Raw genomic sequence first — 45,359 nt, 5'->3', positions numbered from 1 at the left:
GGGGGCGGTGGGTCGACCAGGCGCAGGCCGCGCGCCGGCGCCGGGGCCGGGGCCGACGGTGGCGCAGGCGTCGTGGGTGGCGCAAGCGGCGCCGGCGTTTCAGGCAATGGGAGAATCGGCGCGGTCGCCGGCGGCGCTGCCGGGGAAGGCGCCAGGGTGACGTTGATCGGTCCCCCGCCGCCAAAGTCGAGGCCGGGAACACCGAACTGCAGCGACAGCAACAGGCCGTGCAGCACGACCGACATGACAAAGCCCACGCCCAGGCGCCGGTCACTGCGTGCCTGGTCGTATCCGCGCCTGCCAGCGGTCGCTTTGGTCATGTCATCGCTTGAGCAATATTGTCAAGCTGGCATCTTAGCGTTTACTCAGCAGTAACGCGAGACGCGCACGATTCAAATCCGCCCTGTGGCGAAAAAGCTCGTGCTCAGCGCTTCGCCCTGGTGAACGTATACGTTTCGCCGTGTGCCAGGTACACCACTTCCTGTTCGAGTCCCGCGGCCTTCACCTCGCGCGCGAAGTCCTCGAGCGGCGACTTGAAGACGTCATAGTCGTTATAGTGGATCGGGATGGTCTTTTTGGGGCGCACCACCTGCATCATGCGCACGCCGTCCTTGCCGTCCATGGTGACCTTGACGACGCCCAGGATACGCGTGCCGCCCAGGTGCAGCAAGGCCAGGTCGATGCCGGGAAAGCGTTCCGGCACGGTCTTGATGTCGTCGATCACCAGCGTATCGCCACTGATGTACATGCGGTAGTCGGGCGCCGCCGGATCCGCCCCGAAGTCGAGCACCGAACCCATCACCTTGGGCAGCAGCGCGGCCACGCCGGCCGGTCCGTGGCGGCCGGGCGTGGCCGTCACCCGCAGGCGCGCCTCGCCTTTCGAGACGTCCAGCCGGTCCCACGGACTCAGTCCGGTCACGCGGGTGAATCCCAGTTTCTCGAGACTGGCCGCGGCCTGGCGGGTGCTGACGATGGGCACCGCACGATTCAGGCGTTTCTGCACCAGCTGGTCGAAGTGGTCGCCGTGAAAATGCGACAGCACCACCAGGTCAATGGGTGGGAGATCGTCGAAAGCGATCGCCGGATTCGTCTTCCGTTCGGAAGTCAAGCCATAGCCCAGGTGCACGTGGTCGCCCTTGTGCAAAAAATTGGGATCGGTCAGGATGGTGAAGCCCTGGTAGCGGATCAGCACGGTCGCCGTGCCGATGAACTGCACGCTGCCCTGCGCCGCGTCGAGCGCGCCCTCGCCTGCCGGAAGCTGCAGCGTCGACACCTGCCCTTGCTGTCGGGTGTCCGGCGCCTGGGCCTGGGCGCCGGCGGCGAGGCCGCACAGTGCGGTCAGGAAGATGGTGGTGAACAGCAGGCGGGGCAAGCGCATGAAGGATCTCCGGGTGGCTGCGAACCAGCCGGTCCGCCTGCCTTCACGTTAACACGAAGGCCCGGGCGGCGCCGCTCACTTGCTCGATGTGCCCGGCAGCGCGCCGACCAGCGCCCGCAGCCCGGCTTGCGCCTGGGCCCAGGGCGTGCCGGCCAGCTGCTCCATGCAGCTGGGGCAAGCCTGCATCGGATTGCAGTCGTGCGCCAGTTCGATGTAGTGCAGGCCGACCACGGTCTTGCCCTGGTAGCTGTCGACCCGGCCCGGCTTCGCGGACGGGGCGTCCCCGCCGGGCGCGCCGTCGAGCCACTTGGCGAACGGCTCGGTGGCCACGCCGTCCGGCACGTACCAGCGTTTGCGGGTCGGGTTCCAACGGGCGCCGAGCGCCTTGGCGGCGTCCTTCTCGGCATAGGGGACGGTGAGGAAAACCATGAACGAACGTGCTCCGGAATCGATGTCAGTGCGGCCCGCTATTCTACAGCGACCATGCCCGGGCGACGGGTGTCGCGCCGTCACTTTTCCTGGCGCCGCCGGGCCCACGCGGCGTCGCTTTCGCGCTGCTCGCGGCGGTCCTTGCGCCAGGTGTACACCAGGTTGACGAGCGCCCCCAGCAAGCCGGTCAGGATGCCGACCAGGATGCCCAGGTCCGCCAGCGTCAGCGGCGTGGCCTGGGCGGCGCCGAGAAGGCGCAGGTAAGTATCAATGATCATCGTGTCCCCCGTGCTTCGCCCTGAAGCGGCGCATGGGGAACCGTGATGGTCCCTGAGCCACGTCAACGCGGTGAATGAAAGTTTAGGAAAACTATACCACATCAGTAAATAAAAACTATACTCTTGCGTATAGTTTTCCTATACCATGGCGATATGGATCTCCAAACGATGATTGCAGGCTGGGTGAGAGAAGCGCGCACCGCCGCCGGCCTGTCCGGCACGGCGCTCGGCGCGCGGCTGGCGCTCGAACTCGGCACCGAGCGCGGCAACACCAAGGCCAATATCTCGCACTGGGAAAACGAAAAGCACAGCCCGAACCTGAAGCAGCTGCTCGCCATTTCGCGGGTCACCGGCCGCAGCCTGCCGCCGGAAATCCTGGCGCCCATGTCGGGCGCGCCCGCGACCGACGCGCCGCCCCACGGAGGGGTGAGCAATGCCCTGCGGGTCGTGGCGGCCGAAGGCGACGACGACGGCTTCGTACAGATCCCGATGGTCAAGCTGCGGCTGTCGGCCGGCATCACCGGCTACCAGACCGAGCCCGAACGGCGCGACGGCGGCACGCTCGGCATGCGCCGCACCTGGATCGAGCGCAACCAGTACAACCCGTCGCACCTGATCGCCATCTACGTCAAGGGCGAGAGCATGGAGCCCTCGCTGTACGCGGGCGACATCGTGGTCATCAACACGCTCGACACCAAGCTGGTCGACGGCGCCGTGTACGCCTTCAACTACGAGGGCGAAGCCGTGGTCAAGCGCCTGGCGCGCGATGCCGGCCAGTGGTGGCTCACCTCCGACAACGTCGACGGGCGCAAGTACCACCGCAAGCTGTGCCAGGGCGGCGAATGCATCGTCATCGGGCGCGTGGTGCGCAAGGAAAGCGACCGCATTTGAGACTCACAGGCGGCATCGTCACCGTGCGCGGCGTCCGCATCGCGCTCGTCTTCGCCGACCCCGACTGCCTGCGGCCCGGCGTCGGGGACGCGCTGCTGGCGCGGCTCGGGCCCTGGTTCCCGCGCCTGCCGATCATGCTGGCGGCGCCGCGCGCAAGACCGTCGCGGGCGTATGCGGCATTCGATACGCATCAGCTGCTGGCCGAACTCGACCTGGCCGGCATGGTCGAACAAACGATCGACCTTGACCTCGCGCCGCCTGACGACGCCGCGCCGCCGTTCTAGGCGGCTCGGTCGCCAAAGGCGCTCGCGGCCCGCTCCAGTATCCGCCGCAACGCCGGATGGTGCACGCGCCGCTCGACCGTCACCGCATAGATCTGCTCGACGATCGAATCGATCACGCCCACCTGCTCCAGTCCATACTGCGCGCACAGCGCGTCCGCCAGCACGGTCGGCGCCACCATGAAGCCGGCGCCCGCGCCGGCGAAGGAACCGAGCAAGGCGCCGTCGTCGAACTCGCCCACCACGATCGGCCGCAATCCATGCGCCTCGAGCCAGGCCCTGAGCTGGCTGTGCAGGGCCGCATCCTCGCCCGGCATCAGGAACGGCGCATCCTTCAGGCGTTGCGGGAATGGCCCGGCCCAGCGCCGGCAGACCTCGGGATGCGCCACCACCGTCACCGTGCTCGATCCCAGCAGGTGGCTGTGGCCGCGCACCGCGCCGCCAGGCGGCAGGCCCTGGTCCGAGATCAGCAGGTCGAGCCGGTGCGCGCTCAGGTCTTCCATCAGGTCGGCGAAGCGCCCTTCCCTGCACACCAGGTGCATGGCCAGGCCGGCATCGCGCGCCGGCTGCAGCAGGCGAAAGGCCATCGTCTTGGCGATCACGTCGCACAGGCCGACGCGCAGGGTTTCGGTCTCCGTGAACACGCCGCGCCGCACCGCCTGTTCCAATTCGTTGCCGAGGCTGAAGATCTGGTCGGCATAGCGCAGCACCGTCTTGCCGGCCTCGGTCAGCGCCAGCCCACGTCCCTTCTTGCGCAGCAATTCCTCGCCAAGCTGGTCTTCCAGCACCTGCAACTGGGTGCTGATCGCCTGTGGGGACACGTGCAATTGCTCCGCGGCGCGCGCGACGCTGCCCACCGTCGCGACGGCATGAAAATATTGCAGGTGCTTGTAATTGATCATTTAATACCACCAAAAAACGGAATGATTTCGAAAGATTATTCGATTTTACTTTCGTTTTGCAGCGCCGTATATTGATGACTCCCAGTTCTTTTGAAGCGAGGAATACAATGAGAAGTTACCCCACCAACAGCCCGAAAGCCATGTGCCGCCTGCTGGCGCTGGCCATGATCGTCGACGGCCGCATCGCGCCGCAGGAGCTCAAGAGCCTGCACCGCAGCGGCGTGCTCGGGGCGTTGCGGGTGAGCGAAGACACCTTCGACGACACGGCGGGCGAGCTGACCCAGGACCTGCTGGCGACGAGCGCCGACCGCGAGGGCGGCATGGTCGAGATCGAACCCGCGACGATCGACCGCCTGCTCGACGAGGTGCAGGACGAGCTGCTGCGCGCCACGGTCCTGAAAGGCATGCTCGAGATCGTGCGCGCCGACAGCGTGATCGACCACCGCGAGCGCCGGCTGCTGCGCCGCGCGATGCATGCCTGGGCCGAGGCGGGCGTCGAGGCCGCCAGCACGGTGTGACGACAGGGGCGGCGCCTTCGCATGCATACGTTGAAAGACATGCTTGCAATTGAGGCGCCGCCGTTACAAAGCGACACTATTTGCACACATTACCGGAATAGCCCAGCCATACAATGAAGACCTCACATCGCGCGAGGTCCATCATGTCGAACTATTCCCAGGATCACCAGTACACCCTGACGCCGTCCGAGATGGACTGGGCCTGGCGCCTCGAGCTGCGGCCGGTGCACGACCCGCAGCTCGGCCAGCACTATGGGCGCACCGCCCACTTCGGCACCCATGACCCGTATGCCGGCCAGGACGATATCTTCGTCTTCCACGCCACCAGGGGCATGGCTTACACGGTGCAGAGCGGCAGTTACTTCGACCCGGTCGTCATGCGCGTATTCGACGACCTGGGCAAGGAAATCGCCAGCGACGACGGCAGCGGCGCCTACGGCTATGACTACGCCTCGTTCGTCGCCCCCTATACCGGCTGGTACTACATCGACGCCGCCTGGAGCCAGGACTACTACGACACCTACGCCAGCGTGAACGTCTACGAAGACCGGGCGCCGGTCTATCCGATCACCAATACCATCGTCGGCGGCGCCGGCCACGACATGCTGTACGGCACGCGCTCGGACGACATCGTCGACGGCGGCGCCGGCATCGACACCTTCGTGCTGGAAGGCTATCGCGAGGAATACACGGTGAGCGGGAAGGACGGCGCCATCACGGTCACCGACCTGCTGGGCCTCGATGGGATCGACACGCTGCGCAACGTCGAGCGGCTGTCCTTCGAGGGCGGCGATCATATCTCCTACGAGACCACGGGCTTTCCGGCCGAGGCCTATCGCCTGTACCAGGCGGCCTTCGACCGCACGCCGGACAAGGCTGGACTCGGCTACTGGATCGGCCGGATGGGTGACGGCACGAGCCTGCACGCGGTGGCGGACGCTTTCGTCCACTCGGCCGAGTTCGGCAAGCTGGCCGGCGCGGCGGCGACCAATGCCGACATCGTCACCCTGCTCTATGCGAACGTGCTCGACCGTGCGCCCGACGCCGAAGGATTCGCCTACTGGAAGCAGGCGCTGGACAGCAAGACGATCACCGTGGCCGACATGCTGGTGGGCTTCAGCGAAAGCCCGGAAAACCAGGTCAAGGTCATCGGTTCGCTGCAGGCCGGTTACGAATTCATCGTGAGCTGACGGGCTCCGCCAGCCCCGCGCGCAGCGCATGGGCGTCGACGATGGCTTGCGCGCGCAGGATCACGGGCCGGTCGATCATCTTGCCGTCCAGGGCCACCGCGGCGCCGTCGGCGTGCGCCGCCGCCTCCAGCACCCGCCCGGCCCACGCCAGCTCGTGCGCGCCGGGCGTGAAGCAGCGGTTCACGGCGTCGACCTGCTTCGGATGGATGCACAGCTTGGCGCCGAATCCCATCTGGCGCGCATGCCGGGCATCGTCGGCCAGCCGCTCGGCGTCGTCGAGCGCCGTGCTGACGCCATCGACCGGCGCCGCGAGCCCGGCCAGACGCGAAGCCAGCACCAGTTGCGAACGGAAGAACAGCAGCTCTTCGCGTTCGCCCGGGATGCCCAGGTCGAGCTGGAAATCGATCGAGCCGAACATCAGGCGCTGCACGCCGCGCGCCGCGGCGATCGCGCGCAGATGGTCGATCCCGGCCGCGCTTTCGATCAGCGGCAGCACCGCCGTGGCCCCGGCCGCGCGCAGGCGCGCGATGTCGCCGGCCTGCTCGGCCTTCGGCAGCACCACGCCGGCCACGCCGGGCATGCGGCACAGGGCCAGGTCGTCGGCGAACCAGTCGGTGTCGGCGCCGTTGATGCGCACCAGCACCGGCTTCTGCGCCGACAACCAGGCGGCGACGGCCTCGCGCGCGGCCGCCTTGTCGGCGAACGGCACCGCGTCCTCGAGGTCGACGATCACGGCGTCGGCGCCGGCCGCGTACGCCTTGTCGAAGCGCTCCGGGCGGTTGCCGGGCACGAACAGGTAAGACCGGGGCAATGGGGCTGGCGGGTTCATCGCGTCTCTCCGGGCGCGAGGAAGTGGCCGACGACCGGCGTGCGGCCGATGTGCCAGATGCGCTCGAACACGGCGCGCATCTCGTCGTCAGTCGCGGCGGCGCTGAAACGCGCCAGCCGCAGTGCCTTGTCTTCCAGCTCGCGCCGGCTCAGGGTATTGCCCGGGTCGCCCTTCGGTTCGTCGACCCGCGCCCTCAGCACCCGAGCGTCGGTGGTCGTCACCGTCACCTTGCCGATCCAGCGCGCCGGGTAGGCGCCGTCCACCTCGTCGTCCAGCGCCATCGTCACCTTGTCGCGCAAGGCCACGATGCGCGGGTCGGCGTAGGCCTCGTCGAATTCGTTCAGGCCGGCGCTGCGGAACTGCGCGATCAGGCCCAGCACCGTCCCCATCGAGAATTTCGCCTGGTGGACCGTGCGCGGATCGACCACCGGGCCGAGCACGTCGAGCGCGCCCTGGTGCACGTGGGCCGTCACGGCGGCGATCTGCTCGGGGCGCAGGTCTTCGGCGACGATCACCTGCAGCAGCGCGTCGGCCGCCGGGTGCGTGTGGCGGCACGAGGCGTGGAACTTGAACGAAGTTTCGGCCGTCGCCCAGCGCGTGCCCAGGCCATTGGTGAGCCGCGCCGGATCGGCGTCATGCGACATGCCGGCCGCCATGCCCTGCTTGCCCTCCAGGATCCGGCGCGCGCCGGTGAAGCCCTCGGCCGCCAGATACGCGGCCATCAGGCCGTCGCTCGCGGCCTTGGCGGTGTGCAGCTGCTTCGAATCGGCGGCGTCGCGCAGGAATTCCCACAGTCCGGCCGCTTGCGTGCCGGCCGAACCGAAGGCATCCAGCATGCGCTCGGGCGTCAGGCCCAGCAGGCGGCCGACGGCGGCCGCCGCGGCGACGGTGCCGGCGGTGCCGGTGGTATGGAAGGTCCGGTAGTGCGAGCGGCCGAGGAACTCGCCGACGCGGATGCCGACTTCGTAGCCGGCCACCGCCGCCGTCATTAGCTCGCGTCCGCTGGCGCCGTTCGCCTGGGCCACGGCCAGCACGGCCGGGAACACCACGGTGGCCGGGTGGAACACCGAACCGTTGTGCACGTCGTCCTGCTCGGCGTAGTGCGAGGACGCGGCATTGACCATTGCGGCGAACAGCGGCGTCGTGGTGCGGCGCGAGATCAGCACTTCGGCGCCGCCGCCGGGGCCGGCCCCCATCGTGCGCGCGAACGATTCGATGCACTGGACCGGCCGGCCGTTCCTGCCAGCCAGCGCCGATCCGAACCAGTCGAGCATCAGGTCTTCGGCGCGCGCCATGACGGCCGGCGGGATGTCTTCGTAGCGCAGCTGGGCGGCAAAGGCGGCAAGCGCCTGGCTTGGGTGGTCGCTCATGTTCTTCCTTTTTATTGCTGTATTCAGATGGCGCGCTCGGCGCGCAGGGCGGCGATGTCGGCGCTGGCGTAGCCGAGCCCGGACAGGATCGCCTCGGTATGTTCGCCCAGCGCCGGCACCGGGTCCATGCGCGCCTGCCAGGTGTTCGGGACCGCCGGCGGCAGCAGCGCCGGGATCGCGCCGTCCGGGATGCCGACGTCGACCCAGCGTCCGCGCGCCGCCAGTTGCGGGTGCCGCCAGAGGTCGTGCATATCGTTCATGTGGGCGTTCGCGATCTGCGCCTCGTCGAGGCGCGCGACCACCTGCTCGGCGGTCAGCTGCGCGAACACGTCGACGATGATGGCGCGCAGTTCCTGGCGCGCCCCGTTGCGCGCCGCGTTCGAGGCGAAGCGCGCATCCGCGGCCAGTTCGGGCTGGCGCAACACTTTGGCGCAGAACTGTTCCCACTCGCGTTCGTTCTGCAGCCCCAGCATGACGGTCTTGCCGTCGCCGACCGGGAACGGCCCATACGGATAGATGGTGGCGTGAGCCGCGCCGGCGCGCGGCGGCGGCGCGGCGCCGTCGATCGCGTAATACAGCGGGTAATTCATCCACTCGGCCATGCTCTCGAGCATGGAGACATCGATGTGGGCGCCCTCGCCCGTGCGCCCGCGCTGGATCAGGGCGGCCAGGATGTTCGTGTAGGCGTACATGCCGGCCGCGATGTCGGCGATCGAGCAGCCGGCCTTGGCCGGCTCGTCGGGCGAACCGGTGATCGACAGGAAGCCCGATTCGCTCTGGATCAGCAGGTCGTAGGCCTTCTTGTCGCGGTAGGGGCCGTCGGCGCCATAGCCCGAGATGTCGCACACGATCAGGCGCGGAAAGCGCTCCTTCAAGGCTTCCCACGACAGGCCCAGGCGCGCCGCCGCGCCCGGCGCCAGGTTCTGCACCAGGACGTCGGCCCCGGCCAGCAGCCCCTCGAGGATCGGCGCGGCCTGGCGGTGCTTGACGTCCAGCGTCAGGCTCTCCTTGGAGCGGTTGGTCCAGACGAAATGCGAGGCCATGCCGCGCGCGCGCGTGTCGTAGGCGCGCGCGAAGTCGCCCACGCCGGGCCGCTCGACCTTGATCACGCGGGCGCCCAGGTCGGCCAGCTGGCGGGTGCAGAACGGCGCGGCGATCGCGTGTTCCAGGGTGACGACGGTGATGCCATCCAGAGGTCGCATGATCAGTCTCCTAGTACGAACGCGGCAGGCCGAGCACGTGTTCGGCCACGTACGACAGGATCATGTTGGTCGAGATCGGCGCGACCTGGTACAAGCGCGTCTCGCGGAACTTGCGCTCGACGTCGTATTCGGCGGCGAAGCCGAAGCCGCCGTGGAACTGCAGGCAGGCGTTGGCCGCTTCCCACGAGGCGTCGGCGGCCAGCATCTTGGCCATGTTCGCCTGGGCGCCGCAGGGCTGATTGGCGTCGAACAGCGCGCAGGCCTGGTAGCGCATCAGGTTGGCCGCCTCGATGTTGACGAAGGCCTTGGCGATCGGGAACTGCACGCCCTGGTTCTGGCCGATCGGGCGTCCGAACACGACGCGCTCGTTCACATAGTTGGTGACCTTGTCGATGAACCAGTAGCCGTCGCCGATGCATTCGGCGGCGATCAGGGTGCGCTCCGCGTTCAGGCCGTCGAGGATGTACTTGAACCCCTTGCCCTCTTCGCCGATCAGGTTCTCGACCGGGATCTCGAGGTTCTCGAAGAACAGCTCGTTGGTCTCGTGGTTGACCATATTGAGGATCGGCTGCACCGCCAGGCCCTTGCCGATCGCCTCGCGCAGGTCGACGATGAAGATCGACATGCCCTCGGATTTTTTGGTCACCTCGGCCAGCGGCGTGGTGCGCGCCAGCAGGATCATCAGGTCGGAGTGCTGCACCCGCGAGATCCACACCTTCTGGCCGTTGACGACATAGCGGTCGCCCTTGCGCACGGCCGTGGTCTTGATCTTGGTGGTGTCGGTGCCGGTGGTCGGCTCGGTGACCGCCATCGACTGCAGGCGCAGCGCGCCGCTGGCGATCTGCGGCAGGTAGCGTTCCTTCTGGGCCGCCGAACCGTGGCGCAGCAAGGTGCCCATATTGTACATCTGGCCATGGCAGGCGCCGGAGTTGCCGCCGGCGCGGTTGATCTCTTCCATGATGACGGAGGCTTCGGTCAGGCCGAGGCCGGAACCGCCGTATTCCTGCGGGATCAGGGCGGCCATCCAGCCGGCCTGCGTCAGCGCGTCGACGAACTGCGCGGGATAGCCGCGCTCTTCGTCGATCTTGCGAAAGTACTCCGGCGGAAATTCTTCGCACAGCGAGCGGACCGCATCGCGGATATCCTGGTGCGGCAGTTCCAAGTGGATCATGTGGGTCTCCTGGATAGTGTAGGGATGATGCGCTCAGCGCAGGGTCGCCTCGGCCTGCATGGCGAGTTCGCCCCGGTCGTTCTGCGCCCATAGGGAAATGGTCTTGCCGTCCGGTCCCGGCTTGCCGCAGACCGCGAACGGCGCGGTATCGAACAGCGGACTGACGGCGCGGAAGCTGAAGCGCGCGATGTCCGCGCCCGGCAGCTCGCGCCGCACCAGGTCGACCAGCAGCGTGGCGATGAGCGGGCCGTGCACGATCAGGCCGGGATAGCCTTCCACCCCGGTGACGTAGCTGCGGTCGTAGTGGATGCGATGGCCGTTGAAGGTCAGGGCCGAATAGCGAAACAGCAGCACCGGATCGGGGTGGATGGTGCGCGACCAGCGCGCGTCGGCCGGGGCCGGCCGGGGCGCCGGCGCTGCCGCGCCGGGCGCGGGCAGGTCGCGGTAGACGATGTCGTGTTCCTCGGTGATGACCGGCGCCCCGCCCTGGCGGATGTCATGCCGCACGGTGACGAACACCAGGCTGCCGCTGGCGCCTTCCTTGGCCTGCACGCTGCGGATGGTCGAGGTGCGCGTCACGAGCTCGCCGATCCGCGCCGGCGCATGGAACTCGAAACGGCCGCCCGCCCACATGCGCCGCGGCAGCGGCACCGGCGGCAGGAAGCCGCCCCGTTTCGGGTGACCGTCGTCGCCCAGCTGCGACTGCTGGGCGATCGCGTGGAAGTAAATCCAGTGCCACAGGGGCGGCAGCGCCTCGCCCTGGGCGGGCGCGTCCGGATAGTCCAGCGTGGCGGCCAGGGCCGCCACCGCGTCGGGCCGCAGCACATCGTGCAGCACTTCGGTCTTGCCTGTCCACTGCTGGAGCAGGCTTGCATCGAATTCGTTGGTAGTCATCGTTCGCCGTGAAAGGAATCGGATGACTCATCATAGATTTGAATGGATTGCCCGTAGAAATAGAAAAACGTGATTCCTCCATCACGCGCCGCGATAGCTGTGGCCATCATGAATCGCGATTGCCAAGCCGCGTGAAAGAGCATATGTTGATGGCTCATCCATTACCGGAACGTTCATGGACATCAAGCAGATCCGCACCCTGATCGCGATCGCCGAGACCGGCAGCGCCACCCGCGCAGGCGAACTGCTCCACCTGGTCCAGCCGGCCGTCTCGCGCCACATCCGGCTGCTGGAAGAAGAATGCGGCGTGCCGCTGTTCGAGCGCGAGCGCCACGGCATGGTGCTGACCGACGCCGGCCGCACCCTGGTCGAGTATGGGCGCCGCGCGCTGCGCGAGCTGGACAAGGCGCGCGCCGAGATCGGGCCGGCGACCACGAGCGTCTCCGGACGCTTGACGATCGGCCTGCTGGCCAGCACCAGCCGGCTGCTGGCGGGCGAGCTGGTGGCGCGGGTGCGCGCCCGCTACCCGGCGGTGACGGTCAGCATCACCGTCGGCTATGCCGGCAATGTGCTCCAGTGGCTGGAAGCAGGCGACATCGAACTGGCCCTGCTGTACGACACGCGCTCGTCCACCGGCCTGCAGGCCGAGGCGCTGGTCGACGAGCGCCTGTACGTGCTCGGCCCGCCGGGTGAATTCACGGGAAACGAACCGTTTCCCTTGAAAGGGCTCAAGGACCGGCCGATGGTGATGCCGAACGCGTCGCACGGGCTGCGCAGCATCATCGAGCACGCGCTGGCGGTGGCCGGCATCAGCGTCGACGTCGTCGCCGAGACCAATGCGCTGGACCTGCAGAAGTCGCTCGTGGCCAAGGGCTTCGGCTACACGATCCTGCCCACCTCGGCCGTGCTGGAAGAACTGCAGGCAGGAACGCTCTCCGGCGCCCCGGTCGGCACGCCGGACCTGTCGCGCCGCATCGTGCTGGCGCGCGCCGCCGCGCGCCGGCCCTCCCCGGCCAGCGCCGCCGCGGCCCCCATCCTGACCGCGCTGATGAAGGAGATGGTGGACCAGCAGGCCTGGCCGGGCGCGGCCTGGATCGGACGCTGAAACGAGCTATGCCGTTCCCTGATGCTGGCATCACAAAAAGGTATTTCGTGCGCCCTCCCATAAGCTCTTAGGATGGTTCAAAACAACGGGACCACCCGACACAACGAGCACAGGAGACGACGATGCTGAAAAAACTGATGTTTGCCGGCCTGGCGCTGGCCGCCGCTGGCGCCCACGCGGCCGATTACCCGGCCCGGGCAATCACGATGATCATTCCCTTCTCGGCCGGCGGGCCGACCGACGTCATCGGCCGCATCCTCGGCCAGACCATGGCGAAGTCGCTCGGCCAGTCGGTCGTGGTCGAGAATGCCACCGGCGCCGGCGGCACGATCGCCGCGGGCAAGGTGGCGCGGGCCGCGCCCGATGGCTATACCATCTTGCTGCACCACAATGGCATGAGCACCAGTCCGGCGCTGTACCGCAAGCTGGCCTTCAATCCGATGACGGATTTCGAATACGTGGGGCAGGTGGCCGACGTCCCGATGGTGCTGCTGGCGCGCAAGAACCTGGCGCCGAACACCCTGCCCGAACTGCTCACCTATATCAAGGCCAACAAGGACAAGCTGACCATGGGCAATGCCGGGCTCGGCGCCGTCTCGCACCAGTGCGGCATGCTGTTCCTGAGCGCCATCGGCACGCAGCTCACCACGGTGCCCTATAAGGGCACGGCCCCGGCGATGAACGACCTGCTGGGCGGCCAGATCGACCTGCTGTGCGACCAGACCACCTCGACCACGTCCTACATCAAGACCGGCAAGGTCAAGGTGTTTGGCGCGACCACCAAGGCGCGCATCGCCTCGCTGCCCCAGGTGCCGACCCTGGCCGAGCAAGGCATCGCCGGCTTCGAGATGTATGTGTGGCACGGCATGTATGCGCCCAAGGGAACACCGAAGGCCGTGGTCGACCGGCTCGGGACGGCCCTGCGCGAAGCGCTGAAGGATCCCAACGTGAAGGCCCGGTTCGCCGAGCTCGGAACGGAACCGGTCCCGGCCGAGAAGGCCACGCCGGAAGGCTTGCGCACGCATCTGAAAGCGGAGATCGACAAGTGGGGGCCGATCTACAAGAAGGCGGGGGCCTACGCCGATTGACGGCGTTCGTATGCGCGATGTGATTGGCCCGCCCTGAGGGAATCGAACCCCCGACCCACGGCTTAGAAGGCCGTTGCTCTATCCAACTGAGCTAAGGGCGGATCTTGGAAGAGCGCTACTATAAACCGCAAGCATCCTGCTTGCAATAAGGCCAGGCTCGTTGCCGTAGCAAACCATAGCAGCGCTAAAAACAAAACAGGCCGTCCTAGGACAGCCTGTCTTGATGAATCTTTTGGTCGGAGTACAAGGATTCGAACCTTGGACCCCCTGGTCCCAAACCAGGTGCGCTACCGGGCTGCGCTACACTCCGCCGTGAGAAACATTATACGCGATGACGGTGCCGAGCGCCAGTCCGGCCTGCATCTTGCCGGACTGGCACTTCGATCAGGCCGCCAGCTTGTCCGCGATGCGGCGCGCCATGCTTTCGGCCACGGCCGCCTCTTTCGCTTCCACCATCACGCGGATCAGCGGTTCGGTGCCGGACGCCCGGATCAGCACGCGGCCGTTGTCGCCCAGTTCGCGCTCGACCGCCTCCTTCTCGGCCACCAGGGCCTGGTCGCTGGTCCAGTCGAAGCCCGGCGTGACCTTCTTGTTGATCAGCGTTTGCGGGAACAGTTGCAGCTCGCTGCAGCATTCCGCCAGCGATTTATTGCCGCGCACCAGGGCCGACAGCACTTGTAGCGCCGACACGATGCCGTCGCCGGTGCTGTGCTTGTCAAGCGCCAGCAGGTGGCCCGAGCCTTCGCCGCCGAACAGCCAGCCGCGCTCTTTCATGACCTCGAGCACGTAGCGGTCGCCGACCTTGGCGCGCGCGAAGCCGATGCCCATCTGCTTGAAGGCGACTTCGAGCGCCATATTCGTCATCAGGGTGCCGACCGCGCCCGCCACCGGACCGGTGCTCATGCGGTCGCGCACCATCACGTACAGCAGCTCGTCGCCGTTGTAGACGCGTCCATTGGCGTCGACCATGATCAGGCGGTCGGCGTCGCCGTCCAGCGCGATGCCGAGGTCGGCCTTGTTGGCCACCACGGCTTCGGACAGCGCCTTCGGCGCGGTGGCGCCGAAGCCGGCATTGATATTGAAGCCGTCCGGCTGGGCGCCGATCGAGATGACTTCGGCGCCGAGTTCGTGGAACACGTGCGGCGCGATGTTGTAGGCGGCGCCGTGGGCGCTGTCGACCACGATCTTCAGGCCGCGCAGGTCGAGTTCGTTCGGGAAGGTGCTCTTGCAGAATTCGATGTAGCGGCCCTGGGCGTCGCGCAGGCGGGTCGCGCGGCCGAGCTTGTCGGAAGCGACGCAGCCCATCGGCTGGTCGATCGCTTCTTCGATCTCGAGCTCGACGGCGTCCGGCAGCTTGGTGCCGTGTTCCGAGAAGAACTTGATGCCGTTGTCCTGGAAGGGATTGTGCGAGGCCGAGATCACGACGCCGGCCTGCAGGCGCAGCGCGCGGGTCAGGTAGGCGATGGCCGGGGTCGGCATCGGGCCGGCCAGCATCGAATCGACGCCGGCGGCGGACAGGCCGGCTTCCAGCGCCGCTTCGAGCATATAGCCCGAGATGCGGGTGTCCTTGCCGATCAGGACGACCGGACGGCCGCTGCTCGACTTGCGGCCCTTGGCCAGGACGGTGCCGGCGGCGTAGCCGAGACGCATCACGAATTCAGGAGTAATTGGCGCCACGCCCACCGTGCCGCGCACGCCATCGGTGCCGAAATATTTCCGTGCCATCTAGTTCTCTTTTCTCTTATAAAAACGTTTTTACAGGACCGAGGGTGGATGCATCGCCGCATGCCACACCTTCAGGGCATCGACAGTCTCTGCCACATCATGCACACGCACGATTCTAGCGCCATGCGCTACCGCAGCCAATGCCGCGCCGATGCTGCCGGCCACCCGCTGCTCGACCGGACGCCCGGTGACGGCGCCGATCATGGATTTGCGCGACATGCCGGCCAGCACCGGCAAGCCGAGCTCGTCGCGCATGCGCTGCAATCCGTGCAGCAAGGCATAGTTGTGTTCGACCGTCTTGCCGAAGCCGAAACCGGGGTCGACGCAGATGCGCTCGCGCTCGATGCCGGCCGCGCTCAATGCGTCGACGCGCTCGCGCAGAAAAGCGATCACCTCCCCCACCACGTCGTCGTACTGCGGCGCCTGCTGCATGGTTTCTGGCGTGGCCTGCATGTGCATGATGCACAGGCCGCAATCGCTGTCCTGCACCGCCTCGATGGCGCCCGGCGCACGGAACGCGTTGATGTCGTTGATCATGTCGGCGCCGGCGATCAGCGCCTCGCGCATGACGTCGGGCTTGCAGGTGTCGACCGACAGCGCGACGTCGAGCGTGCGCAGCGCGTACAGGGTCGGCATCACGCGCCGCAGTTCTTCGTCGAGCGGTACGCTGGGCGAGCCGGGGCGGGTCGATTCGCCGCCGATGTCGATCATCGCGGCGCCGTCCCGGATCATGGTCTCGGCATGGGTCAGCGCGAATTCGAGGCCCTGGTAGCGGCCGCCGTCGGAAAAGGAATCGGGGGTAATGTTCAGGATGCCCATCACCACTGGATAGGCAGATTCAGCCCCCTCCAGCGCGAAGCTGAAGTGGCCACATTGCAGTTTCTTGGTCATGAAAGCACATCGGGGTCAGGTCTGACAATCAGACACGGCCTCGACAATAAATGTATTTAAAGGTTGAGCTCGTGTCCGAATGTCAGACCTGACCCCAGCTTTTTGCAAAACAAAAAAGGCACCCTGACGGGTGCCTTTGATGGGAGAGACAGCGTCAGGCCGGTGCGGTGGCATTCGGCGCCACACCGCCCGAGCCGCTGTCGCCCGGCGGCGTGCGCTTGGTCAGCACGGTCTTCGGCTGGCGCGGCTCGCGGCCGGCCATGATGTCGTTGATCTGCTCGGAATCGATGGTTTCCCAGTCGAGCAGCGCCTTGGTCATCATCTCGACCTTTTCGCGGTTCTCTTCCAGCAGACGGCGCGCCAGCGCGTACTGCGTGTCGAGGATGGCGCGGATCTCGGCGTCGACCTTTTGCTGCGTTGCTTCCGAAATGGTCTTGGTGGCGCCGCCGAAGAAGCCGTCGTTCTCGCTGTCTTCGTAGACCATCACGCCCATGCTGTCGGACATGCCGAAGCGGGTCACCATCGAGCGTGCCAGCTTGGTCGCGCGGGCGAAGTCGTTCGAGGCGCCGGTCGACATTTGGCCGACAAAGATCTCTTCAGCAATACGGCCGCCGAACAGGATCGAGATTTCCTCGAGCATCTTGTCCTTGTAACCGGACAGGCTGTCGTGTTCCGGCAGCTGCCAGGTCAGGCCCAGCGCATAGCCGCGCGGCATGATCGTGACCTTGTGCACCGGATCGGCCTTCGGCAGCAGCTTGGCGACCACCGCGTGGCCCGACTCGTGGTAAGCCGTGTTGCGGCGCTCTTCTTCGCGCATGACCATCGACTTGCGCTCCGGACCCATATAGATCTTGTCCTTGGCGTCTTCGAAGTCGATCATCTCGACCAGGCGCTTGCTGCGGCGTGCGGCGAACAGCGCGGCTTCGTTGACCAGGTTGGCCAGGTCGGCGCCCGAGAAGCCCGGGGTGCCGCGCGCCAGGATGTCGGCCTTGACGTCGGTGCCGATCGGCACTTTACGCATGTGCACGTTGAGGATTTGTTCGCGGCCGCGGATGTCCGGCAGGCCCACCATCACCTGGCGGTCGAAACGGCCCGGACGCAGCAGCGCCTTATCGAGCACGTCGGCGCGGTTGGTGGCGGCGATCACGATCACGCCCGACTGGGCTTCGAAGCCGTCCATCTCGACCAGCAGCTGGTTCAGCGTCTGTTCGCGCTCGTCGTTGCCGCCGCCCATGCCGGCGCCACGGTGACGACCGACCGCGTCGATCTCGTCGATGAAGATGATGCAAGGCGAATGCTTCTTGGCGTTCTCGAACATGTCGCGAACACGCGACGCACCGACGCCGACGAACATCTCGACGAAGTCGGAACCCGAGATCGAGAAGAACGGCACCTTGGCTTCGCCGGCGATGGCGCGCGCCAGCAGGGTTTTACCGGTACCCGGAGGACCGACCATCAGCACGCCGCGAGGAATGCGGCCGCCCAGTTTCTGGAACTTGGTCGGATCCTTGAGGAAGTCGACGATTTCCGAGACTTCTTCTTTCGCTTCGTCGCAACCGGCGACGTCGGCGAAAGTGACGGTGTTATTGGTTTCATCGAGCATGCGCGCCTTCGATTTACCGAAGGAGAAAGCGCCGCCCTTGCCGCCGCCCTGCATCTGGCGCATGAAGAACACCCATACGCCGATCAGGAGCAGCATCGGGAACCACGAAATGAATACCTGCTGCAGGAACGATGGTTCCTCGGGCGGCTTCACGTCGAAGCGCACGCCGTTTTCGCGCAGGTCGCCGATCAGGCCGCGGTCCAGGATGGTCGCGGTCGCGCGCACCTTGGAATCGTCGCTGCGCGTGGCGGTGATATTCGAGCCTTCGATCGTCACATCCTTGATGCGACGTTGTTTGATCTCATCGAGCAGCTCGGAATAAGCGATGGTCTTGCTGCCGCCGGCGACGCTATGGGTGTCGAACTGCTTGAACAGCATGAACAACAGCAGCGCGACGACCACCCAGATGGCGGATTTGGAAAACATATTATTCACGAGCACTCCTCCGATGCAATTGCATCTCTACCGATTTCAGTATTCCGATTTTACTCGCAATAAGCCGACACCGCCACGCGGCGCCGGCAATAGTGCCGAAATACTATCTTTTTACATCCCGCCAGCACATTGCATACAAATCTCGGCGCCGGGCCGGAGGGATCACGCGGCTGATGTATGGGCACGCGTGGAGATTTCAAGGGGAAATTCTACCCTCTAATCAATGGATCACTGCCCTCAGGCCGCCGGGTTCTTGAGGCCACGGCCGAGCAGGAAGATCTCGGACGATTTATCACGGCTGGCCTTCGGCTTGATCTGTTTCACGGTCTTGAACTCAGTCCGGAATTTCTCCAGGATTTGTGTAAAACCCATGTCTTTAAAACATTTAACAACCAGCCCGCCGCCCGGCTTCAAATGCAGCTGCGAAAATTCGATCGCGAGGTCGATCAAATGTTCCATGCGCGCCGCATCGGCGTGGCTAATACCCGACAAATTGGGCGCCATATCGGATAGCACAAGGTCGGCCTTGCGGCCGGACAGGACTTCATCGAGCTGCGTCAGCACTTCTTCCTCACGGAAGTCGCCTTGAATATATTGCACGTCCGCGATCGGCTCCATCGGCAGGATGTCGAGGCCGATGATGGTGCCATTGATGCCGCCGCCGTCGGCGCCGGCCAGCTTGCGCCGCGTGTACTGCGCCCAGCTGCCCGGAGTGCAACCGAGGTCGACGACCACCTGGCCCGGCTTGATCAGCTTTTCCTGCTCGTCGATTTCCTTGAGCTTGTAGGCGGCGCGGGCGCGGAAGCCTTCTTTCTGGGCCAGTTTGACGTACGGGTCGTTAATATGGTCGTGCAACCAGTTTTTGTTTAATTTGTTCTTGGCCATTCGCGTAGAATACTGCTTTTATAGGTACATCAAAAAAGAATTGTTATGATCAAACTTACACCGGCCGAGCGCAGCGCCCTGCGCGCAGAAGCACACGGGCTCAATCCAGTCGTCATGATCGGCGAAGCCGGCCTTACCGAATCCGTCGTCAAGGAAATCTCGGCCAGCCTCGATGCACACGGCCTGATCAAGGTGCGCGTGTTCGGCGACGACCGCGAAGCGCGCGTCGCCATGTACGAGCAGATCTGCGCCGACCTCGACGCGGCGCCGGTCCAGCACATCGGCAAGCTGCTCGTCCTCTACCGCTCCAAGAAAGAGGCGGTCAAGGAACGCAGCGGCAAATCGGGCCCGGGCATGCGCGAAGTCACCATCGTCAAGGCCAGCGCCAGCGGCACCAAGAAGCCGAGCGTCACCAAGGTCATGCTGAAGGGGAACGAACGCGTCACCGCCGGCGGCAACATCAAGCGCGCCAAGCCGCGCCAGACCAGTTCCAAGAAAAATTCGCTGAACAAGTGAACAAAAAAACCGGGGCAACCCGGTTTTTTTACGTCCGTGGGTGGCGCTACCGTCCACCCCACGATGTTTCAACGCAGCCGAACGATCAGCCACGCTCCCAGCAAGCTCTGGACGATGTGGAACAGCTGCGACACCCCATGCATCACCGCGAACTGGGTCCAGTACGGCGACGCCCGCACCCCACCCGGCCCGGCCAGCTCGCGCAGGTTCGCCATGGCCGGCTGCAGGCCGACGAAGATCACCAGCGCACACGCCAGCATCGCCAGCACCAGCAGGTTGAGAAAACGCCGGCGCGGCGGCGCCAGATCAAGCGACAGCCGCAGCAAGACCAGCAGCACGACCGCGCAGACGATCGACAGCCAGGCCTGGCGCGTGAGCAGCAGCGCGACCAGGTCGCCGGCCTGGCCGCTGTCCAGGACGGCGAACGCCGCCGGCGCCGCCACATAGCCGAGCGCCCACAGCGTGCCGGCCCACAGCGCGGCCACCAGCAGGCGCGCCGCCGGCAAGCGCCCTGCCTTCATGCCGCTGGCCGCCCCTTCCATCAGACGTAGCGGACTTCGAGGATTTCGTATTCGCGCGGGCCCGACGGGGCCTGCACTTCGACCACGTCTTCGGCAAACTTGCCGATCAGCGCGCGCGCGATCGGCGAGGTCACCGAGACCTTGTTCAGCTTCAGGTCGGCTTCGTCGATGCCGACGATCTGGTAGGTGACCTTCTGGCCCGATTCCAGGTCTTCGAGGTCGACGGTGGCGCCGAACACCACGCGCCCGTCGGCGTCGAGCGTCGATGGATCGATGATCTGGGCGGTCGAGAGCTTGCCCTCCAGCTCGGCGATGCGGCCTTCGACGAAGGCCTGGCGCTCCTTGGCGGCGTCGTACTCGGCGTTTTCGGACAGGTCGCCATGCGAACGCGCCTCGGCGATCGCGTCGATCACGATGCGGCGCTCCTTGGTCTTGAGCTGATGCAGCTCTTCTTTCAGGAGTTCTGCGCCGAATTTGGTCAGTGGTGTGTTCATGGTTCTCTGCTGTTTGTGTTGTACGGGACACCCGTAGCGTCTCAAAGCGAAAACCACAGAGGCACGCGGCGCCAAGGCCGCGCGAGCTCTGTGGTTCACTTGTGTACTAAGCTGTCCTACGGGTACTGCGTGTGCTTAGTGTAAGGTTTTATGCAGGCCTTGTAAATCGTACACGCGCAGTTCGTCGATGTGGGGCATGCCCTCGATCGCCGCTTCGGCGCCGGCGATCGTGGTGTAGGTCACCACGTGCGCCGCCAGTGCCGAGGTACGGATCGTGCGCGAGTCGGTGATCGCGCTGCGCTTTTCCTCGACCGTGTTCACGACCATGACGATCTCGTGGTTCTTGATCATGTCGACCACGTGCGGACGGCCTTCCAGCACCTTGTTCACCGAACGCACCGGGATGCCGGCCGCCGAGATCACGGCGGCGGTGCCCTTGGTCGCCACCAGGTCGAAGCCCAGCTTGACCAGCTCGCGCGCCACGCCGACCGCGCGCGGCTTGTCCGACGACTTCACCGACAGGAACACGGTGCCCGATTTCGGCAGCTTGATGCCGGCCGCGAGCTGCGATTTCACGAAGGCTTCGCCGAAGGTGGTGCCAACGCCCATCACTTCGCCGGTCGATTTCATCTCTGGTCCGAGGATGGTGTCGACGCCCGGGAACTTCACGAACGGGAACACGACTTCCTTGACGCTGTAGAACGGCGGCACGACCTCTTGGGTGATGCCCTGCTGCTCGAGGGTCTGGCCGACCATGCAGCGCGCCGCGATCTTGGCCAGCTGCAGGCCGGTCGCCTTCGAGACGAACGGCACGGTACGCGAAGCGCGCGGGTTCACTTCCAGCACATAGACGGTGTCGACGGTCTGACCGTCCTGCTCCGACTGCTGGATCGCGAACTGCACGTTCATCAGGCCGACCACGTTCAGGGCCTTGGCCATCAGCGAGGTCTGGCGCTTGAGTTCATCGATGGTCGCTTGCGACAGCGAGTACGGCGGCAGCGAGCAGGCCGAGTCGCCCGAGTGCACGCCGGCCTGTTCGATGTGTTCCATCACGCCGCCGATGAAGGTGGCTTCGCCGTCCGAGATGCAGTCGACGTCGACTTCGATCGCGTCGTTCAGGAAGCGGTCGAGCAGCACCGGCGAATCGTGCGAGACCTTGACCGCTTCGCGCATATAGCGCTCCAGGTCGCGCTGCTCGTGCACGATCTCCATCGCGCGGCCGCCCAGCACGTACGATGGACGCACGACCAGCGGGTAGCCGATCTCTTCGGCCAGCGCCAGGGCGTCGGCTTCGGTGCGCGCGGTGCGGTTCGGCGGCTGGCGCAGGTCCAGCTTTTGCAGCAGTTGCTGGAAACGCTCGCGGTCTTCGGCGGCGTCGATCATGTCCGGCGAGGTGCCGATGATCGGCACGCCATTGGCTTCCAGGTCCAGCGCCAGCTTCAGCGGGGTCTGGCCGCCGTACTGGACGATCACGCCGACCGGCTTTTCCAGTTCGACGATCTCGAGCACGTCTTCCAGCGTCAGCGATTCGAAGTACAGGCGGTCCGAGGTATCGTAGTCGGTCGACACGGTCTCGGGATTGCAGTTGACCATGATGGTCTCGTAGCCGTCTTCGCGCATGGCGAGGGCCGCGTGCACGCAGCAGTAGTCGAACTCGATGCCCTGGCCGATGCGGTTCGGGCCACCGCCCAGCACCATGATCTTCTTCTTGTCGGTCGGGTTCGATTCGCACTCTTCGTCGTACGTCGAGTACATATAGGCGGTGTTGGTCGCGAACTCGGCGGCGCAGGTGTCGACGCGCTTGTACACCGGACGGATGTTCAGCTCATGGCGGCGGGCGCGTACGGCGCTCGGCTCGACCTTCAGCAGGAAGGCCATGCGGCGGTCCGAGAAGCCCTTCTGCTTCAGTTTGTACAGGACGTTCTTGTCGAGCGATTCCAGGGTCTGGGTCTCGAGCCACAGCTCGATGTCCACGATCTCCTTGATCTGCACCAGGAACCACGGATCGATCTTGGTGAGATTGTGCACTTCTTCCAGGGTGAAGCCCTGGGCGAAGGCGTCGCCCACGTACCAGATGCGCTCCGGACCCGGCTCGCCCAGCTCTTCCTCGATCTTTTCGCGGTCGCGGGTCTTTTCGTTCAGGCCGTCGACGCCGACTTCCAGGCCGCGCAGGGCTTTCTGGAACGATTCCTGGAAGGTGCGGCCCATCGCCATGACTTCGCCGACCGATTTCATCTGGGTGGTCAGGTGCTTGTCGGCGGTCGGGAATTTCTCGAACGTGAAGCGCGGGATCTTGGTGACGACGTAGTCGATCGACGGCTCGAAACTGGCCGGGGTCGCGCCGCCGGTGATCTCGTTGCGCAGTTCATCGAGCGTGAAGCCGACCGCGAGCTTCGCGGCCACCTTGGCGATCGGGAAGCCGGTGGCTTTCGAAGCCAGCGCCGACGAACGCGACACGCGCGGGTTCATCTCGATGACGATCATGCGGCCGTCTTTCGGGTTGATCGAGAACTGCACGTTCGACCCGCCGGTGTCGACGCCGATCTCGCGCAGCACGTCGATCGACGCGTTGCGCATGATCTGGTATTCCTTGTCGGTCAGGGTCTGCGCCGGCGCCACGGTGATCGAGTCGCCGGTGTGCACGCCCATCGGATCCAGGTTCTCGATCGAGCAGATGATGATGCAGTTGTCGTTCTTGTCGCGAACAACTTCCATCTCGTACTCTTTCCAGCCCAGCAGCGACTCTTCGATCAGCAGCTCGTTGGTCGGCGAGGCCTCGAGGCCGCGCTTGCAGATCTGTTCGAATTCTTCTTCGTTGTAGGCGATGCCGCCGCCGCTGCCGCCCATGGTGAACGACGGACGGATGATGGTCGGGAAGCCCAGCTCGCGCTGCACGCTCCACGCTTCTTCCATCGAGTGGGCCACGCCCGAACGCGCCGAGCCCAGGCCGATCTTGGTCATCGCGTCCTTGAACTTCGAACGGTCTTCGGCCTTGTCGATGGCTTCCGGGGTCGCGCCGATCAGCTCGACCTTGTATTTGTCGAGCACGCCGTGGCGGTGCAGGTCGAGCGCGCAGTTCAGCGCGGTCTGGCCGCCCATGGTCGGCAGGATCGCGTCAGGACGCTCTTTCTCGATGATGCGCTCGACGACCTTCCAGGTGATCGGCTCGATATAGGTCACGTCCGCCGTTTCCGGGTCGGTCATGATGGTCGCCGGGTTCGAGTTGACCAGGATGACCTTGTAGCCTTCTTCGCGCAAGGCCTTGCAGGCCTGGGCGCCGGAGTAGTCGAATTCGACTGCCTGGCCGATGACGATCGGGCCGGCGCCGATGATCAGGATGCTTTTGATATCACTACGTTTTGGCATATTATTTTTTCTCCGCTGCTTGCATCAGGCCGATGAAGCGGTCAAACAGGTAGGCGACGTCGGTCGGGCCGGGCGAGGCTTCCGGGTGGCCCTGGAAGCAGAAGGCCGGCTTGTCCGTGCGGGCGAAGCCCTGCAGCGAGCCGTCGAACAGCGAGACGTGGGTCACGCGGCAGTTATCCGGCAAGGTTTCCGGGTCGACCGCGAAGCCATGGTTCTGCGAGGTGATCAAGACCTTCTTGCTGTCCAGGTCCTGCACCGGGTGGTTGGCGCCATGGTGGCCGAACTTCATCTTCATGGTCTTGGCGCCGGACGCCAGCGCCATGATCTGGTGGCCGAGGCAGATACCGAAGGTCGGGATGCCCTTCTCGATCAGCTCGCGCGATGCGTTGATCGCGTAGTCGCACGGTTCCGGGTCGCCCGGGCCGTTGGCCAGGAAGATGCCGTCCGGATTCAGGGCGAGGGCGTCGGCGGCGGTCGATTGCGCCGGCAGCACGGTGACCTTGCAGCCGCGTTCGGCCAGCATGCGCAGGATGTTGCGCTTGACGCCGTAGTCGAAGGCGACCACGTGGTATTGCGGATCGGTTTGCTTGCCGAAGCCTTCACCCAGCTTCCATTCGGTCTCGGTGAACTCGTAGGGTTCGGTCACGGAAACCACCTTGGCCAGGTCCATGCCGGCCAGGCCCGGGAACGAGCGCGCCAGTTCCAGCGCCTGGGCTGGCGACGGCTCGACGCCTTGCGCGGCGGTCAGGATCGCGCCGGCCTGGGCGCCTTTTTCGCGCAGGATGCGGGTGAGCTTGCGGGTATCGATGCCGGCGATGGCAACCACGTTCTCTTGCTTGAGGTAGTCGCCCAGCGACTGGGTCGAACGGAAGTTCGAGGCCAGCAGCGGCAGGTCGCGGATGATCAGGCCGGCGGCGTGCACCTTGCCCGCTTCGACGTCGGCGCTGTTCACGCCGTAGTTGCCGATGTGCGGATAGGTCAGGGTGACGATCTGGCGCGAATAGCTCGGGTCGGTCAGGATTTCCTGGTAGCCGGTGATCGCGGTGTTGAACACCACTTCGCCGGTCGTATGACCGACGGCACCAATGGAATATCCTTTGAAGATGGTCCCGTCAGCAAGTGCCAGGATGGCTGGAACGGAGGGGCCAGAAAAAAATGGCGGCAAGGGCAACTCCCGAAAAAGTTGCCGTAGCTTCGCCACGTCAGACCGACATCCAACTGTCCTGGGCGCGGTGAGGCCGCCCGGTGTTGGAGGTCATGTTGAATGAGGGATGGTGGGTATGCGCTACGGCTAAGTTTGAATTAGATAAACTTCCGAATTATAGCGCGAACTCTGATGTTCGGCAATGCGGCGCTGCCACATAACTGCCACCAAATTATCGGAAGATGACACGTAGCGCCATCTTCCCTGCCCTGCTGAAACTTATGTTGCGGGTCCAATATCGCGCCCGCAACTCGGGCTTAAGTAGCCATCAGGCGGCGTTCAGCGCAGCAATACCGGCCCGGGCGATCTGCACGTCCTGCTCCGACTTGACGCCCGAGACGCCAACCGCGCCGATCACATGGCCGTCGACGATCACCGGCACGCCGCCTTCGAGCATGCCTTCCAGCTTCGGCGCGCTCAGGAAGGACACGCGGCCGTTGTTGACCACGTCTTCATAGATCTTCGACTCACGCCGGCCGAGGGCGGCGGTATTGGCCTTGGCCGGGGCGATATACGAGGACACGGGCGGCGCGCCGTCCAGGCGCTGCTGCCACAGCAGGTGGCCGCCGTCGTCGACGATCGCGATCGACACGGCCCAGCCGTTTTGCACGGCTTCGGCTTCGGCGGCGGCGCCGATCTTCTTCACGTCGGCCAGGGTCAGGTAGGGTTTGGTGTTCATGGTTTTCCTTGTGGTGCAGGGTGCGGTACTTGTTGTTTAAGCTTCAGCTTGGCCTTGATCTGCGGCATGACCGCGGCGGCGGCCTGCTCGCCGGCCAGGATGGCCAGGTTGCGTCCGCCGAAATCGCTCGATCCCATATTGCCGAGCGCCGGCGTGATCACGATGTCGGCGTCCTTCAATTCGAAATGGTTCAGGCGCTGGCCCATGATGCTGAAGGTCTGCATCAGGACGTCGAGCGAGCTGGCCGTGGCCGCGCCTTCGGTCGCGCTCGAAATATTGACGGCGATAATGAAATCGGCGCCCATCTCACGCACGAAGCGCACCGGCACCGGCGCCACCAGGCCGCCGTCGACGTATTCCTTGTTGCCGATCTTCACCGGCTGGAACACGCTCGGCACGGCGGACGACGCGCGCACCGCCATGCCGGTATTGCCGCGGTTGAACAGGATCGGCTGGCCGGTTTTCAAATCCGTGGCGACGGCGCCGAAGCGCAATTTCAGCTTTTCCATCGGCACATTGCCGATCGCCTTGTTCACATAATTCTGCAGCGCCTCGCCCTTGAGCAGGCCGCTGGATTTACTCAGCCACGGCATTGCCCAGTCCGAGATGGTCGCCTCGTCCATCGTCAGCGCCGTCTTTTGCAGGGCGAAGCCGTTCAGGCCCGATGCATACAGCGAGCCGACCACCGAACCGGCGCTGGTGCCGACCACGATCTCCGGATAGATGCCCTGGGCCTCGAGGGCCTTGATCACGCCGATATGGGCGAAGCCGCGCGCGGCGCCGCCGCCGAGGGCCAGGCCGATGCGGATTTTCTTGGGCGGAAGCGGCGCCGCCTGGGGCGCGACCGCGGGCGTGGCGACGGGAGCCGGGGTCGGGGTGCTGCCGCAGGCCGCCAGCAGCAGCGCGGCGCAGGCCACGAGGGAAGAACGACGAGAAACCATGGAATGTGGGAGAAAGAACGAGGCGACGATTGTACCTCGGCTCGTTCTCCCAGCACAGCCAACCCACCCGGCGCGGGCTGGGCGACGCGTCTTACAGACTGCCGCGCAGGCTCACCGACACATTGCGTGGATCGCCGTAGTACCAGGCCAGCCCGGTCGGACCGAATTTCTTGTAGTAGACCTTGTCGAACAAATTGTTCACGTTGGCCTGCACCGACAGCGTATCGGTGAAGCGCCAGGCCACCATCGCATTGGCAATGGCGTAGCCGCCCTGGGTCGCGGTCAGGCCGCTGCCGCGCACATACGAGTCGCTCTGCATGTTCACGCCGCCGCCGACGGTCCAGCCCGGGCCGGAGCGGTTCGGGCTGTAGCTGGTGAACAGGCGCAACTGGTGTTTCGGATCGATGCTGCGCAGCGGTTGGCCCGTATTGGCGGCGGTATCGCGCAGGTATTTGGTGCGGGTGTTGGTATAACCCGCCATCACCTGCCAGCCAGGCAAGAGCTCGCCCGACACTTCGGCCTCCAGGCCTTCGCTGCGTTGCTTGCCGCCGGCGATGCGGCAATAGCCAGTGGTGAAATACGGCAGGCAAGGATCGATCGACGAGGTGTCTTCGATCGCGCGGCCGACGTTCTCGATCTGGAACAGGCCCAGCGAGGCGTTCAGGCGGCCACCGAAGAACGCGCCTTTCAGGCCGACCTCGATGTCTTCGCCGGTGATCGGCTCGAGCAGGTTGCCGTCGGCGCCGCGCACGTTCTGCGGCGTGAAGATCTCGGTATAGCTGGTGTAGGCGCTGATCTCGTTCGACAGGTCATAGACCAGGCCGACATACGGCGTGGCTTCGCGCGTCACCTTGTAGCCGCTGCCGTTGGCGCGGTTCTCGGTTTCCCACCAGCTCAGGCGCGCGCCCAGCGAAAGGGTCAGCGGGTCGGCCAGCGAGATACGCGCGGTGGCGAAGGCGCCGTTATTGGTCGTCACCGTCGGCGGATTGCCGCCGGCCGGCATCGTCGTCACCTCGCGCTCCGGATAGCTCGAGTACGGATCGAAGGTACGAATGTCGACCGTCTGCTTGAACAGGCTGCCCACGCCATAGGTCGCGATCGTCCGGTCGTACACGCGCTCGGCGCCCAGCACCAGCGCATGCTTGCGGCCGAACAGCGCGAACGGGCCGTCGGCGACGATGCTCAGCGCCTGCTGGCGGCTGTCGTCGCCGGTGTACTGCGACGTCGTGATGTCCATCAAATACGGATTGGTGGTGCTGGTGCGCGCGATGTACGACTGCTTGAAGCCGTTGGGCTTGATGCGCAGCGCCAGATAGCCGGCATTCGCACGCACGCTCCAGCCATTGTCGAAGCGGTGCTCGATGCCGACCTGGGCCTGATCGTTGTAGCGGTTCCAGCGGCTCCAGCCGGCGCTCAGGAAGGTGTCGTCCGGCATGTTCAACGACGATCCGTCGAAGTTGCCCGGGATACCGCCCCAGGCGCCGGTGGCGTCGAGGTCGGTGTGCTGCAACCAGGCGGTGACCGTGGTGCGCGGCGTCAGGTCGGCCTGGACCACGCCATACAGCACTTCGCGGTCTTCTTCGCGCGCTTTCTGGAAGAAGTCCTTCTTGTCCTTGACCGCCACCACCCGGCCGCGCACCGAGCCGCTGTCGTTGAGCGGGGTCGACACGTCCACCTCGACACGGCGGCGATCCCACGAGCCGACCGTCAGTCCGGCCGCGGCCTGGAACCCGGACGTCGGCAGCTTGCGCACCATATTGACGGTGGCCGACGGGTTGCCCGAACCCCGCAGCATGCCCGACGCGCCGCGCAGCAGTTCGACCCGGTCCAGGATGGCCGTGTCGGGCTGGATGAAGGCCGAGCCGGACTGCTTGTAGCTCAGGCCATCGATCTGCATCGCATCGATGCCGAAGCCGCGCGAGTTGTAGCCGAGGCGCTCGCTGTCGGTGTAGTCGACCGTGATGCCCGCGGTATTGGTCAGCACCTCGGTCAGGTCGAGCAGATTGCGCTCTTCCATCAGCTGGCGGGTGATGACGGTGACCGGCTGCGGCGTGTCGCGGATGTCCTGCTCGCCCTTGAACAGGGTCGAGGAACGGGTGGTGAAGGACTTGCTCTTCTCGGTGGTGGCGTCGTGCTTGCCGGTGACGTTGACGGTGGGGATGGCGTCCGCCGCGATCTCGTCCGGCGCCTCCAGGGCCGCCGCCAGCGCGGCCAGCGGTGACAGCAGGGCTGCGGTTGCGCACAGTGCAGTGGCCTGGCGCACCAGGCGGGCGACGGGCGTTGGATGGGATACAACGGATGGCACTGGGCGCAACATGATCACTCCTTGAAAGTGTTTTGATAATGAGAATGATTCGCATTATAATTCGTGTTCAAGAATTGACGCAATGCACATATTCGACGGCTCTACCAAAAGAGGCATGCTTTATTCGGAGAGTGCACGGCGCAATCGAATTAAATAAACCTATAAAGAGAATGACGACCATGAAGAAACTGCTGCTCTCCTCGCTCCTCGCCCTCGCCGCCATCGCACCTGGCGCCCAGGCGCACCACGTCTGGCTGGAGCAGGACGGCCAGACGGTAAAGCTGCAGTTCGGCGAGTTCGGCCTGAACCAGCGCGAGACCACGCCCGGCCTGCTCGATAAATTCGTCGCGCCGCGCGCGACGCTGCTCAAGGCTTCCGGCGAGACCGGGCTCAGGCTCGAGAAGACCGCCAGGGGCTACGTGGTCGGAGGCGCCACGCTGGCGGCGGGAGACGCCATCGTGGCGGAGGACAATGCCTATCCGGGCTGGGAAACGACCACCGACAGCAAGACCAGCCAGCACATCTGGATCCCGGCCGCGCGCCTGGCGACCAGCTTCGCCGCGCAGCAGCCGAAGCTGGCGCTGGACATCGTCCCGACCGGCACGCCCGGCGAATTCAGGGTGTTCTACCAGGGCCAGCCGCTGCCGAAGGCGAAGGTGGCGATCACCGTGCCCAGCGGCTGGTCGAAGGAAGCGCTGGCCGACGCCAACGGCGCGGTGAAGTTCGCGCTGCCGTGGAAAGGCATGTATGTGCTGGAGACGGCCCATACCGACAAGAGTGGCGGTGAGCGCGCCGGCGTGCAGTACGCCAGCGCCAGCCATACCTCGTCGCTGACCGTCATGCAGCCGCAAGGCATCGCGCCCCTGCCCGCGGGCCCTGCGCTGGCGCCGGGCGCGGAACACTGATCGCCATCCATTCGCATAGAAAGGCCCGAGCCTCATGACTACCCTCACCTGGCGCTACCGCGGCGGCGTGGCCGCGCGCGCGGTCGCGGCGATCGCCGGCGGCTATGTGCTGACCGCGATCGCCAGCGCCCTGATCGCCATCGCGCTGCCGCTGCCGCGCGCCGACGCCGTCACCCTCGCCACCCTGCTCTCCTTCGTGGTCTATACCTGCGTGATCCTGTGGGTGTTCGCCACCGGCAGCGCGCTGCGCGCCTGGGTCGGGGTGGTCGCGACCAGCAGCGTATTGGGCGCTGTGTTGTGGATTGCCGGGAGGGCGTCATGAAAGAAGGCTTGCGCCAATCGATGGCCTGGGTGCACACCTGGTCGGGCCTGTTGGTGTGCTGGCTGCTGCTGCTGGTGTTCATGGGCGGCACCGCGGCCTATTACAAGCACGAGATCACGTTCTGGATGAAGCCCGAGCTGCACAAGGCGGCCGATGCGCCCTCGCGGGTGACGCCGGCCGAATCGGCCACGCTCGCGGTGCGCGAGCTGCAGCAGCGCGCGCCGAAGGCGAATGCCTGGTTCCTCGACCTGCCGCACGAGCGCAATCCGCTGATCTATGCCAGCTGGACCAACCCGCCCAAAAAAGGCATGACGCGCGAGGAGCGGCGCGCGGCGTTCCGCACCCAGAACTTCACGCTCGATCCGATGACCGGCGAGAACACCGCGGCGCCGCGCGACACCCGCGGCGGCGAGTTCCTGTACCGCCTGCACTTCGACCTGTACTACATGTCCGCCATCTGGGGCCGCTGGATCGTCGGCGTCGCCGCCATGTTCATGCTGGTGGCGATCGTCAGCGGCGTGATCACCCATAAACGCATCTTCAAGGACTTCTTCACCTTCCGTCCCAAGAAAGGCCAGCGCTCGTGGCTGGACGCGCACAACGCCACCGCGGTGCTGGCGCTGCCGTTCCACCTGATGATCACGTACACCGGCCTGGTCACGCTGATGTTCATGTACATGCCCTCGCCCACCAAGGCGCTGTACGGCGCCGAGCAGAGCGCCATGTTCGCGGACGTGTTCCCGAACGCCGAACGGGTGAAGCCGGCGAAGGAGTTCGCGCCGCTGGCCGACATCGCGCCGATGCTGCTGCAGGCCGAGCGCGCCTGGGGCCAGGCGCCGACGCGGATCGTGGTGAGCAATCCGAACGACGCCAACGCCCGGGTCGCGCTGCATCGCCCTTCGGGCCAGCAGTTGTCGAACATCGAACCGACCATGACCTTCGACGGCGTGAGCGGCGCGCTGCTGACCGAGACCGCGCCGATGAGCACCACGCTGGACACGCGCGCCGCGATCTATGGCCTGCACGTGGCCCACTTCGCCGACCCGCTGCTGCGCGCGCTGTTCTTCGTGTGCGGGCTGGCCGGCACCGCGATGGTCGCCACCGGCGCCTTGCTGTGGGGCGTGAAGGAGCGCCAGAAGTACGCCAAGGTGCTGGCCAAGGGCGGCCGGGTCGGCTTCGGGGTGCGCCTGGTCGACGCCCTGAACATCGGCGCCATCGCCGGCCTGCCGATCGCCTTCGCCGTCTACTTCTGGGCCAACCGCCTGCTGCCGGTCGAGATCGCGCAGCGCACGAACCTCGAGGCCAACTGCTTCTTCATCGCCTGGGGCCTGGCCGCGCTGCTGGCGCAGATCCGTCCGACGCGCGCCATGTGGCGCTTCCAGCTGACGCTGGGCGCCGTGCTGCTGGCCGGGATCCCGGTGCTGAATGCGCTCACGACCGATACCCACCTGGGGGTGACCCTGTTCGGCGGTCCGGCCCTGCGCGCGGTGGCCGGGTTCGACATCGTGGTGCTGCTGCTTGGCCTGCTGCTCGGCTGGGCCGCCTGGTGGCTGGGCCGCAAGACGAAGAAGCAGGCTGCTGCCCGGCAGCCGGCCAACCCGGCGCAACCGACGCCACTGGAGATCGCATGAACGCATTGATCCTGAGCGGCGCCGCCCTCGCCTTCAGCGGCTTCGCCGCGACCAGCATCACGATGGACCGCCACTACGCCGACATCCACGGCCGCGGCAAGGAAGCCTCTCGCGCCACCCGCCTGCGCCTGCGCACCCTGGGCTGGATCGGCCTGCTGCTGTCGTTCATGGCCTGCATCGGCGCCAGCGGCTGGCACATCGGCCCGGTGCTGTGGTGCGGCATCCTGTCGCTCGCCGCCTGGACCGTCACCCTGCTCCTGCAATACCACCCGCGCCGGGTAATGCAGGGCGCCTGGATCGGCATTCCCGCCGCCCTGCTGGCCGCCGCACTCCTCCTGCGCAATTAGGGTCAGGCGGGCAGCGAGGTGTTGGGGAGCGAGGCGGAGAAAGTGCTGCCCTTGCCCGGTTGCGAGGTGATCGTCAGCTTGCCGCCATGGCGCAGCAGGACGTGCTTGACGATCGCCAGACCGAGGCCAGTGCCCTGCGTCTCGCGCGAACGGCTCTTGTCGACGCGGTAGAAACGCTCGGTCAGGCGCGGGATGTGTTCGGGGTCGATGCCGATGCCGCAGTCGGTTACCGCAAACGATAAAGCGTCGGCGCCGCGGGTCCAGGCCAGGCGGATCGTGCCGCCGTTTGGCGAGTAGCGCACCGCGTTCGAGGCCAGGTTGGCGAAGGCGCTGCGCAGTTCTTCCATGCTGCCCATCACGTCCGGGCCGTCGACCGACACCTCGATCTGGTGCCGACCGCCCGACAGCGCGCGCGCCTCCAGGGCGATCGAGTCGATCATCGTGCGCACGTCCACCCGCTCGCGCTTCATCGGATACTCGTCCGATTCCAGCCGCGACAAGGTCAGCATGTCCTGGATCAGGCGCTGCATGCGGTGCGCCTGCTCCGTCATCAGGTTCAGGTGCGCCATCCGCGTGGCGACGTCGATGCCCGGATCGGACAGCGCGATCTCGAGGAAGCCCACGATCACCGTCAGCGGCGTGCGCAGCTCGTGCGAGGCGTTGGCGATGAAGTCGCGCCGCATCGCCTCGATGCGCTCGGTGTCGGTGGCGTCGTGCGTCACCAGGATCTGGCGCCGGTTCTCGAACGGGATGATGCGGCATTCCAGCTTGCGGCCACGGAACGACAGCGTCAGCGGCTGCTCATAGCGGCCCAGCACGATATAGTCGATGAAGTCCGGATGGCGCACCAGGTTGGTCACGCGCAGCCCCTTGTCGCGCTCCATCGTCAGGCCCAGGTGCTTCTCGACCGCCGGGTTGCACCACTCCAGGAACAGCACGTCGTCCATGATGGCCACGCCTTCCGGCAGCAGGTGCATCGCCTGGCGAAAGCGCGCCAGCCACTCGGTCAGTTCGGCCTGATGGCGCTCGTCGTCGCGCCGCAGGCGATACAGGCGGGCGAAGGCATCGGTCCAGGCGCCCCAGCCATCCGGCAGGCGCGTGCTGTGCGGCTCGTCGAGCCACTCGCCCAGCTTGTACAGGTAAGACAGTTGCGTGAACACGGCGACCGCCATGCCGGCCAGCGCCAGCGACAGCCCGGCTATGGGGCCGAACCACCACCACACCAGGCCGGCCACGGCGAACAACAGGCCCGTGCGCAGCAGCGCCGGCACCCAGAACAGCAGCTTGGGATTCATCGCGTCCTTCGACACCGCGTTATTTCTCGGACAGCATGTAGCCGACGCTGCGCACGGTGCGGATCAAGCCATCGGCGCTTTTCAATGCCTTCCTCAGGCGCAGCACGTGCACGTCGACCGTGCGCTCCTCGATCACCGCGTGGTCGCCCCACACCTTGTCGAGCAGCTGGGCGCGCGAAAACACCCGCTCCCGATGCGCCATCAGGTACTTCAGGAGCTTGTACTCCGCGTTGCCGATGTCGATCTGCTGGCCCTCGACCGTCACCGTGCAGCTGTTCGGATCGAGCGTCACCGCGCCGGCGCGCAGCGGCGCCTCGGCCAGGTGCGGGCTTTTGCGGCGCAGCAGCGCGCGCGAGCGCGCCAGCAGTTCGCGCGGCGAGAACGGCTTGGTGATGTAGTCGTCGGCGCCGTTGTTCAGGCCCGCCAGCTTGTCCTCTTCCATGCTTTTTGCCGTCAGCATGATCACCGGCAGGTCCTGGAAGTCGCGGTCGGCGCGCAGGCGCGAGAGCAAACGCAGGCCGCTCTGGTCGGGCAGCATCCAGTCCAGCAGCAGCAGGTCGGGCTTGCCCCGGCTGATGCTTTCCCAGGCGCCGGCGGTGGTGTCGGCGGTGCGAATGTCCCACCCTGCCTCGCGCAGCGAATAGGTCACCAGTTCGACGATCGCCGGCTCGTCTTCGACCACCAGGACGGAGGTATTGTCCGCCATGCTCAGGCCGCCGACTGGTCGTCGAGGATCACCTTGCTGTGGCGGATGTCGCGGCCTTCGACCACGTAGATCACGTATTCCGCGATGTTCTTGGCGTGGTCGCCGATGCGCTCGATCGCCTTCGCCACCCACAGCGTATCCAGCGCCGACGAGATCGTGCGCGGGTCTTCCATCATGTAGGTGACCATGGTACGCAGGATGGTGCGGAACTCGTGGTCGACCACCTCGTCGCCGGCGATGATCTGCAAGGCCTGCTTGCCGTCCAGGCGCGCGAACGCGTCCAGCGAATCGTGCAGCAGCTCCGAGGTCGCCTTGGCGATGGTGCGGATCATGTCGTAGTGGGCGAAGCCGGCCGTGCCGCGCTCGTGCAGGCTCTTGGCGGTGCGCGCGATCTTGGTCGCCTCGTCGCCGATGCGCTCCAGGTCGGTGATGACCTTGATGGTGGCCATCACGGTGCGCAGGTCGTTGGCGGTCGGCTGGCGCTTGACGATCAGGTGGCTGCAGGCGTCGTCGAGCGAGACTTCGAGCTGGTTGACGGCCTGGTCTTCGGCCATCACGCGCTCGGCGCGCGGGATGTCGCCGATGCGGAAGCACTCGAGCGCGTCCTCGAACTGGGTTTCCACCATGCCGCCCATCAGCAAGACCTGGGAACGGATGCCCTCGAGTTCCTGGTCGTACTGCTTGGATGAATGCTCGCCTGTCATAACTTCTCCGTCAAATATTCTTGTGAAGCCGGCCCTGGCCGGCAAAATGAACAACCGGGTAGGATCAGCCGAAGCGGCCGGTAATATAGTCTTGCGTTTCCTTGCGCGCCGGATTCATGAAGATCTGGTCGGTCTCGCCGAATTCGACCAGCTCGCCAAGATACATATAGGCAGTGTAATCCGAGCAACGCGCGGCTTGTTGCATATTATGGGTCACGATGGTGATCGTGTAATCCTGCTTCAGCTCGCTGATCAGTTCCTCGATCTTGGCGGTCGAGATCGGGTCCAGCGCCGAGGTCGGTTCGTCGAGCAGCAGCACGTCCGGCTTGACCGCCACGCCGCGCGCGATGCACAGGCGCTGCTGCTGGCCGCCCGACAGCGACAGTCCGCTCTTGTTCAATTTGTCCTTGGCTTCTTCCCACAGCGCCGCCTTTTTCAGCGCCCACTCCACGCGCTCGTCCATCTCGCCCTTCGACAGGTTTTCGTACAGGCGCACGCCGAAGGCGATGTTGTCGTAGATCGACATCGGGAACGGCGTCGGCTTCTGGAACACCATGCCGACCTTGGCGCGCAGCATGTTGACGTCGACACCTGGCTCCAGGATATTGCGGCCGCGGTACATGATCGAGCCCTCGGCGCGCTGGCCGGGGTACAGGTCGTACATGCGGTTCAGGGTGCGCAGCAGGGTCGACTTGCCGCAGCCCGACGGGCCGATGAAGGCCGTCACCTGCTTGGCGTGGATGTCGAGCGAGACATCCTTGAGGCTCTGCGTCTTACCGTAAAAAAAGTTCAGGCCTTCGATTTCGATCGTCTTGGCTTTTGCAGCGGCCGGGGTCGGAGTCGTATTGAGCATGGCTTGGTTCATCACTTTGTCTTTTATCAGGTCGATTAACGCGGAGTTTTTTGGCTGAACAGGGTCCGCGACAGGATGTTCAGCAACAGCACGGTAGCAGTCACCAGCAGTGCGCCGGCCCAGGCCAGCGAGCGCCAGTCGTCATACGGGCTCATGGCATAGGTGTAGATCACGACCGGCAGGTTGGCCAGCGGCGCGTTCATGTCGGCGCTGAAGAACTGGTTGTTCAGGGCGGTGAACAGCAGCGGCGCGGTTTCGCCGGTGACGCGGGCAATCGCCAGCAGCACGCCGGTCACGACGCCGGCCTTCACGGCGCGCAGGCGCACCGTGATCGCCACCTTCCAGTGCGGCGCGCCGAGGGCGTAGGCGGCTTCCAGCAGGCTGGCCGGCACCAGGCGCAGCATATTGTCGGTGGTGCGCACGACCACCGGAATCGCGATCAGCGACAGCGCGATCGAGCCGGCATAGCCCGAGAAGTGCTGCACATTGGCGACGTACAGGGCGTAGACGAACAGGCCGATCACGATCGACGGGGCCGACAGCATGATGTCGGTCACGAAGCGGGTGATCTGCGCGAACTTGTTGTTCTCGCCGTACTCTGCCAGGTAGATACCGGCCAGGATGCCGATCGGGGTGCTCACCAGGGCCGACAGGCCGACCATCATCACGCTGCCGACGATGGCGTTGCGCAAGCCGCCGCCGGGGGTGCCCGGGGCCGGGGTATCGGCCGTGAACAGGGTGGCGCTCAGGCCGCCGAAGCCGTTGTACAGCAGGGTGAACAGGATCCAGGCCAGGAAGGCCAGGCCGATGCCCATGGCGCACACCGACAGCGTGATGCCGATGCGGTGCGCCAGCAGGCGCTTGCGGTAGACGGGGTTCTTGATCGCGGTATTCATATTATTTGGTGCCTTCGCTACGGGACATACCGAGCAACATCAGTTTTGCCGCCGACAGCACGACGAAGGTGATGCCGAACAGGATCAGGGCCAGGGCGAACAGCGACGACGAGTGCAGCGCCGTGGCCGCTTCGGCGAATTCATTCGCCAGGGTCGACGAAATCGAGTTACCGGGCGAGAACAGCGATGCCGACAGCGAGTGCGCATTGCCGATCACGAAGGTGACGGCCATCGTCTCGCCCAGCGCGCGGCCCAGGCCCAGCATCACGCCGCCCACCACGCCGGTGCGGGTGTAAGGCAGCACCACCTTGCGCACCACTTCCCACTTGGTGCAGCCCAGGCCGTATGCCGATTCCTTCAGCACGGTCGGCACGATCTCGAACACGTCGCGCATCACCGAGGCGATGAACGGGATGATCATGATTGCCAGGATCAGGCCGGCGGTCATGATGCCGATGCCCATCGTCGGGCCCTGGAAGATCACGCCGATCACCGGCAGCTGGCCGATGGTTTCCTTGAGGGCGGGCTGGACGTACTCGGCGAACAGCGGCGCGAACACGAACAGGCCCCACATGCCGTAGATGATCGACGGCACGCCGGCCAGCAGTTCGACCGCCGTGCCCAGCGGGCGGCGCAGCCAGGCCGGGCAGATCTCGGTCAGGAACAGGGCGATGCCGAAGCTGATCGGGAATGCCACCGCCAGCGCGATGATCGAGGTGGCCAGCGTGCCCCAGATCGCGATCATGGCGCCGTACTGGTCGTTGACCGGATCCCACTCCACCCGGGTGATGAAGCCGAGGCCGAATTCCTTGAAGGCCGGCGCCGCGCCGATGGCCAGCGAGATGATGATGCCGATCAGTACCGCCAGTACCGAAGCGGCGAACAGCCAGGTGATCTTGTGGAAGAAGAAGTCCTGCATGCGCTGGTTGCGCATGGTGCTGCGCAGCGCAGCATGCTGGAGGGCGTCGGCTTCGGCCGCTGCTTTCTCGGGCAGCTCGTTCATGGTCGCGGATGGGTGGGCGCTCATATCGTCGTTAATAGCTTTTTTGTCAATATTGCTGGCAAACGGAAGGGCTGGAACGCGCCAGCCCACCTTGTTTCAAGCAATGCGGATTACCAGAGCGCCTTGCCGGTGGTGTCCTTCAGGTTGGCGCGCCAGGCGTCCTGCACCAGCTTGGTGACTTCGGCCGGCATCGGCACGTAGTCCAGTTCGGCGGCCGACGGGGCGCCGTTCTTGTAGGCCCAGTCGAAGAACTTCAACACTTGCTGGCCCTTGGCGGCCGGCTGGTTCTTGTGCACCAGGATGTACGAGGCGCCAGTGACCGGCCAGGCGCCCTTGCCGGCCTGGTTGGTCAGGATCACCGCGAAGCCCGGGGTGCCTTTCCAGTTGGCGCCGGCGGCGGCGGCCTTGAAGGCGTCGTCCGACGGTTGCAGCCAGGCGCCGTCCGCGCCCTGCAGCTGGGTGTGCGCCATCTTGTTCTTCTTGGCGTAGGCCCACTCGACGTAGCCGATGCCGCCCTTGATGCGCTGCACGTTGGCGGCCACGCCCTCGTTGCCCTTGCCGCCCACACCAACCGCCCACTTGACGGTGGTGCCGGCGCCGATGGTCGATTTCCAGGCCGGGCTGACCTTGCTCAGGTAGTCGGTCCACAGGAACGAGGTGCCCGAGCTGTCGGCGCGGCGCACCACGGTGATGTCGTTGGCGGGCAGCTTGACGCCCGGGTTCAGCGCGGCGATCTGCGGCGCGTTCCACTTGGTGATCTTGCCCATGTAGATGTCGGCGATGACGGCGCCGCTCAGCTTCAGCTGGCCCGGGGCGATGCCGTCCAGGTTCACGATCGGCACCACGCCGCCCATCACGGCCGGGAACTGGAACAGGCCCGCGGCGTTCAGCTCGTTCGCCGCCAGCGGCATGTCGGATGCGCCGAAGTCGACGGTCTTGGCCTTGATCTGCTTGATGCCGGCGCCCGAACCAACCGACTGGTAGTTCAGACCGACGCCGGAAGCCGCCTTGTACAGCTCGGCCCACTTGGCATAGATCGGGTATGGGAAGGTCGCGCCGGCGCCGGTGATGTTGGCGTTCTGGGCGCTGGCGGAGAATGCCGTTGCGGCCAGGGCGATCGAGACGAAGAAGTGCTTCATGCGCATATCGGATCCTTTGGAAGTGACACCACGGGACGATCCCGCTGACGATGCTGCGCAGTCTAACGGGCGAATATGACAGGTTCATGACATATTTGGCGAATGTGACATGAACATGACACGCGCGCAAGGATGTCATCCCTGGGCACAGCGCGGCGCGCGGATGGACATCGGCGTCAGCCGAATAATGTCATGTTCCGCACCATGGAGCTTGTAAATACACCATTGCCTGCTATCCTGAAAGGGTAGTCATGACATGGAGGGGATGCCGAGAGGCGTTTGGTTTTAATGTTAGATCTGATGGTGATGGGGATTCTGAGCGGATTGGCCGCCCTCGTGGCGTTCGAGATCTACCAGGAGATCCGCGGCAGTTCCAGCGATTTGCACGACCGCTATCACGAATAGCGAATGGCCCGCTCAGTGGGCCAATACAGCAGGCGGCGAGACCGATGGCGCTCGCCGCTTGTCGTATACCAGGCGCTGTCATCGGCCTGGCGCTGCCGCCACCGTTACCGCATGAAACGCGCCAGCGCCGTCACCGCGGCCAGGTCGGGCTGCAGGAACTGGAAACCGACCTTGAACTCGCCGCTGCTGAAGATGCAGTACGACACCTTGGCCCGGGTATTGATGGTGACGAAGCTGCCCTCGACCAACAGGTCGAAGGCCAACTGGCCGGCCTGCCCGACCGCCAGCGGATCGCCGACACTGATGCTCACGCCGCTGGCGCCGACGTCGGTGGTCTTGCCGCCGATCGGCGGCTGGCCGTCCATGGCGAGCATGGCCTTGGTGCGGTACACCTTGCGTGGAGATTTCCTTTGGTCTTGATACACGTGTTTACCCGAATACAGTGAACAAGACACAATTATAGAATCTTCCAGGAAATCCGACAGCCAACGGCCCAGCCCGCCAGGATCTGACCGTCAGTCGATCTCGCGCAACTTGCTGAACGCCTCCTCGATGCGCTCGACGGCGATGATGTTCATGCCCTCGATCTTGGCCTTCGGCGCATTCGCTTTCGGGATCAGCGCCAGCGAGAAGCCCAGCTTGGCCGCTTCGCGCAAGCGCTCCTGGCCGCGCGGCGCCGGCCGGATCTCGCCGGCCAGGCCGACCTCGCCGAACACCACCAGCCCGCGCGGCAGCGGCTTGTTGCGCATCGACGAGTTGATCGCCAGCAGCACGGCCAGGTCGGCCGCCGGTTCGGTGATCTTGACGCCGCCGACCGCATTGATGAACACGTCCTGGTCGAAGGCCGCGATGCCGGCGTGGCGGTGCAGGACCGCCAGCAGCATCGCCAGGCGGTTCTGTTCCAGGCCGACCGACAGGCGGCGCGCGTTGGGCAGGTGGCTGGTGTCGACCAGCGCTTGAATTTCGACTAACAGCGGTCTTGTTCCCTCCTGCGTCACCATCACGCAGGAGCCCGGCACCTGGCTGTCGTGCTGCGACAGGAACAGCGCGGAAGGATTCGAGACGCCCTTCAGGCCCTTCTCGGTCATCGCGAACACGCCCAGCTCGTTCACCGCGCCGAAGCGGTTCTTGATCGCCCGCACCAGGCGGTAGCTCGATTGGGTGTCGCCTTCGAAGTACAGCACGGTGTCGACGATGTGTTCCAGCACGCGCGGGCCGGCCAGCGCGCCTTCCTTGGTGACGTGGCCGACCAGGATCATGGTCACGCCGGTCTGCTTGGCCACCCGCGTGAGCTGGGCCGCGCATTCGCGCACCTGGGCCACCGAGCCGGGGGCCGAGGTGAGCGCATCCGAATACATGGTCTGGATCGAGTCGATCACCACCACGTCGGGCTTGAGGTCGGCGATGGTGCCGAGGATTTTCTCGAGCTGGATCTCGGCCTGCAACTTGAGTTCCTTGGCGTCCACCGCCAGGCGGCGCGCGCGCAGCGCGATCTGGGCGCCGGATTCCTCGCCGCTGACGTAGAGCGTGCTGCGGACCAGCGACAGGCTCGACAGCGCCTGCAACAGCAGGGTCGACTTGCCGATGCCGGGATCGCCGCCGATCAGGACCACGCCGCCGGCCACCAGGCCGCCGCCCAGCACGCGGTCGAATTCCTCGATGCCGGTGCCGAAGCGCGGCACGTCGATCGCCTCGATGTCGGCCAGCGACAGCACCGGCGCGGTCTGCGCCAGGCTGCGGTGCGGGGTCTGCGACATGCGGTTGACGCCGGGCGTGTCGACGACCGTCTCGACCATCGTGTTCCAGGCCTTGCAGTCGGCGCACTGGCCGGTCCAGCGGCTGGCGATCGCGCCGCACTCGCTGCAGGTGTAATTGGTTTTTGCTTTTGCCATCGTATGGATATGGGGTTGGTCGGGCCGCTGTTCAACCGTCGGTGCCGAGACGGCCTTCGGTCACGCGCACGCGCGGCGCCAGCGCGCACATCAGCTCGTAGCCGATGGTGCCGGCGGCCTGGGCCACGTCGTCGATCGGCAACCCGTCGCCCCACAGGGTGACCTTGCTGCCGATGCGGGCGTTGGGGACAGGTGTGAGATCGACGGTCATCATGTCCATCGAGACCCGGCCGACCAGGGTCGTGCGCACGCCGTCGACGATCACCGGCGTGCCGTGCGGCGCGCTGCGCGGATAGCCGTCGGCATAGCCGCAGGCCACCACGCCGATCGTCATCGGCCCATCGGCCTCGAAGCGGCTGCCGTAGCCGACCGTGTCGCCCGGCCCGATGTGCTGGATGCCGATCACTTCCGAGCGCAGGGTCATGGTGGGACGCAGGCCGAAATCCTGGGCGCTGCGGCCGCCCGGCGTGCCGCCGTACAGCATGATGCCGGGCCGGACCCAGTCGTTCGACAACTGGTCGGCCAGTTCGGCCTGGTGCAGCACGCCGCCCGAGTTCGACAGGCTGCGCTCGCCGGCCAGGTCGGCGGCGCCCAGCTGGAAGCGCCGCACCTGCTCGGCGATCGTCAGGCGCGGATGTTCGAGTTCATCGGCATTGGCGAAATGGGTCATGTGGGTGATCGAGCGCACGTCGCGGATCGCGCGCAGGCGCTGCCAGGCGGCGGCGTACTCGGCGGGCGGAAAGCCCAGGCGGTTCATCCCGGTGTTCATCTTGAGGTAGACGTCGATCGGGCGGTACAGCTGGGTGTACTCCAGCAGCTTGACCTGCTCGATGCTGTGCACGGCAGTGGCGATATTGTGCTCGGCCAGCATGGGCACGTCGGCCGCTTCGAAGAATCCCTCTAATAAAAGAATCGGCTTGATCCAGCCGAGTTCGCGCAGGCGGATCGCGCTTTCCAGCTCGACCAGCGCCAGGCCGTCGGCGGTGGCGAAGCCGCGCAGCGCGCGTTCCAGGCCGTGGCCGTAGGCATCGGCCTTGACGACGGCCCAGATCTTCGCCAGCGGCGCGCAGCTGCGCGCCCGGGCCAGATTGTGTTGCATGGAATCGAGGTGGATGGTGGCGAAGAGCGGACGCGGCATGGCAATCTTTTAAGAAAAACGGAGGGAATCCGGTATAAAACGTCAAGTGCCTATTTTACCGGAGCGGGCCGCGCGCCGCCGCCGTGGCCGCGTTTCCGGTTTCGCCGGTCTATGCATTCATGGTATAAAGCAACCCGGACCAGATTTGTGAATTCTCGAATGAACCGTGGTTTCTATACCATCATGGCGGCGCAGTTCTTCTCGTCGCTGGCGGATAACGCGCTCCTGTTTGTCGCGATCAGCCTGCTCGTCGCAATGGACGCCCCGGCATCGCTGACTCCGTTGCTGAAGCTGTCATTCGTGCTGTTCTACGTCCTGCTCGCCGCTTTCGTGGGCGCCTTCGCCGATTCGCTGCCCAAGGGGCGCGTGATGTTCATCGCGAACATCATCAAGGTCATCGGCTGCGCCCTGATGTTCTTCACCGTCCATCCCCTGCTCGCCTATGCCGTGGTCGGCTTCGGCGCGGCCGTGTATTCGCCCGCCAAGTACGGCATCCTGACCGAACTGCTGCCGCCCGAAAAACTCGTGCCCGCCAATGGCTGGATCGAGGGACTGACGGTGATGTCGATCATCCTCGGCACCGTCCTCGGCGGCACGCTGGTGAGCGAGCGCGGCACGGCCTTCCTGCTATCGTTCGACGCCTTCGCCGGCCTGGGCATCACGAGCGGCGCCGAAGCCGCGATGGCGGTGGTGGTCGGCATCTATATCCTGGCCGCCCTGTTCAACCTGCGCATCCCGGACACCGGCGCCCGCTACGAGCACCAGGAACGCAATCCGGCCAAGCTGATCGCCGATTTCGCCAACTGCTCGGCCACCTTGTGGCGCGACAAGCTGGGCCAGATTTCGCTGGCGGTGACGACCTTGTTCTGGGGCGCCGGCGCGACCCTGCAATTCATCGTGCTGAAATGGGCCGAGCGCTCGCTCGGCATGCCACTGGACAAGGCGACGAACCTGATCGGCGTGGTCGCGATCGGCGTGGCGCTGGGCGCGGCGATGGCGGCGCGCATGATCCCGCTGCGCAAGTCGCTGACCGTGATCCCGATGGGCATCATCATGGGCCTGGTCGTGACCAGCATGGTGTTCGTGACCTCGGTGACGGTGGCCTATCCGCTGCTGGCCCTGATCGGCTTCCTGTCGGGCTTCTTCGTGGTGCCGATGAACGCGCTGCTGCAGCACCGCGGCCACGTCCTGATGAGCGCGGGCCACTCGATCGCGGTGCAGAACTTCAACGAAAACCTGTCGATCCTGGTGATGCTGGCCGCCTACGCGATCATGATCACGCTGAACCTGGACCTGAACATCATCATCGTCATCTTCGGCCTGTCGGTCGCCGGCATCATGCTCCTGATCCAGCGCCGCCATACCCTCAACCAGCGCGAACACGATTCGCTCGGACTGATCGGCGAAGGCAAGCACTGACCTCCGGCTCAAATCAGGGAAATCAGGGTCAGTGTCGAATTGTTTGACAACGTTTCGCGCCAGCTATTGCTCGGCGCGCGAACAAGGCGGCTGATTACCATACGCACTTGCTCGGGCAGCGCACTCTGTCCCGGATTGCTCGCTGGCGTGGGGAATTGCTCAATAAATCGACTCTGACCCTAATTATTTTGCAACGAAATTTGGGGCAGACAGGCAGTTCCTCTTCAGCGCATTCCTCTGCTGTTCGGCAGTCTCCGCATTCGTTGCCATACCTCCACTTAAACAGATCCAACTGGCAAAAAAAGAATCAGGGTCAGAGTTGATTTATTGGGCAATTCCTCAAAGTTGCCAAACAATTCGACTCCGACCCTCATTGTTTACTGTCGAGTTTGACACCTGAAAAGGCGCGACTCGGGGGCGAATTACTGGGGATTCTGGAAAGTTGTCAAACAATTCGACACTGACCCTCATGGAGAGGGGTGGAGCGGTTTCGCCAGGCGCGCTTGGGCGGCGCGGGTGCGCCAGTCGTTGGGGACGATGAAGCCGCGTTCGGCTTCTTCGATGAGATCGCCCTGGCGGCGCACGATCGCTACCAGTACCGGCGTGCTGGATGTGTCGAAGGCTTGCGCCAGCGTGGCGCCGAGTTGGGGGCGGGTCAGGAGCCGGTCGGACGACTGCGCAGGTGCTTGCGCCAGATATGGCGCCAGCCATTCCAGCTTGGGCAGGATCAGGAACTCCTCGCCGGGGATGGCGTCCAGTTCGTCGAGGGCGCACCAGAAGCCGCGGCAGTGGCCGGCCGTGATGCCCTGCATTGCCGGCCAGCTGCCGGACGGGTAGAACAGCCAGCCCTTGATCAGGGCTTGCGCCTGGGTCACGGGAAGCGGCAGCAGCGCCTGCGCCGCCGGGTGATCGCCCAGTGCGAGCTGGCGCTCGAATACCTTGCGCATCTTGAGGCCCAGGCTGTCGGCCAGGTTGGGGCCCACGAGGGCGTCGAATTCATTAGAAGCGCCGCCATCGAGCAGGTAGAACTTGGTGGCGAACTCGATATGCGTCAGCGCATCCGGCCCGCGCTCGAGCAGGAAGTCGAACTCGCCCACCGTGTCGTTGCGGGCGGCGCGCACCTGCAGGCCGTGGCGCACCAGGCGGCCCTGCTCGGCGAAATAGAAGGCCATCAGCTTTTCGGCGTACAGCCCGAGGCGGGTGTAGGTCTTGTCGCCCAGCGCCGCCGCCAGCCTGGACGGGTCCTGGTCGAGTTGCGCCAGCCAGTCGGCCACGCCGGGGGTGACCGGGCCGAGCGCAGCGATGCGCCCCGCCCACGCCGGGGCATCGACGTCCAGCAGGTCGGGAGAATCGAGCAGCCAGGCCAGCGCGCGCACCGGGGCCCGCCGCAGGTGGCCCCAGCGGCGGTGGAAGGTCGCCTGGTAGGTGCTAGTCGCGTGGTCCAAGGGAGCGTGCCCGGCACAGGTCGGCCCAGGCCAGCGCCTTGTTTTCGCCGCGCAGCAGCAGTTCGCCCGGATGCAGGGTCGCCACCAGCGGTGCCTCGCCCAGGCGATGGACCTCGCCACGGGCGCCGGCCAGCGGCTCCTGCAGCGCGCGGCCCAGCAGGCCGTTGG

At 65.5% G+C, this 45,359-nt stretch carries 45 protein-coding genes and 2 tRNA genes (1 of these 47 only partly in view); 12 read left to right on the top strand and 35 right to left on the bottom strand.

Annotation, left to right across the window (positions count from 1 at the left end; all coding sequences use genetic code 11):
• The 4 genes from HMPREF9710_RS28295 to HMPREF9710_RS21195 form a co-directional block, all read right to left on the bottom strand.
• A partial coding sequence (locus HMPREF9710_RS28295) for a hypothetical protein (protein ID WP_005669799.1) occupies positions 1-320 on the bottom strand: 320 nt, incomplete at its 3' end.
• A 104-nt stretch (positions 321-424) separates the two neighbouring features.
• Positions 425-1,378, bottom strand: a complete 954-nt coding sequence (locus HMPREF9710_RS21205) for an MBL fold metallo-hydrolase (protein ID WP_005669797.1) — start codon at positions 1,376-1,378, stop codon at positions 425-427.
• A gap of 75 nt (positions 1,379-1,453) precedes the next feature.
• On the bottom strand, positions 1,454-1,807 hold the full coding sequence (locus HMPREF9710_RS21200; protein ID WP_005669795.1) for a DUF5710 domain-containing protein: 354 nt from the start codon (positions 1,805-1,807) through the stop codon (positions 1,454-1,456).
• Positions 1,808-1,887: 80 nt separating this feature from the next.
• The gene (locus HMPREF9710_RS21195; protein WP_005669793.1) at positions 1,888-2,085 is read right to left on the bottom strand and encodes a phage holin family protein; all 198 of its coding nucleotides are present in this window, start codon (positions 2,083-2,085) and stop codon (positions 1,888-1,890) included.
• 183 nt (positions 2,086-2,268) lie between these two features.
• Here HMPREF9710_RS21195 and HMPREF9710_RS26705 point away from each other — a divergent pair, with 183 nt between their 5' ends.
• Together HMPREF9710_RS26705 and HMPREF9710_RS21185 are read left to right on the top strand one after the other, a co-directional pair.
• Entirely contained in the window at positions 2,269-2,976 is a 708-nt protein-coding gene (locus tag HMPREF9710_RS26705) for a S24 family peptidase (protein WP_229409903.1), read from the top strand.
• Positions 2,973-3,260, top strand: a complete 288-nt coding sequence (locus HMPREF9710_RS21185; protein WP_005669789.1) for a hypothetical protein — start codon at positions 2,973-2,975, stop codon at positions 3,258-3,260. Before HMPREF9710_RS26705 ends, HMPREF9710_RS21185 begins: the two co-directional genes overlap by 4 nt.
• Here the strand turns inward: HMPREF9710_RS21185 and HMPREF9710_RS21180 are convergent.
• Entirely contained in the window at positions 3,257-4,159 is a 903-nt protein-coding gene (locus tag HMPREF9710_RS21180; protein WP_005669787.1) for a LysR family transcriptional regulator, read from the bottom strand. The two genes, HMPREF9710_RS21185 and HMPREF9710_RS21180, sit on opposite strands and share 4 nt — an antisense overlap.
• 107 nt (positions 4,160-4,266) lie before the next feature.
• Here HMPREF9710_RS21180 and HMPREF9710_RS21175 point away from each other — a divergent pair, with 107 nt between their 5' ends.
• Together HMPREF9710_RS21175 and HMPREF9710_RS26700 are read left to right on the top strand one after the other, a co-directional pair.
• Positions 4,267-4,677 (top strand): tellurite resistance TerB family protein, encoded by a 411-nt coding sequence (locus HMPREF9710_RS21175; protein WP_005669785.1) that lies wholly within the window; start codon positions 4,267-4,269, stop codon positions 4,675-4,677.
• 143 nt (positions 4,678-4,820) lie between these two features.
• Positions 4,821-5,867, top strand: coding sequence for a DUF4214 domain-containing protein (locus tag HMPREF9710_RS26700; RefSeq protein ID WP_005669783.1), 1,047 nt, complete (start codon positions 4,821-4,823; stop codon positions 5,865-5,867).
• Here HMPREF9710_RS26700 and HMPREF9710_RS21165 read toward each other — a convergent pair.
• From HMPREF9710_RS21165 to HMPREF9710_RS21145, 5 genes are read right to left on the bottom strand one after another with little or no spacing between them, the layout of a single operon-like run.
• Positions 5,854-6,696, bottom strand: a complete 843-nt coding sequence (locus HMPREF9710_RS21165) for an HpcH/HpaI aldolase/citrate lyase family protein (RefSeq protein WP_005669781.1) — start codon at positions 6,694-6,696, stop codon at positions 5,854-5,856. The genes HMPREF9710_RS26700 and HMPREF9710_RS21165 overlap by 14 nt on opposite strands.
• Complete coding sequence (locus tag HMPREF9710_RS21160) at positions 6,693-8,066, bottom strand: MmgE/PrpD family protein (RefSeq protein WP_005669779.1); 1,374 nt, start codon at positions 8,064-8,066, stop codon at positions 6,693-6,695. The genes HMPREF9710_RS21165 and HMPREF9710_RS21160 overlap by 4 nt, the downstream gene beginning before the upstream one ends.
• A gap of 23 nt (positions 8,067-8,089) precedes the next feature.
• Positions 8,090-9,268 carry a CaiB/BaiF CoA transferase family protein gene (locus HMPREF9710_RS21155; protein WP_005669777.1) on the bottom strand — a complete coding sequence of 393 codons (1,179 nt, stop codon included), beginning with the start codon at positions 9,266-9,268 and terminating at the stop codon, positions 8,090-8,092.
• A 10-nt stretch (positions 9,269-9,278) separates the two neighbouring features.
• Positions 9,279-10,439 carry an acyl-CoA dehydrogenase family protein gene (locus HMPREF9710_RS21150; protein ID WP_005669775.1) on the bottom strand — a complete coding sequence of 387 codons (1,161 nt, stop codon included), beginning with the start codon at positions 10,437-10,439 and terminating at the stop codon, positions 9,279-9,281.
• A gap of 33 nt (positions 10,440-10,472) precedes the next feature.
• The gene (locus tag HMPREF9710_RS21145) at positions 10,473-11,333 is read right to left on the bottom strand and encodes an HTD2 family dehydratase (protein WP_005669773.1); all 861 of its coding nucleotides are present in this window, start codon (positions 11,331-11,333) and stop codon (positions 10,473-10,475) included.
• Between the two features lie 175 nt (positions 11,334-11,508).
• On the opposite strand from HMPREF9710_RS21145, the gene HMPREF9710_RS21140 reads away from it, so the two are divergent.
• Together HMPREF9710_RS21140 and HMPREF9710_RS21135 are read left to right on the top strand one after the other, a co-directional pair.
• Positions 11,509-12,438, top strand: coding sequence for a LysR family transcriptional regulator (locus HMPREF9710_RS21140; RefSeq protein WP_005669772.1), 930 nt, complete (start codon positions 11,509-11,511; stop codon positions 12,436-12,438).
• A 122-nt stretch (positions 12,439-12,560) separates the two neighbouring features.
• Complete coding sequence (locus HMPREF9710_RS21135; RefSeq protein ID WP_005669770.1) at positions 12,561-13,526, top strand: tripartite tricarboxylate transporter substrate binding protein BugD; 966 nt, start codon at positions 12,561-12,563, stop codon at positions 13,524-13,526.
• A 24-nt stretch (positions 13,527-13,550) separates the two neighbouring features.
• On the opposite strand, the gene HMPREF9710_RS21130 is transcribed toward HMPREF9710_RS21135, so the two are convergent.
• The 6 genes from HMPREF9710_RS21130 to HMPREF9710_RS21105 form a co-directional block, all read right to left on the bottom strand.
• Positions 13,551-13,627, bottom strand: a tRNA-Arg gene (locus HMPREF9710_RS21130).
• Positions 13,628-13,759: 132 nt separating this feature from the next.
• Positions 13,760-13,836 (bottom strand) — tRNA-Pro (locus tag HMPREF9710_RS21125).
• A gap of 74 nt (positions 13,837-13,910) precedes the next feature.
• Complete coding sequence (gene glmM, locus HMPREF9710_RS21120) at positions 13,911-15,251, bottom strand: phosphoglucosamine mutase (protein WP_005669768.1); 1,341 nt, start codon at positions 15,249-15,251, stop codon at positions 13,911-13,913.
• 30 nt (positions 15,252-15,281) lie between these two features.
• The gene (folP, locus tag HMPREF9710_RS21115) at positions 15,282-16,142 is read right to left on the bottom strand and encodes a dihydropteroate synthase (protein ID WP_005669766.1); all 861 of its coding nucleotides are present in this window, start codon (positions 16,140-16,142) and stop codon (positions 15,282-15,284) included.
• 154 nt (positions 16,143-16,296) lie between these two features.
• The gene (gene ftsH, locus HMPREF9710_RS21110) at positions 16,297-18,180 is read right to left on the bottom strand and encodes an ATP-dependent zinc metalloprotease FtsH (RefSeq protein ID WP_005669764.1); all 1,884 of its coding nucleotides are present in this window, start codon (positions 18,178-18,180) and stop codon (positions 16,297-16,299) included.
• Between the two features lie 237 nt (positions 18,181-18,417).
• Positions 18,418-19,065 carry an RlmE family RNA methyltransferase gene (locus HMPREF9710_RS21105; protein ID WP_005669762.1) on the bottom strand — a complete coding sequence of 216 codons (648 nt, stop codon included), beginning with the start codon at positions 19,063-19,065 and terminating at the stop codon, positions 18,418-18,420.
• Positions 19,066-19,110: 45 nt separating this feature from the next.
• On the opposite strand from HMPREF9710_RS21105, the gene yhbY reads away from it, so the two are divergent.
• Positions 19,111-19,581 carry a ribosome assembly RNA-binding protein YhbY gene (gene yhbY, locus HMPREF9710_RS21100; protein ID WP_005669760.1) on the top strand — a complete coding sequence of 157 codons (471 nt, stop codon included), beginning with the start codon at positions 19,111-19,113 and terminating at the stop codon, positions 19,579-19,581.
• A gap of 68 nt (positions 19,582-19,649) precedes the next feature.
• Here the strand turns inward: yhbY and HMPREF9710_RS21095 are convergent, their stop codons facing one another.
• From HMPREF9710_RS21095 to HMPREF9710_RS21065, 7 genes are all read right to left on the bottom strand, one after another.
• Complete coding sequence (locus HMPREF9710_RS21095; RefSeq protein WP_040777837.1) at positions 19,650-20,102, bottom strand: DUF4149 domain-containing protein; 453 nt, start codon at positions 20,100-20,102, stop codon at positions 19,650-19,652.
• Between the two features lie 20 nt (positions 20,103-20,122).
• Positions 20,123-20,596: a transcription elongation factor GreA gene (greA, locus tag HMPREF9710_RS21090; protein WP_005669756.1), complete on the bottom strand. Its 474-nt coding sequence runs from the start codon at positions 20,594-20,596 to the stop codon at positions 20,123-20,125.
• A 135-nt stretch (positions 20,597-20,731) separates the two neighbouring features.
• Positions 20,732-23,962: a carbamoyl-phosphate synthase large subunit gene (gene carB, locus HMPREF9710_RS21085; RefSeq protein ID WP_005669753.1), complete on the bottom strand. Its 3,231-nt coding sequence runs from the start codon at positions 23,960-23,962 to the stop codon at positions 20,732-20,734.
• A 1-nt stretch (position 23,963) separates the two neighbouring features.
• On the bottom strand, positions 23,964-25,127 hold the full coding sequence (gene carA, locus HMPREF9710_RS21080; RefSeq protein ID WP_005669751.1) for a glutamine-hydrolyzing carbamoyl-phosphate synthase small subunit: 1,164 nt from the start codon (positions 25,125-25,127) through the stop codon (positions 23,964-23,966).
• Between the two features lie 307 nt (positions 25,128-25,434).
• Entirely contained in the window at positions 25,435-25,845 is a 411-nt protein-coding gene (locus HMPREF9710_RS21075; RefSeq protein WP_005669749.1) for a GlcG/HbpS family heme-binding protein, read from the bottom strand.
• Positions 25,842-26,786: a patatin-like phospholipase family protein gene (locus HMPREF9710_RS21070; protein ID WP_005669746.1), complete on the bottom strand. Its 945-nt coding sequence runs from the start codon at positions 26,784-26,786 to the stop codon at positions 25,842-25,844. The genes HMPREF9710_RS21075 and HMPREF9710_RS21070 overlap by 4 nt, the downstream gene beginning before the upstream one ends.
• A 91-nt stretch (positions 26,787-26,877) precedes the next feature.
• On the bottom strand, positions 26,878-29,103 hold the full coding sequence (locus HMPREF9710_RS21065; protein WP_005669744.1) for a TonB-dependent siderophore receptor: 2,226 nt from the start codon (positions 29,101-29,103) through the stop codon (positions 26,878-26,880).
• 167 nt (positions 29,104-29,270) lie between these two features.
• On the opposite strand from HMPREF9710_RS21065, the gene HMPREF9710_RS21060 reads away from it, so the two are divergent.
• From HMPREF9710_RS21060 to HMPREF9710_RS21045, 4 genes are read left to right on the top strand one after another with little or no spacing between them, the layout of a single operon-like run.
• Positions 29,271-29,996 (top strand): DUF4198 domain-containing protein, encoded by a 726-nt coding sequence (locus HMPREF9710_RS21060; protein ID WP_005669742.1) that lies wholly within the window; start codon positions 29,271-29,273, stop codon positions 29,994-29,996.
• Positions 29,997-30,030: 34 nt separating this feature from the next.
• The gene (locus tag HMPREF9710_RS21055; RefSeq protein WP_005669741.1) at positions 30,031-30,318 is read left to right on the top strand and encodes a hypothetical protein; all 288 of its coding nucleotides are present in this window, start codon (positions 30,031-30,033) and stop codon (positions 30,316-30,318) included.
• On the top strand, positions 30,315-31,949 hold the full coding sequence (locus tag HMPREF9710_RS21050; protein WP_005669739.1) for a PepSY-associated TM helix domain-containing protein: 1,635 nt from the start codon (positions 30,315-30,317) through the stop codon (positions 31,947-31,949). Before HMPREF9710_RS21055 ends, HMPREF9710_RS21050 begins: the two co-directional genes overlap by 4 nt.
• The gene (locus HMPREF9710_RS21045) at positions 31,946-32,296 is read left to right on the top strand and encodes a DUF3325 domain-containing protein (RefSeq protein WP_005669737.1); all 351 of its coding nucleotides are present in this window, start codon (positions 31,946-31,948) and stop codon (positions 32,294-32,296) included. The genes HMPREF9710_RS21050 and HMPREF9710_RS21045 overlap by 4 nt, the downstream gene beginning before the upstream one ends.
• Before the next feature lie 2 nt (positions 32,297-32,298).
• Here HMPREF9710_RS21045 and phoR read toward each other — a convergent pair whose 3' ends face one another.
• The 10 genes from phoR to alr form a co-directional block, all read right to left on the bottom strand.
• Positions 32,299-33,591, bottom strand: a complete 1,293-nt coding sequence (gene phoR / locus HMPREF9710_RS21040; protein WP_005669735.1) for a phosphate regulon sensor histidine kinase PhoR — start codon at positions 33,589-33,591, stop codon at positions 32,299-32,301.
• 19 nt (positions 33,592-33,610) lie between these two features.
• Positions 33,611-34,297, bottom strand: coding sequence for a response regulator (locus tag HMPREF9710_RS21035; protein WP_005669733.1), 687 nt, complete (start codon positions 34,295-34,297; stop codon positions 33,611-33,613).
• Between the two features lie 2 nt (positions 34,298-34,299).
• The gene (gene phoU / locus HMPREF9710_RS21030) at positions 34,300-35,001 is read right to left on the bottom strand and encodes a phosphate signaling complex protein PhoU (RefSeq protein ID WP_005669730.1); all 702 of its coding nucleotides are present in this window, start codon (positions 34,999-35,001) and stop codon (positions 34,300-34,302) included.
• A 64-nt stretch (positions 35,002-35,065) separates the two neighbouring features.
• Positions 35,066-35,854: a phosphate ABC transporter ATP-binding protein PstB gene (gene pstB, locus HMPREF9710_RS21025; RefSeq protein ID WP_174348361.1), complete on the bottom strand. Its 789-nt coding sequence runs from the start codon at positions 35,852-35,854 to the stop codon at positions 35,066-35,068.
• Between the two features lie 35 nt (positions 35,855-35,889).
• Complete coding sequence (gene pstA, locus HMPREF9710_RS21020; RefSeq protein WP_005669726.1) at positions 35,890-36,750, bottom strand: phosphate ABC transporter permease PstA; 861 nt, start codon at positions 36,748-36,750, stop codon at positions 35,890-35,892.
• Between the two features lies 1 nt (position 36,751).
• The gene (gene pstC, locus HMPREF9710_RS21015; protein ID WP_040777679.1) at positions 36,752-37,753 is read right to left on the bottom strand and encodes a phosphate ABC transporter permease subunit PstC; all 1,002 of its coding nucleotides are present in this window, start codon (positions 37,751-37,753) and stop codon (positions 36,752-36,754) included.
• A gap of 110 nt (positions 37,754-37,863) precedes the next feature.
• Entirely contained in the window at positions 37,864-38,898 is a 1,035-nt protein-coding gene (gene pstS / locus HMPREF9710_RS21010) for a phosphate ABC transporter substrate-binding protein PstS (RefSeq protein ID WP_005669722.1), read from the bottom strand.
• A gap of 503 nt (positions 38,899-39,401) precedes the next feature.
• A complete protein-coding gene (locus HMPREF9710_RS21005) occupies positions 39,402-39,722 on the bottom strand; it encodes a PilZ domain-containing protein (RefSeq protein WP_005669719.1) in 321 nt (106 codons plus the stop codon).
• Positions 39,723-39,812: 90 nt separating this feature from the next.
• Positions 39,813-41,189, bottom strand: a complete 1,377-nt coding sequence (gene radA, locus HMPREF9710_RS21000) for a DNA repair protein RadA (RefSeq protein ID WP_005669717.1) — start codon at positions 41,187-41,189, stop codon at positions 39,813-39,815.
• A gap of 31 nt (positions 41,190-41,220) precedes the next feature.
• Positions 41,221-42,327 carry an alanine racemase gene (alr, locus tag HMPREF9710_RS20995; RefSeq protein WP_005669714.1) on the bottom strand — a complete coding sequence of 369 codons (1,107 nt, stop codon included), beginning with the start codon at positions 42,325-42,327 and terminating at the stop codon, positions 41,221-41,223.
• Between the two features lie 159 nt (positions 42,328-42,486).
• On the opposite strand from alr, the gene lplT reads away from it, so the two are divergent.
• The gene (gene lplT, locus HMPREF9710_RS20990; RefSeq protein ID WP_005669712.1) at positions 42,487-43,746 is read left to right on the top strand and encodes a lysophospholipid transporter LplT; all 1,260 of its coding nucleotides are present in this window, start codon (positions 42,487-42,489) and stop codon (positions 43,744-43,746) included.
• Positions 43,747-44,213: 467 nt separating this feature from the next.
• On the opposite strand, the gene HMPREF9710_RS20985 is transcribed toward lplT, so the two are convergent.
• Positions 44,214-45,191, bottom strand: a complete 978-nt coding sequence (locus HMPREF9710_RS20985; protein WP_005669710.1) for a DUF1853 family protein — start codon at positions 45,189-45,191, stop codon at positions 44,214-44,216.
• Positions 45,175-45,359 carry the end of a uracil-DNA glycosylase gene (locus HMPREF9710_RS20980; protein WP_005669708.1) on the bottom strand. 709 nt of this gene lie beyond the right edge of the window, so the window shows 185 of its 894 coding nt (coding positions 710-894); its start codon lies beyond the right edge, outside the window; the stop codon is at positions 45,175-45,177. The genes HMPREF9710_RS20985 and HMPREF9710_RS20980 overlap by 17 nt, the downstream gene beginning before the upstream one ends.

The sequence above is a fragment of the Massilia timonae CCUG 45783 genome (genome assembly GCF_000315425.1).
In the GTDB taxonomy this organism is placed as follows: Bacteria; Pseudomonadota; Gammaproteobacteria; order Burkholderiales; family Burkholderiaceae_D; genus Telluria; species Telluria timonae.
Note: the sequence above shows the minus strand (reverse complement) of the source record. Positions and strands in the feature narration are given on the sequence as shown.

Excerpts from the sequence above, each read along its gene's own strand:
- HMPREF9710_RS21165 (WP_005669781.1), bottom strand. The coding sequence starts at position 6,696 with ATGAACCCGCCAGCCCCATTGCCCCGGTCTTACCTGTTCGTGCCCGGC.
- HMPREF9710_RS21035 (WP_005669733.1), bottom strand. The coding sequence starts at position 34,297 with ATGGCGGACAATACCTCCGTCCTGGTGGTCGAAGACGAGCCGGCGATC.
- HMPREF9710_RS21155 (WP_005669777.1), bottom strand. The coding sequence starts at position 9,268 with ATGCGACCTCTGGATGGCATCACCGTCGTCACCCTGGAACACGCGATC.
- HMPREF9710_RS26700 (WP_005669783.1), top strand. The coding sequence starts at position 4,821 with ATGTCGAACTATTCCCAGGATCACCAGTACACCCTGACGCCGTCCGAG.
- yhbY (WP_005669760.1), top strand. The coding sequence starts at position 19,111 with ATGATCAAACTTACACCGGCCGAGCGCAGCGCCCTGCGCGCAGAAGCA.
- HMPREF9710_RS21075 (WP_005669749.1), bottom strand. The coding sequence starts at position 25,845 with ATGAACACCAAACCCTACCTGACCCTGGCCGACGTGAAGAAGATCGGC.
- pstA (WP_005669726.1), bottom strand. The coding sequence starts at position 36,750 with ATGAATACCGCGATCAAGAACCCCGTCTACCGCAAGCGCCTGCTGGCG.
- HMPREF9710_RS21160 (WP_005669779.1), bottom strand. The coding sequence starts at position 8,066 with ATGAGCGACCACCCAAGCCAGGCGCTTGCCGCCTTTGCCGCCCAGCTG.
- HMPREF9710_RS21065 (WP_005669744.1), bottom strand. The coding sequence starts at position 29,103 with ATGTTGCGCCCAGTGCCATCCGTTGTATCCCATCCAACGCCCGTCGCC.
- HMPREF9710_RS21135 (WP_005669770.1), top strand. The coding sequence starts at position 12,561 with ATGCTGAAAAAACTGATGTTTGCCGGCCTGGCGCTGGCCGCCGCTGGC.
- greA (WP_005669756.1), bottom strand. The coding sequence starts at position 20,596 with ATGAACACACCACTGACCAAATTCGGCGCAGAACTCCTGAAAGAAGAG.
- HMPREF9710_RS21145 (WP_005669773.1), bottom strand. The coding sequence starts at position 11,333 with ATGACTACCAACGAATTCGATGCAAGCCTGCTCCAGCAGTGGACAGGC.
- pstC (WP_040777679.1), bottom strand. The coding sequence starts at position 37,753 with ATGAACGAGCTGCCCGAGAAAGCAGCGGCCGAAGCCGACGCCCTCCAG.
- carB (WP_005669753.1), bottom strand. The coding sequence starts at position 23,962 with ATGCCAAAACGTAGTGATATCAAAAGCATCCTGATCATCGGCGCCGGC.
- HMPREF9710_RS21195 (WP_005669793.1), bottom strand. The coding sequence starts at position 2,085 with ATGATCATTGATACTTACCTGCGCCTTCTCGGCGCCGCCCAGGCCACG.
- radA (WP_005669717.1), bottom strand. The coding sequence starts at position 41,189 with ATGGCAAAAGCAAAAACCAATTACACCTGCAGCGAGTGCGGCGCGATC.
- HMPREF9710_RS21045 (WP_005669737.1), top strand. The coding sequence starts at position 31,946 with ATGAACGCATTGATCCTGAGCGGCGCCGCCCTCGCCTTCAGCGGCTTC.
- lplT (WP_005669712.1), top strand. The coding sequence starts at position 42,487 with ATGAACCGTGGTTTCTATACCATCATGGCGGCGCAGTTCTTCTCGTCG.
- phoR (WP_005669735.1), bottom strand. The coding sequence starts at position 33,591 with ATGAATCCCAAGCTGCTGTTCTGGGTGCCGGCGCTGCTGCGCACGGGC.
- pstB (WP_174348361.1), bottom strand. The coding sequence starts at position 35,854 with ATGCTCAATACGACTCCGACCCCGGCCGCTGCAAAAGCCAAGACGATC.
- alr (WP_005669714.1), bottom strand. The coding sequence starts at position 42,327 with ATGCCGCGTCCGCTCTTCGCCACCATCCACCTCGATTCCATGCAACAC.
- HMPREF9710_RS21055 (WP_005669741.1), top strand. The coding sequence starts at position 30,031 with ATGACTACCCTCACCTGGCGCTACCGCGGCGGCGTGGCCGCGCGCGCG.
- HMPREF9710_RS21175 (WP_005669785.1), top strand. The coding sequence starts at position 4,267 with ATGAGAAGTTACCCCACCAACAGCCCGAAAGCCATGTGCCGCCTGCTG.
- phoU (WP_005669730.1), bottom strand. The coding sequence starts at position 35,001 with ATGACAGGCGAGCATTCATCCAAGCAGTACGACCAGGAACTCGAGGGC.
- HMPREF9710_RS21060 (WP_005669742.1), top strand. The coding sequence starts at position 29,271 with ATGAAGAAACTGCTGCTCTCCTCGCTCCTCGCCCTCGCCGCCATCGCA.
- HMPREF9710_RS21050 (WP_005669739.1), top strand. The coding sequence starts at position 30,315 with ATGAAAGAAGGCTTGCGCCAATCGATGGCCTGGGTGCACACCTGGTCG.
- folP (WP_005669766.1), bottom strand. The coding sequence starts at position 16,142 with ATGACCAAGAAACTGCAATGTGGCCACTTCAGCTTCGCGCTGGAGGGG.
- HMPREF9710_RS21200 (WP_005669795.1), bottom strand. The coding sequence starts at position 1,807 with ATGGTTTTCCTCACCGTCCCCTATGCCGAGAAGGACGCCGCCAAGGCG.
- HMPREF9710_RS21095 (WP_040777837.1), bottom strand. The coding sequence starts at position 20,102 with ATGAAGGCAGGGCGCTTGCCGGCGGCGCGCCTGCTGGTGGCCGCGCTG.
- HMPREF9710_RS21150 (WP_005669775.1), bottom strand. The coding sequence starts at position 10,439 with ATGATCCACTTGGAACTGCCGCACCAGGATATCCGCGATGCGGTCCGC.
- glmM (WP_005669768.1), bottom strand. The coding sequence starts at position 15,251 with ATGGCACGGAAATATTTCGGCACCGATGGCGTGCGCGGCACGGTGGGC.
- HMPREF9710_RS21180 (WP_005669787.1), bottom strand. The coding sequence starts at position 4,159 with ATGATCAATTACAAGCACCTGCAATATTTTCATGCCGTCGCGACGGTG.
- pstS (WP_005669722.1), bottom strand. The coding sequence starts at position 38,898 with ATGCGCATGAAGCACTTCTTCGTCTCGATCGCCCTGGCCGCAACGGCA.
- HMPREF9710_RS21140 (WP_005669772.1), top strand. The coding sequence starts at position 11,509 with ATGGACATCAAGCAGATCCGCACCCTGATCGCGATCGCCGAGACCGGC.
- HMPREF9710_RS21070 (WP_005669746.1), bottom strand. The coding sequence starts at position 26,786 with ATGGTTTCTCGTCGTTCTTCCCTCGTGGCCTGCGCCGCGCTGCTGCTG.
- HMPREF9710_RS21105 (WP_005669762.1), bottom strand. The coding sequence starts at position 19,065 with ATGGCCAAGAACAAATTAAACAAAAACTGGTTGCACGACCATATTAAC.
- HMPREF9710_RS21205 (WP_005669797.1), bottom strand. The coding sequence starts at position 1,378 with ATGCGCTTGCCCCGCCTGCTGTTCACCACCATCTTCCTGACCGCACTG.